The organism is Microvirga sp. 3-52, assembly GCF_018383585.1.
Classification (GTDB): domain Bacteria; phylum Pseudomonadota; class Alphaproteobacteria; order Rhizobiales; family Beijerinckiaceae; genus Microvirga.
In genome coordinates this window covers 1-57,671 of sequence record NZ_JAHAMK010000016.1, presented here as the reverse complement: position 1 = coordinate 57,671, position 57,671 = coordinate 1, and the positions used below count along the sequence as shown (strand labels likewise).

Here is a 57,671-nt window from a genome sequence, read left to right as displayed (position 1 = left end):
CAACACCATGCATCGCCTCGCCGATGCAATCTCATCGGCCGTGAACATACCACTGCTTCATATCGCAGATCCCACTGCCGACAGGATCAAGGCTGCAGGCTTTCAGCGTATCGCCCTCCTCGGCACCGCCTTCACCATGGAGCAGGAGTTCTACAAGGGTCGTCTGCGGCAGCATCATGGGCTCGACGTGATCGTCCCGGACGAAAGCGACCGGCGGATCGTGCACGAGATCATCTACAAGGAGCTCGTGTTGGGGCGGATCAAGCCGGAATCGCGTCAAGCCTATCGGGAGATCATCGCGCGTCTGGTCGAGCGCGACGCGCAGGCCGTAATTCTCGGATGCACCGAGATCATGCTGCTGGTCTCCGACGAGGACAGCCCCGTGCCGCTCTTCGACACGACGACGCTCCATGCGGTAGCGGCTGTCGATCGGGCCTTGACCGGATTGGCTGCGGCGCCGCAGCTCTAGAGGCCCGTTGCATCCTGAAGGCACTGCCGCTCCACCACGAAGCCTGCGCGCCGATAGACCTCCAACGCACAGGGATGGTCCCATTCATCCGTGTGCAGCCAGATGCGTTGCGGTGTCCGTTCTCGCCAGACGGCGTGCAACGCCGCGCGCAACAGGGCGGAGCCGAAGCCGCGGCCTTGCGCATGGGGAATCAATCCGAAATTCACGAGCTGCACATCAGGCAGGTGCGTGCTGTCGAACTCACAGAACCCGAGAGCGGTGCCGCTATCCTGTCGACGGGCGATGAAGATATCGCAATCTGAGCACTTGAGAAATCGGCTCAGGATGTCTCTATCCATCTTGAGACGCTGATCCCAGCGCCAGGGCTCCCCGACGGATCGATACAGCGAAAGGTAGCTCTCGATATTCAGCACCTCCCGCCTGATCGTCACATCCCTGGGCCCTTCTTCGGAAGCTGCGCATGGGGGTGCCCTCAGGCTCAGGTAACTGACCAGAAGGCGTGTCATGCGGTCACTCCGCCGCGACCTTCGTCGCGCGCCACTGCGTGAGCAATGCGCGCAAAGCCGCCGGCTTAAGCGGTTTGTTGAGCACGTGGATGTTCATGGCAGCCGCCGCATCGCGCACGACGGGTGTGCGGTCGGCGGTCACGAGAACGGCAGGGGTGTCCACCTGCGTTTTCCACCGCAGGGCCTTGATGAGCTCGAGGCCGTCCGTGTCGTCCAGGTGATAATCGGCGATGATCACTTCCGGCAGGGCCTTGTGCGTTCTCAGTGCCTGATGCGAGGTCTCGAGATCGGATGCCGTCCAGGTATCGCAGCCCCAGCCCGAGAGGAGCAGCCGCATGCCTTCGAGGATGGCCGGCTCGTTGTCGATGACGAGGACACGCAGGCCCGACAGCACCGTCGCGGCAGTCTTGGGCGGTTCGGGCGTCGCGGCGGTTGCCGGAAGAGCCGCCACCACCGGCACCTCGACCCGGAACACCGAGCCGCGTCCCACTTCCGAATTCAACGTGATCGGATGCTTGAGCACGCGGCCGATGCGCTCGACGATGGAGAGGCCGAGTCCGAGACCACGCGCGGCCTTCATGCCCTGATCGAGGCGCTGGAACTCGCGGAACACGATGCGCTGCTTCGAGGGCGGAATGCCGAGGCCGGTATCCCACACTTCCAGCACGAATTGACCACCGCGCCGGCGTCCGCCGACGATCACGCGGCCGGACGGCGTGTACTTGATCGCGTTGGAGATCAGATTCTGCAGCAGGCGCCGCATCAGGCGCCGGTCGGAGCGCACTGTCAGAGAAGAGGGGACGAAAGTCAGCTTCAGGCCCTTGTTGCGGGCGACGGGCTCGAACTCGCGCTGCAGCTGGCGGAACAGTTCATCGATGCGGAAGCTCGACCATTGCGGCTTCATGGCGCCCGTGTCCAGGCGCGAGATGTCGAGGATCGCGGTGAGGATTTCCTCCACGGCATCGAGCGAGGCGTCGATGTTTTCGGCAAGCGTCGAATCGCCCGCCTCACGGTCCCGCTCCACCAGTGAAACCGCATAGAGCCGCGCTGCGTTGAGCGGCTGGAGAATGTCGTGCGAGGCGGCGGCGAGAAAGCGGGTCTTGGAGATGTTCGCCTCGTCGGCCTCGCCCTTGGCGCTGCGCAGGGCTTCGTTGAGCCGTGTCAATTCCTCGGTTCGCTCGCGCACGCGCTGTTCCAGAGTCTCGTTCGCACGGCGGCTCGCCTCCTCGGCCAGAACGGTTTCGGTCACGTCCGTGTAAGTGGTCACGTGGCCGCCATCGGGCAGCAGGTTCGAGCGGATCTCAATGACCTTGCCGGACGGATAGAGCTTGAGGCGCACGGGCTCCACATCATGGCGGAAGGAGTGGAGGCGGGCGGCAACGAGTTCGTCGATCTTGCCCGGCCCGTACGATCCACGCGAGGCATTGTAGTGAACGATACGCTCCATGCTGATGCCCACGTGAACGAAGTTGGGCGGCATGTCGTAGAGATCGATGAAGGCCTGGTTCCAGGCGAGCACCCGAAGATCGCTGTCGAGCACGGTGATGCCCTGCTTGGCGTAGTTGAGCGCATGCTGGAGCAGGTCGCGGCTGTGCTGGATGGCCGCGGAGGCATCGTCGAGCAGCTTGAGGGCCGCTTCCGTGGAAACGGTGCGCCGCCGCAGAAGCAGCGACAGCGCGAGGCGCGACGATGCCGTGCCGATAGCGGAGGCCAGGAGGTGCTCCGCATAGCGCAGGAGATGGACATCGGCTTCGGCGCGCGGCTCCAGATTCTGTCCGCGGCTATGGGTGAAGCCTTCGAAGGAGCGGTTCGTTCGCTCCTCGCCGAGGTAGCGGGCGACGGTGGCGCGCAACTCGCCGACGGTGACGCTGGCACGGAACAGGCGGAAGCTCGGTGCCGCGGAGGCGGCCGCCTCGCCCAGAAAGACATTGGCCTGGATCTGCTCCATGGCCGTCACGGGCCGCCACAGGGAGAAGCCGATATAGCAGATGATGTTGAGCGTGAGACTCCAGACGACGCCATGGGTGAGCTGAGGCAGGTCTACGCCAAAGAGAGATGTGGGCCGGAGCGCCGTGATGCCGAAGGGGCCGGTGACGACCACGTCGGACCAGAACACGCCATCCCAGACGAGGCTCGGGAGGAGAAGCGTGTAGGCCCAGGTGAGGAACCCGACGACGAGCCCGACGCTGGCGCCAAACGCCGTGCCGCGTGACCAGATGAGCCCGCCGAGAAAGGCCGGCGCGACCTGCGCGATCGCCGCGAAGGACAAGAGGCCGATGGCTGCAAGCGCCGCTTCCCCGGAGGCGCGGTAATAGGCGTAGCCCAGGAGAATGACGAGAACGATGGAGATGCGCCGCACGCCGATCACGAAGCTGCCGGGATCGACGCCCGCAAAGGCGCGCCGCCGCAGGACGATGGGCATGACGAGATGGTTCGAGATCATCACCGCCACGGCGACGGAATCGACGATGACCATGGCAGTGGCGGCCGAAAAACCGCCGAGGAAGGCGAGTACCGCCACGGTGCCCGCCTTGTCGCTGAGCGGCAGCGCCAGCAGGGTCATGTCGCGGTCTATGGCGCCTTCTGGAAACGAGGCAATGCCTGCAAGCGCGATCGGGATCACAAAGAGATTGATCAGAATCAGATAGAGCGGAAACAGCCAGGCGGTGCGCTTCAGATCCGCGATGTCGTGGTTCTCGACCACCGTCACATGGAACTGGCGCGGCAGGAGAAGAGCCGCGCAGGTCGAGAGCAGGATGAGGGTGATGTAGCTGCCGAACCCTGAGGTTCGGCCCATCAGGTCCGCGCTGGTTCCCTGCGCATGGAGCCGCTGCACGATGGCATCGTAGCCATCGAACATCACGAAGGTGATGTAGACGCCGACGACCAGGAAGGCGATGAGCTTCACCACTGATTCGAGGGAAATCGCCAGAAGGAGCCCGTTCTGGTGCTCGGTCGCATCCGTGTGTCGGGTGCCGAAGGCCACGGCGAAGCCCGCCAGTACGAGGGCAACGACGAAGGCGAGATCGCCGATGAAGGGAAGCTGCGACGGAAATGCTTCGTTGGCGGCCCCTAGGAACACGTCGAGCGAGGACGAGACCGCTTTCAATTGCAGCGCGATATAGGGAATCGAGCCGACAAGCGCGATCAGGCTGACGAGGGCGGCGACGCGTTCACTCTTGCCGTAGCGAGCCGCGACAAAGTCGGCGATGGAGGAAATGTTCTGCATCTTCGCCACCCTGACGATCCGGGCAACGAGGGGATAGCCCAAGCCGATGACGAGGATCGGGCCGATATAGATGGCGAGGAAGTCGAAGCCGGAATGGCTGGCAAGCCCCACCGATCCGAAGAAGGTCCAGGACGTGCAATAGACGGCCAGCGCAAGGGACGCGATGGTAGACCGGGCCGGACCCTGAATGAAGCGCCGCCCTCCGGTGTCGCCCCAATGGGCCACGGTGAACAGGAAGCAGAGATAAACCAGCGCCGACAACACGACGGCCCAGGTGGCAACCATAGGCTTCAACCCTCGCAAGCAAATGTGAAACAGCTTTAGCCGGTTAGAGGCGTGAAAGCCATGGCAGGGGCGGTCACAGGCCCCGGTCCCATTCCGGTTCCGGCCCGAAACGCTCGGCTAGGAACGCCACGAAGGCGCGGACCTTGGCCGGAGCCTGCCGGCCCGAGGGCAGGACGGCATGGATCGCTGGTTCATAGGTCGGATAGCTGCTCAAGACCGGAACAAGGCTGCCGGCGCGCAGACTGTCGCCCAGGATGAAGGTCGGCTGGTAGATCAGCCCTTGGTCAGCGACGGCTGCTGCCAGCAGGGCATCACCGTTGTTCGCCCGCAGATTGCCCTGGACCGGGACAGCCATGCCGCCGTCGACGCCGAAGGCCCATCGGTCTGCCCCGATGGCGCTCGGCAGGGTATAGCCGAGGCAATTGTGTTGAGCGAGATCCTCCAGGGTTCGCGGCGTTCCGTGCTTCTTCAGATAAGCGGGAGAGGCGCAGACGGTGGTTCGGCAGACGGCGAGCCGCCGGGCCACGAGGCTCGAATCCTTCAGCCGCCCGATCCGGATTGCCAGATCCCATCCTTCTTCCATGAGATCGACATAGCGGTCGGCCAAGCCGAGATCGAACGAGACAGCGGGATAAAGTCGGCTGAACTCGGTGAGAGCCGGAACGACTTGCCGGAAGCCGAAGGTGAGGGGAACGTTGAGCCGCAGCGTTCCCCGTGGCTCGATGCGGTCGAGGCTCGTGGACGCTTCGGCCTCCTCGATCTCGGCAAGAATGCGTTCGCAGGCGGTGAGATAGTTCCGGCCACCCTCCGTCAGCACCAGCTTGCGCGTGGACCGGTGCAGCAGCTTGACGCCGAGCCGGTCTTCGAGGGCAGCCACATGCTTCGTCACCATCGTCTGGGACATATTGAGGGCCCGCGCCGCAGCCGAGAAACTGCCGAGCGTCGCAACGCGAACGAAGACCTGCATGCCGGTCACGCGGTCGAGCACTGAGGATATCTCATTCTCTGAGTGTGAAGTGATATTCCGGAGTAAGGATTATCATACTCTCAGTTTGAGATCATATGAAAGGGCCCTTTCAGGAGATCTCCCATGATTGATACCCGCACCGCTCCCTACGCCGCTCTGATCCTGCGCATCACGCTTGGGCTTCTGTTCCTTGCCCATGCGGGCCTCAAGGTCTTCGTGTTCACGCCGGCTGGCGCGGCCCAATTCTTCGGCAGCCTCGGCCTGCCTCCGGCCTTGGCCTACCTGACCATTGCGGCCGAAACAGCTGGTGGCATTGCCCTCATCGCCGGGTTCTTCACCCGTTGGGTCTCGCTGGCCCTGATCCCGATCCTGGTCGGTGCCATCGCATTCGTCCACGGTTCGGCCGGGTTCTTCTTCAACAATCCGAATGGCGGCTGGGAGTACCTGGCATTCTGGATCGCCGCTCTGGTGACGCAGGCCCTCCTGGGCGACGGCGCCATTGCGGTGCGGGCCGGATCGGCGAAGACTGCTCCGGCGTTGTCCACGCGTTCAGCCTAAGGTGCCCCCCATGGTCAAGCCCATTCCCCATGATGCCGCCGGAACAACGGCAGCACGCCCCATCGATCCCGGTGTCAGGATCGGCCATGTCCACCTGAAGGTGGCTGATCTCGAACGCTCGCTCGCCTTCTACTGCGGCGTGCTCGGCTTCGAGCTGATTCAGCGCTACGGCACTCAGGCCGCCTTCATCTCGGCAGGTGGCTACCATCACCACATCGGCCTGAATACCTGGGAGAGTAAGGGCGGCTCCCCGCCGCCTCCCGGCACCACGGGCCTCTATCATGTGGCGATCCTCTATCCGACGCGGGCGGCTCTCGCCGATGCGCTCTACCGGTTGGCCCAGGCTGGCATTCCCCTGCAGGGCGCGAGCGACCACGGAGTAAGCGAGGCGCTCTATCTGAGCGATCCCGACGGCAACGGCGTCGAACTCTATGTCGATCGGCCGCAGGACCAGTGGCCGAGGACGCCGGAGGGCGAACTCAAGATGGTCACCGAGCGCCTGGACCTGCAGGGTCTTCTGGCCAGTCGGGAAGCTTGACGAAATTCTCAAGTTGGGCAGCTTTAGCCTGGGGCAAGCAAAGAGGTCCGATCATGTGGAACGAGTTCAAGCAGTTCGCCCTGCGCGGTAACGTGGTCGATCTGGCCATCGGCATCATCATCGGTGTCGCCTTCGGCAGGATCGTGGATTCCCTCGTCGGCGATATTTTCATGCCCATCATTGGGGCCGTGACTGGCGGTCTCGACTTTTCAAACTACTTCACGGCCCTGTCCGGCAACGTCACGGCGACGGCACTTGAAGAGGCCAAGAAGCAGGGTGCTGTGCTCGGGTGGGGCAACTTCGTTACGGTCACCATCAACTTCATCATCATCGCCTGGATCCTCTTCCTCCTGGTCAAGGGCATGAACCGCCTGCGCCGCAGCGAGGATGCGAAGACCGGCACGGCCGACAAGCCGGCGGAAATCCCGGCCGACGTTAAGCTGCTGACGGAAATTCGCGACCTGATGAAGACCGGTCGCACCCTCTAATTCATCACCGGGTTCGATCGGACTCTTTGTCTTTTGTCATGAGACCTATTCGAGACTTGCCTTGAGAAGGTGAACAGGCCATGCCTGTTCGCCTGTCTTCGAGGAAATCCCCATGAACGTGCCCGTCTCGATCCCGTCCGTCCTCAACCTGCGCCCCGAGGCGGAGCAGGCTCCGACGAGCGGCATCGTCGACGTGTTCAGCTACGGTCGGCTGAAGCCCGGCATCATTCCGCTCTGGGTGGGCGAGGGCGACCTGCCGACGCCGTCCTTCATCTGCGAAGCGGCCGCTCAATCGCTGGCGAAGGGCGAGACCTTCTACACCTACCAGCGTGGTATCCCCGAACTGCGCCAAGCCATCGCGGGCTATCATGAACGGGTTTACGGCAAGGCCTTCGATCCGGAACGCTTCTTCGTCACCTCCGGCGGCATGCCCGCGATGCAGCTCGCCTTCCGCATGCTGGCGGGCAATGGCGACGAGGTGCTTGTCCCGACGCCGGCTTGGCCGAACTTCGCCGGCGCGATCACCATCACCGGCGCTCGCCCGGTTCCCGTGCCGATGACGATCGACGAAAAGGGCTGGCACCTCGATTTCGACCGGCTTGAGCAGGCGATCACGCCGCGCACCCGCGTCCTCGTCATCAACTCGCCCTCGAACCCCACCGGCTGGGTTGCGACCGGTGCGGATCTGCGCACCGCGCTCGATCTCGCACGGCGGCACGGGCTGTGGATCGTGGCGGATGAGATCTATGGCCGCTTCGTTCATGATCCGGAACTCACGGTTGACGGACGCACGCCCTCCTTCCGCGATGTGATGGAGCCGGAGGACAAGGTCATTTTCGTCCAGACCTTCTCCAAGAACTGGGCCATGACCGGCTGGCGTCTCGGCTGGCTGGAGGCGCCGCCGGCTTTGGGCCAGGTCATCGAGAATCTCGTGCAGTACCAGACCTCCGGGACGCCGGTCTTCATCCAGCGCGCCGGCGTCGCCGCCATCGAGCAGGGCGAGAGCTTCCTGGCCGATCAGATCGCCAAGGCCCGTTACGGTCGGGAGATCGTCGGACGGCTGGCAGAGACGGGTCTCGTGGAATTGCCGCCGCCGAGCGGCGCCTTCTATGCCTTCCTGAAGATCAAGGGCGCGACGAACGCCAAGGACATCGCCTTCCGGCTCATCGACGAGGCGAATGTCGGCCTTGCGCCGGGCTCCGCCTTCGGCGAGGCCGGCGAGGGCTACCTGCGCCTGTGCTATCTGCGCAGGCCGGAGGACGTGGAAGAGGCCGTCCGCCGTATCAGCGAAGCCCTGCCGAAGCTCGTGGCCTGAGCCGAAGCCCTTCTACGAAGGCGGGATCACACCCTTCTTCAGGATGAAGCAGCCGTAGAAGCGGCGCTCGCCGGTCGCCACGATGGCATAAGCCTTCTTTGCGCGCTCGTAGAACGCAAAGCGTTCGACCGAGCCCATGGGCCAGGTGTCGCGCCCGGCGTCGCGTTGGGCGACGGCATCGATCGCCGCCTGGGCCTCCTGTTGAATCGCCGGGAGTTCGTCAGGATTGCCGACGACCTCCATGCGCTCGGCGGGATATTCGACGAAGCTGTCGAGCGGCATCAGCGATAGGACGGCACGGATGGCCTGAGGCGAGCCGATATTGTCCGTGCGGATCAACCGGCCGTAGGTCGTCTGGCGCGCGATGGAATCGGCGGGAAAATTGGCATCGCAGATCACGAGATCGTCGCCATGGCCCATGGCTTGGAGCACATACAGCAGATCCGCATTGAGCGCCGGGTCGATTCCGTGTAGCACCGTTTCCTCCATGGCTTGGTTGATGGGGGCAATCTCAGCAGGCTTTTGAGCTCTCTGCAACGCTTCAGTCCGGCATGGCAGACCGTGACAGCATGCCTTGTGCGCACCAACGGCATTTGACGCGATGGTGAAGGACGTTCATGAGCAGAGCCGTGATGCGTCTCGTCCTCGCCCATCTCATTCAGATCCTGGTTGCCGCTCTCGGCGGGCTCGTCTTCCACTGGCTCGGCGTTCCGGCCGCTTGGCTGTCGGGTGCCGCCATCGCGGCCACCTTGTGGGGCCTCACCGGCTGGGCCGTTCCCCTGCCGAGGGCGCTTGCCGATGCCGCGATGCTGATCTCGGGCGCCGCCATGGGCGCAGCCGTCTCGCCGGCCGCCATTTCCGCCATGGGCCGTTATCCAGGCAGTCTCATCCTGCTGGTCATCGGCGTCGTGGCGATCTCGGCCGCTTCGACCGCCTGGCTCACCCGCATGTCTGGCTGGCGCAAGGCCGATGCGGTGCTGGCCTCCGTGCCCGGTGCCCTTTCGACTGTTCTGGCGGTGGCCGCCGACCGAAAAGCGGAGGTGGCCTCCATCGCCATCGTGCAGAACTTCCGTCTCTTCGTGCTGATCGCGCTCCTGCCGAGCCTCGTCGTGGTCACGGGAGGTGGAGGGAATGTCGGCGCTCTGATCGGCGAGGGGCTTCCTGTCGAGAGTCCGGAGGGCATGGCCTTCATTCTTCTGGGCGGACTCGCTCTAGGGAGGGTGTTCGGCCGGCTGAAAGTGGCCGCTCCGATCCTTCTCGGCGCCACCATCGTCAGTTCCGTCAGCCATGGCACGGAATGGGTGACGGGCGTCGTCCCTCCGGTGATCGCCACGGGCGGCCTCGTGCTGATCGGGCTTTTCATCGCCGAACGGTTCCGCAACGTCCAACGCTCAACCCTGCGGCGGGCGCTGGTGGCTGCTTTCGGATCCTTCACGGTCGGCATGGTGGTGGCCGCACTCTTCGCCGGTGCTGCGGCTTGGGTCGCAGGGGTCAGCTTCGCCAACGGACTTGTGGCTTTTGCCCCCGGCGGCCTCGAAGCCATGACCGTGCTGGCGCTGATCCTCGGGCTCGATCCGCTTTATGTGGGCATCCACCACCTTGTCCGCTTCCTGGGCATCGGTCTGGTTCTGCCGCTTCTCATCGGGTGGCTGCAACGACGCCGGCCGGAAGCCGCGGAATAGGCCTTTACGATCTCCCGCTCCGCAGCCGCTCGACAGCCTCCATGCGTGGCTTGGCGGTGTCCCACAGGTGTTTGGTAACGGCCGCGACGAGGGCCTCCGTCAGGAGCAGAAGACCGGCGGACGAGTCCCAGTTGGAAGGTGCCACGATGTGCGCCGGCAGCACGTGCCGGGCGACGCGGGCGATGGGTGAGAGCCAGGGATCGGTGAGAAGGACGACAGTCGCGCCCTGTTTCGCCGCCGTCTCGCACAAGGCCGTGACATCCTCCTGATAGCGGCGGATGTCGAAGGCGACGATCACGTCCTTGCGGCCGATCTCGATCAGCCGGTCGCGCCATAGGACGGGCTGGCCCTCGATGAAATCCACATGGCTGCGCACGATGCGGAAATGGCTCTCGGCATAGCGCGCCAGCGCCCCCGTGAAGCGCCCGCCGGTAAAATGGATATGCCGGCGCGGATCCGAGAGCAGTGCCACGACCGCCTCGAACTCGGCCGGGGCGATGTTCTCCACCGTCGCCCGTAAGTTCCCGATGACGGCTTCCGCAAAGGAAGCAAGCGCCGGCGCCCCCTGGCCCTTGTCGGAGGGGCTGGCCTTGGCGAGCGGCGACAGGAGCTGGGCTTCCAGTTCTTCGCGCAGATGCCTCTGGAAATCCGGAAAGCCGCCGAAGCCCAGCCGCGTGACGAATCGCAGGACTGACGGTGCGGAAATGCCGGCCCGGGAGGCGAACTCGGCCACCGTATCGAGCCCGGCGAAGGGATAATGGCTCAGGAGAAGGTGGGCGGCACGCTTCTCGCTGGGCGTGAAGGTATCCATCTCATGCCGGATGCGCTCGGCCAGGCTCGGGGGATCGGTGGGGGAGGGGCGATGGTCGTCACGCATACCGGATTGATTCACACCTCCTCCTTGACGCTTTTGAAAAGCTGTATCAGAAATTTCAGAACACGATAAAAATAAAAGAAACGTATCAAGCGTTCAAACGGGAACCGACCTGCCTTGAGGCAGGTCAATGGAGAGCCGCATGACGCAGGCGAGTCGGAAGCCGGGCGATCTGTCCTCTGCCGCAACGGCAGAGCAGCCGGTTGCCGCCGTGGGGAATCCGCAGGGCCGCTCGCCGATCCTTCTCATCTGCGAACATGCCTCCAACCGCCTTCCGGTGCGCTATGGCACCCTCGGGCTCGGGGCTGCCGAGCTGGAAAGCCACATTGCCTGGGACCCCGGGGCACTCGGCGTGGCGAAAGAACTCTCGCGCCTGCTCGATGCACCCCTGATCCATGCCACCGTTTCGCGCCTCGTGCTCGACCTCAACCGGGAGCCGTCCGCGCCGGACTCGATCTGGACGCTCAGCGAACGCACCACGATCCCGGGCAACGTCGATCTCGACGAGACGGAGCGGGCGATCCGCGTCCGCGAGGTGTACGATGCGTTTCACGGCACGGTCGACGCCTTCGCGAATGCCCGAAGGGCAGCAGGGCAGCTGACTGCAATCGTCTCCATCCATTCCTTCACACCGGTCTACCAGGATGTGCCGCGCCCTTGGCAGATCGGCCTGATCTTCAACCATGACGAGCGCTATGCGCGCAGCGTCGAGGCCGGATTGAAGCAGGATCCGGCGCTCGTCGTGGGCATGAATGAACCCTATTCGCCGGCGGATCGGGTGTTTCACACCCTCGAGCGCCACGCCGAGAGGCGCGGCCTTCCCCCGCTGATGATCGAAATCCGCAACGACCTGATCCGCACACAAGACGGACAGGCGTCGTGGGCCAACCGTCTGGCGCCGCTTTTGAGGGAGGGGGCACGGACGCTCTGATGACGGGCATGGCGCAGAATGTGCCGTGACCCGAAAGACAGAACTTCTTGGAGGATCAACTCGATGTCAGTCGGACAAGGAAGTACCGGGGTGCATGCCCCACCGGCGGGAGCGCAGGGCGCCGCCGGCATTACCTATACCACGGTGGATGAAAGCTATTTCGAGGCGCGGCGTCTCAAGCGTCATGCGCGCGTCTGGTCGCTCTGGGCGCTCGGTGTCGGGGCGGTGATTTCGGGCCATTATTCCGGCTGGAATTTGGGCCTCACGAACGGCTTCGGCGCGATGTTCTTCGCGACCATCATCATCGCGATCATGTATCTCGGCCTCACCTTCTCGCTCGCCGAGATGTCGCCGGCTCTGCCGCATACGGGCGGTGCCTATTCCTTCGCCCGCACCTCGATGGGGCCGTGGGCGGGATACATCACGGGCATCGCGGAGAACATCGAGTTCGTGCTCACGCCAGCCGTGATCGTGTTCTTCATCAGCTCGTACCTGTCGGCGATCTTCGATACGTCGCCGGCCTTCCAGCCGGTCTACTGGGTGCTGTGCTACGCGCTGTTTGTCGGGCTCAACATCATCGGCGTCGAGCTCTCGTTCAAGGTCACGGTGTCGGTGACGGTGGCGGCTCTCGCGGTGCTGGCCTTCTTCTACGTGTCGGTGCTGTTCTCCGGCCAGTTCGACTTCTCGCGCTGGGCGCTGAATATCGGCCCTGATGGTGCGGAGCTGCCGAACGGCGACGGCCCGTTCCTGCCCATGGGCGTGGGCAGCATTCTGGCCTCACTGCCCTTCGCAGTCTGGCTGTTCCTCGCCATCGAGCAGCTGCCGCTCGCGGCGGAGGAGTCCCATGATCCGCAGAAGGATATGCCCAAGGGTATCATCGCCGGTATCCTCACGCTGATTGCCTCCGCGTTCCTCGTGCTCTTCCTGAACACGGGCATCGCGCCGGGCGCGGCGGGCCTCGGGAAATCCGGCGAGCCGCTGCTCGACGGTTTCCGCACCCTGTTCGGCACGGATATCGCAAAGATCCTGGCGGCCGTCGCGGTGATCGGACTGATCGCTTCATTCCACACCATCATCTTCGCCTTCGGGCGGCAGATCTACTCGCTCTCGCGGGCAGGCTACTTCCCGAGCTTCCTGTCGGTCACGCACGGAGAGCGCAAGACTCCACACATGGCACTGATCGCAGGCGCTGTGCTCGGACTCCTGGTGATGCTGATCATCTGGTTCGCACGCGGCGCCGAGGCCGGTGCCACCGTCATCGGCGGCACGCTGCTCAACATGGCGGTCGCCGGCGCGATGCTGGCCTACTTCATGCAGGGCATGTCTTATATCGTGCTCAAGAAGAAGTTTCCGAACCTGCACCGGCCCTATACGAGCCCCTTCGGCGTTGCGGGTGCGGTGATCTGCATGGCGATCGCGGCGGTGACGCTCTACTTCCAGCTCACGGACTCGGTCTTCCAGACCGCCGTCATCGGCGTCGCCATCTACTATGCGGTGATGATGGCCTACTTCCTGCTCATCGGGCGCCATAAGCTCATTCTTTCGCCGGAGGAGGAGTTTGCGCTCACGAAGGGTGAGAGCGAGTACAAGTCCCATTGATGCCAACCGGGAGCGCGCAACTGCGCGCTCCTCTTTTCCTCTTCGGTCAAGGTTTTTCGTATGGACGCTCCCAAGATCAAGAATGCCGCCGAGGCTGCGGAATATGTGCGCAGCCGCGACCTTCCTTTCGTGAAAGTCGGCGTGACCGATGCCGACGGCATCATGCGCGGCAAATACATGGCCCGCGACAAATTCGAATCCGCGCTCGAGAAGGGTTTCGGCTTCTGCGACGTGGTGCTGGGTTGGGACTCCAACGATCAGCTGTATGACAACACAAAGCTCACGGGCTGGCACACGGCCTATCCGGATGCCGCGGTACGGGTGCTGCCGGAGACCATGCGCCTCATTCCGTTCGAGAACGATCTTCCGTTTTTCCTCGCCGAGTTCGAAGGCTACGCGGAGGCGGCCTGTCCGCGCGGCGTGCTGCGTCGTGTACTGAAGAAGGCGGAGGATATGGGCTTTGCCGTGTCGGCGGCGGCCGAGTTCGAGTTCTTCCTGTTCGAAGAAACACCACATTCCGTGCGCGAGAAGAACTATCGTGACCTGAAGAACATCACGCCGGGCTTCTTCGGCTACTCGGTGCTGCGCTCCGGCGTTCATGCGGATTTCTACCACGAGCTCCTCGACCTCGCGAACAAGATGGATTTCGAGATCGAAGGCCTGCATACCGAGACCGGGCCCGGCGTTCTGGAAGCGGCGATCCGCGTCGACGACGCGTTGAAGGCCGCCGACAAGGCGGCCCTGTTCAAGACATACACCAAGATTCTCGCGCAGCGGCGCGGCTGGATGGCGACCTTCATGGCGAAGTGGTCGCGTGACTGGCCCGGCCAATCCGGCCATCTGCACACCTCTTTACGCGATATCAGCAGCGGCAAGGGCGCGTTCTACGACGCACAGGCTAAGCACAACATGTCAGAGACGATGCGTTGGTTCGTCGGCGGTCAGCAGAAGCTGATGCCGGAACTGCTCGCCATGGTCGCCTGCACGGTGAACAGCTACACGCGACTGATCCCTGGCTTCTGGGCGCCGACCGATTCCGCCTGGGGTGTCGAGAACCGCACCACGGCCCTGCGCGTCATTCCCGGTTCCGAAAAGTCGCAGCGCGTAGAGTACCGGGTCGCTGCCGCCGACATCAACCCGTATATCGCGCTCGCCGCCGCCATCGGCTCCGGCCTCTGGGGCATCGAGAACCGGATCGATCCGGGTGAGCCCATCGAAGGCAATGCCTATGCGGTCGAGCATCCCGGGGAGCGGGCTCTGCCGCGCTCCCTCGGCGAGGCCGCCGAGCGTCTGAAGGGCTCCAAGGCGGCACGTGAACTCTTCGGCGACACTTTCGTCGAGCATTACGCTGCCACGCGCGAATGGGAGGAGCGTGAGGCCCGCAAGGCCATCACCGACTGGCAGCTCGCCCGTTACTTCGAGATCATCTAAAAGACCCGTCCAGACCCAAAGCACAGGAGAGGACCATGATTCTCTGGGATCATGGTCTTTCAGACATAACATCATGGCCGATACCGATATCGTCTGCATTTCCCCCATCGACGGACGCGAGCTCGTCCGCCGACCGATCATGTCCGAGGCTGCCATCGATGCCGCCGTTGCCTCGGCGCGCGAAGCACAAAAGACCTGGCGCAAGACCTCCTTGGCCGAACGAGCGCAAAGGGTCTCCGCCTTCCTGGATGCGCTGCTTGCCATGAACCAGGAGGTGGTGCCCGAAATCGCCCTGCAGATGGGCCGCCCGGTGCGCTATGGCGGCGAGTTCCGCGGGGTCGAGGAGCGCGCGCGCTACATGATCGGGATTGCGGAGAAGAGCCTGCAGCCCATCCCTGCCGACGACGAGAAGCCGGGCTTTAGCCGCATGATCAAGCGCGAGCCCGTGGGGCTCGTGCTGGTTATTGCACCCTGGAACTATCCCTATCTCACCGCCATCAACACCATCGTGCCGGCGCTCATGGCCGGCAATGCGGTGCTCTTGAAGCATGCCTCCCAGACGGTGCTCGCCGGCGAGCGCTTTCAGATGGCAATGGATCGAGCGGGGATGCCGAAGGGCCTGTTCCAGAATCTGCACCTGAGTCACGACCAGACGAGCCGCATCCTGGGCTCAGGCCTCGTCGATCACTGCAATTTCACCGGCTCCGTCTCCGGCGGCCGTGCTATCGAGCGGGCAGCGGCAGGCACTTTCACCTCGCTCGGCCTCGAACTTGGCGGCAAAGACCCAGCCTATGTGCGCGAGGATGCCAATATCGATCACGCCATCGAGAACCTCGTGGATGGCGCGTTCTTCAACTCGGGCCAGTGCTGTTGCGGCATTGAGCGGATCTATGTGCACGAGAAGCATTACGACCGTTTCGTCGAGGGTGCGGTCAATCTCGTGAACACATACGTGCTCGGCAACCCGCTCGACGAGACCACGACGCTTGGTCCGATGGCGCACAAGCGCTTCGCCGATCTGGTGCGTCAGCAGAACGCGGAAGCAGTGGCGAAGGGCGCGAAGGCGCATATCGATCCCAGGCGCTTTGCCGCGGATGTGGGCAACTCCACCTATCTGGCGCCGCAGGTGCTGACCAACGTGGATCACGCCATGAGCGTGATGCGCGAGGAGAGCTTCGGCCCGACGGTCGGTATCATGAAGGTGAATGGCGACGAGGAGGCGATCCGCCTCATGAATGACTCGCCCTACGGCCTCTCCGCCGCCATCTGGACATCGGATGTCGATGCCGCCGAGGCCATCGGCGAGGAGCTGGAGACCGGCACCGTCTTCATGAACCGCTGCGACTATCTCGATCCCGCGCTCGCCTGGACAGGTGTGAAGGATACCGGCCGTGGCGCAAGCCTGTCGCGGCTTGCCTACGAGTCGCTCACCCGTCCGAAATCCTACCATCTCCGTCAGATCTGATTGCACCCATCATGACCCAATCTCCCCGCTCCAACTGGAATTACCCCACCGCCATTCGCTTCGGCGCAGGCCGCATCGCGGAACTGGCCGAGGCCTGCAAGACCGTCGGTATGTCGGCACCGCTCATCGTCACCGATCCGTTTCTGGCGACTCAGCCCATGACCAAGGCGGCGCTGGATCAACTGACGAGCGCCGGCTTGAGGGGTGCGATCTTCTCGGACATCAAGCCGAACCCGGTCGAGACGAATGTCTACAAGGGTCTTGAGGCCCTGAAGGCCGGCAGCCACGACGGCGTCGTCGCCTTCGGCGGCGGATCGGCACTCGATGCCGGCAAGGTCATCGCCTTCATGGCGGGTCAGACCCGTCCCATGTGGGATTTCGAGGATATCGGCGACTGGTGGACCCGTGCGGACCCTAAAGGCATTCTCCCGATCATCGCCGTGCCGACGACGGCGGGCACAGGCTCGGAAGTCGGTCGCGCCGGCGTGATCACGCAGGAAGCGACGCATACCAAGAAGGTGATCTTCCACCCGCTGATGATGCCGAAGATCGTGATCTGCGATGCGGAGCTCACGGTGGGCATGCCGCCGCACATCACGGCGGGCACGGGTCTCGATGCGCTCGCGCATTGCATCGAGGCTTATTGTGCGCCGGGCTATCACCCGATGGCGGACGGCATTGCGGTCGAGGGTATCCGCCTTGTGAGAGAATACCTGCCGCGGGCGTACAAGGACGGCAGGGACATCGAGGCTCGTGCGCAGATGATGTCGGCTGCCGCCATGGGCGCCACCGCGTTCCAGAAGGGGCTCGGTGCGATCCACGCCCTCTCGCATCCGACCGGCGCGATCTACGACACCCACCACGGCCTGACCAATGCGGTCTTCATGCCTTATGTGCTGGTCTACAACCGAAAGGCCATCGAGACCCGCATCGAGCGGCTCGCCGCCTATATCGGCCTAGAGCCTTCGTTCCAGGCCTTCCTCGATTGGGTGCTGCAGCTGCGTAAGGATCTTGGCGTACCGCACACCCTGGAAGGCCTGAAGGTCGATGCGTCTCGGTTCGACGAAATGTCCGAGATGGCGCCCGCCGATCCCACCGCCAGCGGCAATCCGGTGCCGATCACCAAGGAGACCGCCCGCAGGCTCTTCGAGGATGCCCTGGCGGGACGTCTGTGATCCACTGATCGTGAATGGCAAAGGCACCGCTGATCCCCGCAGCGGTGCCTTTGTCGTGAGTGTGCCTGTTCGTTAAGCGGCAGCCTTCAGGGGGCTCTTGCGCTCGGCCCGGAGCGACTTGAGTGCTTCCGTCCAGCGGGAGAGTTCGTCGAGCATCGTGGCAGCCGAGGCCTTGTAGATGTCAGGGGCGTTGAGATTGCCGGCCTCGTCCAGGTTCTGGAACACCATCGGCATGGGCACGCCTTCCGGAATCGGCATCATCTTCAGGGTCGTGACGATCTGCTTCGCCACCTGAACCGAGCGGAGGCCGCCCGAAATGCCACCATAGCTCACGAAACCGGCGGGAGCGTAGTTCCATTCGCGAGACAGGTAATTGAGCGCGTTCACGAGAGCAGGAGGCGGGGCGTAGTTGTATTCCGGCGTCACGAACACGAAGGCGTCGGCTGAGCCCACGCTCGCGGCCCAGGCTTTCGTGTGAGTGTGCTGATAGTTCTGCTTCATCGGGTGTTCGGGCTCATTGAAGACCGGCAGGTTGAACTCCGCCAGATCGACCAGAACAGGTTCGAACTTGCCATGCTCGGCCGTGTAGTCGCTGAACCACTGGGCGATGCTGGGGCCGATCCGGCCGGGACGGGTGCTGGCGATGATGATGTGAAGCTTGGGCTTCATGAGACATCCTTAATTTGCATTCGAGGGCCGGAACCCTTAAGTTCCGTTTTGTAACCAGGGCTCATTAAGTAACTTCCTGAGCGCCGCGCAAGGAGGCACTTTCATGTCACCCAGTCACATCCATGTTCCCACCGACTGCCGGACGGTGACGGAGATCCTGTCGCGCGTCGGCGACAAGTGGAGCGTGCAAGTCGTCGTCCAGATGGGCGAAGGGCCCAAGAGATTCAATGAGTTACGCCGATCCGTGACCGGAATCTCGCAGCGCATGCTGACCCTGACGCTGCGCGGGCTGGAACGAGACGGGCTCGTCACGCGCACCGTCTACCCGACTATTCCTCCCCGGGTAGATTACCAGCTCACAGGGCTGGGTTGCTCCCTGCTCAAGACGGTGAGGGGCTTAGGCGAGTGGGCGATCCAGAATCGGGACGAGATTTTGGCGGCACGACGTCGCTTCGATGAAGGCGGCACCGGCTCCGCACTTCGGCAGTCTGACGCCGCTTGAGAGGCTTTAGGACGTAGCCCTGTGCTCCAGGATCTCCCAGAGGGCCCGGTCGTGGAAGGTCACGATAGCCCCGTCGGCGCCGATCTCCCTCATCTCGTCTCCGGTCAATCCGGTCAGAACGCCAAAGGAGAACAGGCCGGCGGCTTTGGCGGCCCTCATGCCCGAGGGAGAATCCTCGAAGGCGATGGCCTCGTCCGCCTGGATGCCGAGGCGCTCCAGGGCTGTCAGGTAGGGCATGGGATCGGGCTTGCCGCGCTCGACCTGTTCGATGGTGACCTTGACCTCGAAACGGTCAATGATGCCCAGAATGTCGAGAATATGGGTCGCATTTAGGACAGGAGCATTCGTCACGAGGGCAATCCTGACGCCGTGGCAATCTGCCCAATCAAGCAACTCGACCAAGCCTTCCAGCGGCCTGAGCTCTCGCGCCAAGCGACGGAAGGCGGCTTCCTTACGTTCGGCATAGGCTTCATGCTCCTCGACCGGCAGGTGGGGCAGGAGGGAGGCAAATATCGCCTCGTTGGTGTGGCCGATGATCGAGCTGCGATAGAGATCATCGTCGATAGTAACCCCTTCCGGCTCCAGGATTTCCGCAAAAGCCTTGAGGTGAACAGGGTCGCTATGCACCAATGTTCCATCCATATCGAAGATCAGGGCTTTGAGCATCAGGACGTCTCTCAACAATGTCGGGTCTCGAGGCGAGGAAATAGACCGCTTCGCCCTGGAAGGCACCCCGTTGGAATTGCAACCCTGCTCTATAGATAATCGAGGAACTGATAAACCATATAAAGCGTGATCCCACCGATGGTTCGCATCCCTTCGCGCCTGTCCGACGAGATATCCCGATGCGGGTAATCGACAGGCTTAGGCTTCTTTATGAAGGCGATACGCGGGAAGCGCATCACTTTCGTTACGCTCTTCTGGTCTTCGACGTGACGACGATCCTTTTCATCGTCGTCACGTCCTTCCTGCCGCGCTCACCGGCTTTCGAGTGGATGGACGTGATCATCGGCTTGATCGTTCTGGCGGACTTCTCGGCTCGCCTTGCGATCAGCCGAACGCCATGGCGGGATCTGGCTCACCCAACGACGCTGGCGGATGTTGCGGCCATCGTGTCCTTTCTCGCCCCGGTCGTGGGAGAGGGCATCGGTTTCCTCAGGATCCTGCGGACACTGCGCCTGCTGCGCACCTATCAGCTGCTCGTCCGCCTGCGGGCCGACAGTGTGTTTTTCCGGCGCAACGAGGATCTGATTATCGCTGCCGTCAATCTCGGCGTCTTCATCTTCATCATGACCGGCTTCGTCTACGAGACGCAGCGCTGGACGAACACGAAGATCGGCAACTACATCGACGCGCTGTACTTCACCATCGCAGCGCTCACCACGACCGGTTTCGGCGATATCACGCTGACCGGGACGCTGGGGCATCTGATCTCGGTCGTAATCATGATCTTCGGCGTCACGCTCTTCCTGCGTCTCGTGCAGGTGCTGCTGAGACCCGATAAGGTGCGCTTTCCCTGTCCGGTCTGCGCCCTGCAGCGGCACGACCGCGATGCTGTGCATTGCAAGGCCTGCGGCACGGTCCTCAATATTCCGGACGAAGGGGCGATCTGAAGGCGTCAGAGACCTTTGCACTTGCGTAGAAAGGTTTCTTTTCCTGGTTCATTGCCATGTCTGACGGGGAACCGGATCCACGAAAAATGCTCTAGGCGTGCGGAATGATAGCGACGCCGCGCTGCGTCGTGAACGAAATCGACACGGGTGTGCCCGGGGCGATCGGCTCCTTGCGTCCATATTGGACGACAAACAGGTTCCCGATAGCAGTCTCCACTTCGTATTCCACCTGCGTGCCGAGATAGGAGGCTTTTCGCACCGTTCCGGTCAGCGCGCCGGCGATGGGGGCTGACTCGTCGAGCAGGATCGCATCGGGCCGCACGGCGAGTTTGACGGTTCCCTGGTTGGCGTTTCTGTGAGGTAGCTGGAGGCTCAAATTGCCGATGCTCACCTGCGCCATCGGTCCTGCAATGCTCACCAGTTCGCCGTTGATGATATTGGCATCCCCGATAAAGTCGGCCACGAACAGGTTGGCCGGCTCCTCATAAAGCTCGCGCGGTGCTCCGGTCTGGGCGATCCGCGCATTCGACATCACGATGATGTGGTCGGAGACGGCGAGAGCTTCCTCCTGATCGTGTGTCACGTAGGCCACCGTCAGATTGAGGCTCTGCTGCAGTTCGCGGATATCCTCGCGCACGCGGCGGCGGAGCTTTGCGTCAAGATTCGACAGCGGCTCGTCGAAGAGCAGGACCTGAGGCTCCAGCACGAGCGCGCGCGCCACCGCCACACGCTGCTGCTGTCCGCCGGAAAGCTCGGACGGTGCGCGCTTCTCCAGGCCTTTGAGGCCGATCAGTGATAGCTTTTCCATTGCCATCTCGTAGGCGTCTTTCTTCGAGACACCTTGCACGGAAGGTCCATAGGCCACGTTCTCCAGCACCGACATGTGTGGAAAGAGCGCGTAAGACTGGAACACCATGCTCACGTCCCGGTCGGCGGCGGACAGGTTCGTCACGTCGCGTCCGCCGATAAGGATCTGGCCCTCGCTCGCCATCTCGAGGCCGGCGATCATCCGTAGCGTCGTGGTCTTGCCACAACCGGAGGGGCCGAGCAGGGTCACGAGTTGTCCCGGTTCGATGGTAAAGGAGACGTCATCCACCGCAGTGACGTTGCCGTAGCGCTTCGTCACATTGCGGAACTGCACCGAAGCCGCCTGCTTCTTCAAGGCCCCAGGGCGAGGCAGAGTATGGATGGAAGAGATCTTGTTCATGGGACCGCCTGCACGGCAACGGGAGAGGGAGCAGTGCTCGCGCTGCGGCGTCCGAGGCGCCGCTCGCCCACAGCCAGCTGGATCGCCACGATGGCGAGGAGCATGACGAGGATGAGCACGGTGGAATAGGCAATCGCGAGGCCGAACTCGCCCGCCTCGACGCGACCGACGATGTAGGTCGTCGCCATGTTGTATTCGGCAGTGACGAGGAAGATCACGGCGCTCACGGCCGTCATGGCGCGTACGAAGGAATAGACGAGGGAGGCAACGATGGCTGGCCGCAGCAGCGGCAGCACAATGCGGCGCATGGTGGTCGACGAGCCGGCTCCCAGCGTCAATGAGGCTTCATCGAGGCTCTTGTCGATCTGGCTCAGGGTCGCGATGCCGGAGCGCACACCCACGGGCATGTTGCGGAACACGAAGCACATCACGAGGATGAAGCCTGTTCCGGTGATCTCGATCGGCGGCACATTGAAGGCGAGGATATAGGATACGCCGACGACCGTGCCGGGAATGGCGAAGCTCAGGAGCGTGCCGAACTCGAAGGCGCGCTGTCCGGAGAAGCGCTGGCGGGTGAGGAGGTAGGCGGTGAGCAGGCCGATCGCAGCCGTGAGTGGGGCGGAGAGAGCGGCCACTTTCACGGTGGCGAAGAAAGAATCCCAGGCCGAACCCGAGAAGTAGAAGCCTGAATCTGAGCTCTCGACGCGGAAGGCGGTGAGGAAGTGCTCGAGGGTCGGCGTGTAGTCGCGGCCCATGGAGCGCACGAAGGCGCCCACAACGATGACGGCATAGACGGCGACGGTGAAACTCGCCCATGGAATGGCGGTGAAATAGGAAGCCAGTGCCACCCGGCGCGGCAGCGGCAGCGGAATGCCGGCATCCCCCTTGCCGGTGACCGTGGTGTAGACCTTCTTGCCGAGCCAGGCATGCTGGAGCCAGAAGGCCCCCAGCGTGAAGGCGAGCAGGATGATCGACAGCACGGCCGCGCGTCCCTGATCCTGCTGCGCGCCGACGACGGCAAAGAAGATCTTGGTGGAGAGCACTTCATAGTTTCCACCGAGCACCAGCGGATTGCCGAAGTCGGCCAAACTCTCGACGAAGCCCAGGAGGAAAGCGTTGGCGAGGCCCGGACGCATGAGCGGCAGCGTCACGGTCCAGAAGGTCGTCCAGCTTTTCGCACGCAAAGTCTGTGAAGCTTCTTCGAGCGTCGGACTGATGCCCTGGACCACGCCAATGAGAACCAGGAATGCGATGGGCGTGAAGGCCAGGAGCTGGGCGATGAGCACACCGGGCAATCCATAGATCCAACGCGAACGCGGCACACCGAACCATTCCCATAGGACGTTGGAAAGCGCTCCCGAACGGCCGAAGAGCAGGATGAGCGCGAGACCGATCACGAAAGGCGGCGTGATGATGGGCAGAACGCTCATCACGCGCAAAAGCTTCTTGAAGCGGAACTCCGTGCGGGTCGCGATCAGCGCGAAAGCAAGACCCAGCGCCGTGGTGCCAACGCCCACGAGCAGGCCGAGGAAGAGCGTGTTCCAGGCCACACCGCAGCGCAGATTGCTCGACAGGCAATCCAGGCCCCAGATTGATCTGTCCATGAACTTCCCGAAGAACTCGAAGGGAGCAAAATTGCCGCTGTTGTCGGCAAAGGCGCTCGCAAGAATGGTCGTGACCGGGAAGAAGACGAAGACAGCGATCAGCGCGATGACGACACCGATGGAGGATGTGACGAAAGCATCGCCGCGGCACCAGCCGTGGGCCGCAAGGCCGTGGCAAAGGACGATGAGGAAGGCCGTTGCGGTTAGGGCCGCACCATAGCCCATGCCGGCCTGACTCGGACCGGGCTCGCCGAAAAGACCCCTTAAGATGTCGAGCATCCAGCCGTTAAGGCCGATGGAAAAGCCTTGGACGACGATGAGAGCGAGGCCGAGCAGGCCTGACGCGATGAGCCAGTTGCCGTTGGTCTGGGCCGCTGGGCGAAACACCGGAGCCAGGGCCATGCAGAGGGGCACCAGAATCGGCAGAAGCCACCATGCTCCTCCGAGCCCATGAATCAAGGCCGATCCGCTGACAAAATAGTCCGTGAGGGTGAGGACGGCAGTGCGGTCGAAGCCATACCAGGGCAGGAGGGCAAAGCCGACCCAGCTTAGAACGATCCAGCCAAGGGTTGCCCGTGACATCTTTCTGTTCCCACCTCAAGACCGATGCATTGCCGGCCTGTACTGTAATCAGGTCATGGATGTACTCCGGCGAAGCGGAACCCGCTTCGCCGGAGCCTGTTAAAGCCAACTATTTCGGCAGGTTCTTAACCTCGTTGTCCCACTTGGAGAGGAGGCGCTTGCGCTCGGCCGAGGAGCCGTATTTCGCGAAGTCGAAGTTGATCAGCTTGATATCGCTGAGCTTCGGTGACTGAGGCGGAATCGGCGTACTCTTGTTCGAGGGCACCTGATATGACTTGGCGTCGGCGCCGAGCTTCTGCGCATCGGCCGTAAGCGCCCAGTCGTAGAACTTCTTGGCGTTGTCCATGTTCTTGGCGCCCTTGATGAGCGACATGGAGCCGATCTCATAGCCTGTTCCCTCACAGGGAGCGACCACCTTCACCGGGGCCTTGTCGACGACCATCGTCACGATGTCGTGCATGAAGGCGATGCCGGCGGTCGTCTCGCCGAGAGCCATGGCCTTGGCGGGAGCGGCGCCCGACTTGGTGTATTGGTTGACGTTCTTGTGCAGGGCCTTGAGGTATTCGAAGCCTTTGTCCTCGCCCATGATCTGCACGATGGTGGCAAGAAGCGTGTACGCGGTGCCGGAGGAGTTCGGGTCCGCGACCTGAACCTCATCCTTCAGCTCGGGCTTCAGCAGATCCGCCCAGCATTTCGGCTCCGGGATGTTGTTGGATTTGACCAGGTCCGTGTTGTAGCCGAAGCCGAGAGCTCCGGAATAGATGCCGACGGTGCGGCCCTTGGACTGCTCCCACTGCCGCACGGCCCAGTCCTGCAATTCGCCCATCTTCGGCGACTTGTACTCTTCGGTGATGCCCTCTTCTGCCGCCTGCATGTGCGGATCGCCCGTGCCACCCCACCAGATGTCAGCACGGGGATTGGCAGCCTCCGCCTTGACCTGGGCATAGACCTCGCCTGCGCTCTTGCGGGTCATGGAGACCTTGATGCCCGTTTCACGCTCGAAGGCGGTCGTCATGGCGCGACACCATTCCTCCTGCACGCCACAATACATGACCAGCGCTCCTTGCGCCTGGGCCGTTCCTGCGGACATGAAGGACAAGGCTGTCATGGTGCCTGCCAGCATGGTTGCCGCAACGAGATTCTTCTTCACATTCATTCGATCCTCCCAGAGTGCCGTTTCTGTTATTGATTGGTCGGCTAAGCTCTCCCCATTGAGACGGCGGGTCAAGAGCCTAGCCGGTCCTTTAAATCTGAATCTTTAGAATAAGATGCCGTCTCATGGCTCCTTTGCGATCCCGGTCGCCTGGGTGAGCGCATCGGCCAGTTCCGGCGTGCAGGCCAGAACGGGATTACCCTTCCTGAGGCCGTCCTTGGCCAGAAAGTCGTTAGTCCAGCCCCCAGCCTCTTCGATGATCAGAAGGCCGGCCAGGGCATCCCAGGAATTGATGTGGAGCTCGCAATAGGCATCGATCCGACCGTCCGCAACGTAAGCCAAGCCCAGCGTGCCCGATCCCGCACGGCGTACATTGGCACCGGCTGTCTTCAACTTGTCGATCACGGCGATATAGGGCTCTGGTGGCAGGCGCGAGGACCAGCCTGCTTCCACTGTGGCCTGATTCATATCGGCAAGGCCGCTCACACGGATGGTCTCGCCATTGAGGATGGCGCCCCGGCCGCGTTGGGCCGTGTAGAGCTCGGCATGCATCACATCATAGATCACGCCAATCTCGACCCGTCCCTCGCGGACGAAGGCGATGGAGATGGCGAAGTGCGGGATGCCGCGGGCGAAGTTCGCCGTGCCGTCGATAGGGTCCACGACCCACACGTCCCGCTCGAAGGAGCCGCCGCCCTCCTCGCCGAAGAAGGAATCGCCGGGAAACAGTTCGCTCAGGCGGCTGCGGATCAGCTCTTCCACCTCCGCATCGGTGGCTGTCAGGAAATCCTGCGGGCCCTTGAAATCGGGCCGCTGCGAACGGGGCCGTTCCAGAAAGCGCTTGCGCGCCAGCACGCCAGCCTCCCGGGCGATGGCGCAGGCGGCTGCAAATCTCATGTCCAGGCTGTCTGTCGTCATCGGGTGGGAGCATCCTTGTGGATCAAAAGCGGGGTTTCTGCTGTTATGAGGCAGTCATGGATCTTTGAGAGGATGGAGAATCGTATGAGGCGAGGCCGACGGTGTTCCTCATGTCTTCTCACAATGACCCTTTCTTAGCCGGCTCAAATCATCTACGTTACAAACTATCTTGTTAGGAGGCCTACTCTCGTCGAATGCCCCAGACAGCAAAAGAAGAACTCAGACAGGTTGCGGCACTCCCCTTCCGGATCAAGGACGGCAAGATCGAGGTGCTCCTCGTCACGTCGCGTGAGACCAAGCGCTGGCTGATTCCCAAAGGCTGGCCCATGAAGGGCAAGAAGCCTCACAAGGCGGCCGCGCAGGAGGCGGAGGAGGAGGCCGGCGTCAAGGGCGAGATCAAGAACAAGCCCCTCGGCTCTTACGACTACTGGAAGCGTCGGGCCGCGCATTTCGATCTGTGCCGGGTCAACGTCTATCCGCTCGAGGTCTCCAAGCAACTCAAGTCCTGGCGCGAGAAAGGCCAGCGTCAGGCCCAGTGGTTCGAGGTCGAGGAGGCGGCTCATCAGGTCCTGGAGCCCGCTTTGGCCGAACTCATCCGCAGCCTCCCCGAACACGTCTGACAGCTTCGCCCCAACGGGTAAGACATAGATTTTAGGACGATTCAGGGAACGCAAAGCTCCTCAAGAAGTCTTTCCTGTGACGAAGCGGTCAAGCGGCGGAGCTTGACCATTCCCAGGCATGTGAGGAGATTTCGATGAAGGCGCTTGTTTGGCATGGCACCACCGATATCCGTTGCGATTCGGTTCCCGATCCACAGATCGAGCATCCCCGCGACGCGATCATCAAGGTGACGAGCTGCGCCATCTGCGGCTCCGATCTTCATCTCTACGACCATTTCATGCCAGGAATGAAATCTGGCGACATTATGGGTCATGAATCCATGGGCGAGGTGGTCGAGGTCGGCGCCGAGTCCAAAGGCAAGCTCAAAGTGGGCGACCGGGTGGTGATCCCCTTCACCATCATCTGCGGCGAATGTGAGCAGTGCAAGCGCGGCAATTTTTCGGTGTGCGAGCGGACGAACCGGAATGGCCATATCGCCGCGAAGGCCTTCGGGCATACGACGGCGGGTCTGTTCGGCTACACGCATCTGACCGGCGGCTACCCGGGCGGGCAGGCCGAGTATCTGCGCGTGCCCTTCGCCGATGCCACCCACATCAAGGTGCCGGACGGCATTTCGGACGAGAAACTTCTCTTCCTCAGCGACATCTTCCCGACCGGTTGGCAGGCGGCTGTGCAATGCGACATCCAGCCCACCGATACGGTCGCGATCTGGGGCGCAGGTCCCGTAGGCCAGATGGCGATCCGCAGCGCCATTCTGCTGGGCGCCAAGCAGGTCGTGGTGATTGATCGGGTTCCCGAGCGCCTCGCCATGGCAGAGGCGGGCGGCGCCATCACGATCAATTTCGACGAGGAGAGCGTGATCGAGCGGCTCAACGAACTCACCAAAGGCAAGGGTCCCGAGAAGTGCATCGACGCTGTCGGCATGGAGGCACATGCGACCGCGACGATCGATTCCATGTATGACCGGGTGAAGCAGGCGACGATGATGGAGACGGATCGTCCCCATGTGCTGCGTGAGATGGCCTATGTCTGCCGCCCCGCCGGGACGCTCTCGATCCCCGGCGTTTATGGCGGCTTGCTCGACAAGATCCCCTTCGGAGCGATCATGAACAAGGGGCTCACCATCCGCACGGGCCAGACGCATGTGAACCGCTGGACCGACGATCTCCTGCGCCGAATCGAGGACGGTCAGATCGATCCGTCCTTCGTCATCACGCATACGGTCTCCCTCGATGAGGGACCGGACATGTACAAGGTATTCCGCGACAAGCAGGACGGCTGCATCAAGGTCGTCATCAAACCCTGATAGGTGAGATCATGCGCTACGAAACTGAAAGAACTCGCCGCCGTGGTCATGCTGACACGGCAACCGATACCCTGGCCCGCGGGCTCGGCCTGTTTTCCATCGCTCTCGGCATCGCGGAAGTCGCAGCACCTCGCGCACTCGCACGAGCGCTCGGCATGAAAGGGCAGGAGGGGCTGATTGCCGGCTATGGTGTTCGCGAAATCGCAACCGGCGTCGGCATTCTGGCTTCGAAAGATCCGACTCCCTGGATCTGGGGGCGTGTCGCGGGCGACGGGCTCGACCTTGCAACGCTGGCAACAGCTCTCGAGGGCAACAACCCGAAGAAGGGTAATGTCGGCATCGCGATCGCGGCTGTGGCCGGCGTGACGGCCCTCGATGTCTATTGCGCCCAAACCCTGAGCCGCGAAAGCCCGCATCCTCTGCCGCCGATGCAGGATTATTCGGACCGCACCGGCTATCCCCGCGGGATTGAGCTGAGTCATGGGGCGGCCCGGGATTTCGAGGTGCCGAGGGACTTCCGCACGCCTGAGGCACTGCGGCCCTATACGCAACCGGAGCCATCTCGACATCCTCAGCCGTCCATGTAACTTCGCGGCATGACAAAGCCGCAGGTTTTTACCATTGGATACGAGGGAGCGGACGTGGACCGCTTCCTCACCACCTTGAAGGATGCAGGCGTCGAGACCCTCGCGGATGTGCGTGCCGTCGCGCTCTCACGCAAGCGAGGTTTCTCGAAATCTGCCCTGCGGGATGCCCTGACGAGCCAGGCCATCGGCTACCAGCATTTCATCAAACTCGGCACGCCCAAGGAAGGGCGTCAGGCCGCTCGTGCTGGTGACGGCGAATTGATGCGCCGGATCTATTGCAACGAGGTTCTGGGGACCGAACCGGCTCAAGAGGCCTTTCGCGAGCTGGAAGCACTGGCGCTGGCCCAACCGATCTGCCTTCTCTGCTTCGAGCGCGATCCCGTCAATTGCCACCGCCGTGTGCTGGCGCAGCGTCTCGCCGAGAGAGGCTTCGAGACGGTGGATCTGACGGTTCTCTGACGCTACAAGATGAATCGCGCAGGGAGCTTAGGGGCATTTATGCAGGCAATCGTCACGGCGGTGAGCAACAGCCCCAGCCACAGCTTCAGCAAATCCAATCGAGGCGTTATCCGCCTTCTGGCCGGTCTCGGCGTCGAGGGCGATGCTCACCTTGGCACGACCGTCAAGCACCGCTCGCGGGTGGCCAAGGACCCGAGCCAGCCGAACCTGCGGCAGGTTCACCTGATCCATGCGGAATTGCACGACGAACTGCGTGAGGCGGGGTTCAGCGTTTCCGCCGGCGACATGGGCGAGAACGTCACGACGCGCGGCATCGATCTGCTCGGGCTACCGACGGGCGCGCGCCTGCTCATCGGCGCGAGCGCCGTGATCGAGGTGACGGGACTGCGCAACCCTTGTGTCCAGATCGATCGCTTTCAGAAGGGTCTCATGAAGGCCGTACTCGGCAAGGACGAGCGAGGAAACCTCGTCCGCAAATCCGGTATCATGGCAATTGTCCTCGAAGGCGGTGAAGTGAGATCGGGGGATGCCATTCGGGTGGAGTTGCCGCCCGGACCGTACCGGCTGCTCGAGGTCGTCTAGGGCAGTCGGACCCAAAAGATGCTCCTCCTCTTGACCAGCGCGTCATTCCGGGGGAAACCGGACCTCCGGTTCCGCATGATACGAAACAAGCTAAGACCGGACTGAAACAAAAGTGCGGTTGCCAAGTTGAACGAACTGCACTACTTTAGACCTAGGTTTAATTTCTAGAAAGGGAGGACTGCATGGCTTCTATCCGCTTGCTGAACGTTCCTCCCGCGTCCGAACTTTAGGTCGGATCTGGCGGGGCTCCCAGGCCCGGCAAACCTTATCAAGTTTCCACAATCTATGATCTTCGAGCGACATCGGACGCTGTAAGCCAGCGTTACCTATGTCGCTCCTCAAAATTTCGGGGAGAGGTGCGCGCTTCGAGCGCCACCTGTTCGCTTCCATGAACCAGCAATCGAAGAGCGGGGACGCCACCCGCGACGTCTTGGAATTCACGTTTCGTCACTGGCGCGAAGAACCGCGTTACGTGGTGCTGATCGTCGCTACCATGATGGTCTCGACGTTGGCGGATGTGTTCATGCCCGTCTTCGCGGGACGCCTCGTCGATGCGATCGCCATGGGCGTCAACGACCGTGAGGCGGCCCTTCACGCAGGGCTCGTGGCCTTCGCCTTCATGACCGGGCTCGGACTGCTCATGATCGTCATGCGCCATCTGGCCTTCTATGGCATCGTGGAGCTGACGCTGCGGGTGATGGGGCGCGTGGCGCAGGATGCGTTTGCCCGCGTCCAGCGCTTTTCGACCGATTGGCATGCCAACTCCTTTGCCGGCTCGACCGTACGCAAGATCACACGAGGCATGTGGGCGCTCGACCTGATGCACGACACGCTCCTGCTCGCGCTTCTCCCCTCTCTCACGGTACTCGCCGGCTCGATGATCGTACTGGGGCTGCGCTGGCCGGTGATGGGCCTCGTCATCGGGGTAAGTGCGCTCGCCTACATCGTCATGACGGGCTTTCTGGCAACTCGCTACGTCGCGCCCGCAGCGCGGCTGGCGAACGCTTGGGATACGCGTGTCGGCGGCACCCTGGCCGATGCCTTGAGCTGCAACCCCGTCGTGAAGGCTTTCGGGGCCGAGGTGCGCGAGGATGAGCGTCTCACCTGGGTGCTGCGCAAGTGGCAGAGCCGCACACGCCGCGTCTGGCAGCGCGGCACCAACAGCGGCACGGTGCAGTTCATCGCTCTGCTCGGCATCCGCGCCGCCATCATCGGCACGGCGATCTGGCTGTGGTGGCAGAATCGCGCAACGCCGGGTGATCTTGCCTATGTGCTCACGACCTACTTCGTGATCCACGGCTACCTGCGCGACGTGGGCATGCACATCAACAACCTGCGCCGCTCCGTGAACGACATGGAGGAACTCGTCGAGATTCACCGGGAGCGCATCGGGGTGCCGGATTGTCCCGGTGCGAAGCCGATCCGCATTTCGCGTGGCGAAGTCGCCTTCGACCGGGTGACGTTCCACTATGCCGGCCATGACACGCCGCTCTACCGGGATTTGTCCCTGACAATCCGGGCAGGTGAACGCGTCGGCTTGGTGGGGCCCTCGGGATCGGGCAAGACGACTCTCGTGAAGTTGATCCAACGTCTCTATGATGTGACGGGCGGGCAGATTCTGATCGACGGGCAGAATATCGCCCAGGCCGAGCAGGCGTCCTTGCGCTCGCAGATTGCCATCGTGCAGCAGGAGCCTATCCTGTTCCATCGCACGCTGGCCGAGAACATCGCCTATGCCCGTCCGAGTGCGTCTACGATGGAGATCGAGCGTGCGGCGCGGCTCGCCAATGCGCACGACTTCATCATGAGCTTGCCCAAGGGCTATTCGACCCTTGTGGGTGAGCGTGGTGTGAAGCTCTCAGGTGGTGAGCGCCAGAGGGTCGCGATCGCCCGCGCCTTTCTGGCCGATGCGCCCATCCTGATCTTGGACGAGGCGACCTCCGCGCTCGATTCGGAATCGGAGGTGCTGATCCAGCAGGCGATGGAGCGCCTCATGGTGGGGCGCACCTCCATCGTGATCGCGCACCGCCTCTCCACGGTGCGTGCCCTCGACCGCATCCTCGTGTTCGACAAGGGGCGAATGGTGGAGGAGGGGGATCACCTGTCGCTCTATCGCAAGGGCGGCCTTTACCGCCGCCTCTGCGATCACCAGGGGCTGGATCTCACCAAGAGAGCTCGCTCCGATATGGCGGCCGAGTAGGGGGCTGGACAAGATTTCCTAAGACTCCCGGCGGATCGTGCGGAACCGAAGGTCCGGATCAGCGAGCCGCAGGGTCACATCGGTGAAAGGCAGGCTCTGTTTCCCACCCCGAATGCTGCCCCGTCCAAGAGGGGCTCGGACCCAATGGGGCATTCCACTTTTGGGTCCGATGCTTTAAAGGAAAATCCCATGTTCGAAGTCAAAAACATCCCGGGTTCCGACAACAAGCGGGACTTCTATGCCTCTCTCGCCCAGCAGCTCACCGGACTTCTGGAGGGCGAGCCGGATGCGATCGCGAATGCGGCCAACATGTCGGCCCTGATCTACCAGTTCCTGCCGGACCTGAACTGGGCCGGGTTCTATTTCATGCGCGGACCGGAACTCGTTCTTGGACCCTTCCAGGGCAAGACGGCCTGCGTGCGCATCGCGGTCGGTCGTGGCGTGTGTGGCACAGCCGTCGAGCGCAAGGAGTCCATCGTGGTGCCGGACGTCCATGCCTTTCCGGGGCACATCGCCTGTGATAGCGCATCCCGCTCCGAACTCGTCGTGCCGCTCGTCAAGGGCGGCAAGGTTCTGGGCGTGCTCGATCTCGACAGCCCCAATCCCAACCGGTTCGATGAGGAGGACCGGGATGGCTGCGAGAAGCTGGTCGGGATCTATCTGGAGGCTTCCGAGCTCTCGCTTTAGACACAGATATGCAGCCCGCCTATATCGACACCTATTATAGCCGCACCGCCGCCACGTCGGAAACCTATCCACGGGCGGCGGGACGCATCCAGGCGGATGTGTGCATCGTTGGCGGCGGATTGGCTGGTCTGACGGCAGCTCTGAAGCTTACGCGCAGCGGACGTAAGGTCGTGTTGCTTGAAGCTCAGCGCGTGGCCTGGGGTGCCTCCGGCCGCAACGGGGGCTTTGTCTCAGCAGGTTATGCCACGGGTCTTGCCGCTATCGAACGCCGTGTGGGACCTGATCAGGCACGGGAGCTGTTCCGCCTCTCCATGGAGGGCGTGGAGATCGTCCGCAGCAATATCGACGAACTCGGGATACTGGATGCACACCCGGTGCCTGGCATTGCCAAGGCGTTGCGTTACGACTCCCAAGGTGCTCTGCAGGCTGCGAGCGAACGCCAGAAGAGCGAGTTCGGGTTGCAGCTCCGCTATCTGCCCCAAGATGAAGTGAGAGAGTACTTCATCTCTCCCAAGTATCGCGAGGCGGTTCTGGACGAAGGTGCCTTCCACTTCCATCCGCTGAATTACGGACGTGCGCTGGCTCGCGAGGCGGCACGGCTGGGCGCTTCAATTCATGAGCATTCGTCGGTGACGGCTGCAGATCTCGAGGGCGCACGCAAGGTCCTTCGCACGAGGGATGCCGAAATTTCGGCCGAGCATGTGGTGTTCGCAACGGGCGGCTATACCGGTGCCGTTTTGCCTGCACTCAAGCGCGCGTTCCTGCCCATTGCCACTTACGTTCTGTTGACCGAGCAGGCGCCGGAAATGGTGCAGGGCGCCATTCGCACGCAGGCCGCCATTCTCGATGATCGCAGGGCAGGGGACTATTACCGACTGGTCGATGGCGGAAATCGGATCCTATGGGGTGGACGCATCACCACGCGGACGACCGATCCACGCGATATCGCAGCCCTTCTCCGGCGCGAGATGGTAACGACCTATCCGCAGCTGTCCGGCTTGAAGGTCGAGGTCGCTTGGTCGGGCCTCATGTCGTATGCCCGGCACCTGATGCCGCAGATCGGTCAATGGAAACAGGGTGTCTGGTACTGCACGGCCTTCGGCGGACACGGCATGAACACGACGGCAGTTGGCGGGACGTTAATCGCGGAAGGAATCACGGCAGAGAGCGACCGTTATCGCCTGTTTACACCGTTCGATCTTGCATGGAATGGCGGCATCTTCGGCCGTGCCGCGGCTCAGCTGACCTATTGGAGCTATCAGGTCGCCGACGCGGCGATGGAATTGCGCTCCCGTTGAAGCGACGGAAACGATACTTGATCACATCTTGGCGGCGGAGGCGACGACCCAAAGGCAACTGAAGCTGAATGCGAGAGCAATCAGATTCATGAGATAGGCCAAGGCATCGTTGGCAGGGTGGCGTTTTTCCGTCTGTTCCATCGCGCTTCCTCTAAAGCCGGAAGGTCTTGCGACGTGGATAATGCCTAAGCTTGCGGTCTGTCCAGATGGTTAACCCATTATTTTAGTCAGCCGCCAATCGTACCGTGGATCGTGCCGAGGCGCCGGCTTTCGCAGGAGCAGTCGTTGCCGCTCGACAGAGGTTCCGCAATCCAGCACACGCCCTTCGGCGTCACACAGGTGGCGCCTTGGCGGATGCCTGCCCGGGTTCGCTCATAGGCGCGCAGCCGATGCTCGCGGAAATAGGTGCGCTCGTTCGTCTGGAAGGGAGCAATGAGATCCATTTCGGGCACCGGCTTTTCGCTGTCGGCCGCGGGAGCAAAGGTTGGAGGAACCAATCCGGCGAACAAGGCAAGACAGGCGGCAATGGATGTTTTCATTCACGGCTCCCAAGGTCGAATCTGTTCAGCGGATGAAGTGATCCCTCCTCGCATCATCGTCTGTCGGGAGGCAACCCTGGTCCCATCGGAGAGCCGATCACAAAAACCTGATCACAAATAAAAGTCGCCTTTCGACAGCGCGAAGAGGCCCACGACTTTGATCTTGAAATCGGCAGTCCTGTCTCCGTTCACGTCGCCCGATACGATGCCATCGGCAAAGCGCAACTCACCGGCCTTGCCATGGAACCCGGCCTTGCCGATGAAGGTGAATGCCTGATCGCTTGCGACTTTCGTATTCGCATCGATGCTGCGCAGGTCGATATGGTCGGATCCACGATGGAAATCCTTGATCGTATCGACAGTGGATCCGCGGGAGTCGCTCAATGCCTGGAAAACAAAAGCATCCGCTCCGCTCCCGCCGATAAGCATGTCCTTCCCGCCCTGACCATAAAGCTTGTCGCTGCCTGAACCGCCTTCCAGCACATCATTGCCATTACGCCCGTAGAGTGTGTCCTTGCCGCCTTTACCCTCGATCGTGTTGGACGCACCATTCCCGCGGAGCGCGTCGCCATAGGCGCTGCCGACGAGGCTCTCGACGCTCGAATACGTATCGCCCGACGCATCGCCTCGGTTGCTCGACGAAGATTGGAGATCTGCCAGCACAGCCGCTTTCGCCGTGATGTAGCTTGCCGTATCCTTACCTGTCCCGCCGCTGAGCGCATCTTTCCCGCTTCCGCCGATCAGGACGTCGTCGCCGCTCAGACCATAGAGCTTGTCATTGCCGCCATTGCCGCGAAGCGTATTGCTGGCCACGTTGCCTTTGATGTCGTCGCTCGCAGAGCCGCCGGAGGCGTTCTCGATGAGAGAGAGCGTACTGCCCTGATAGAGAAGGGCATTGGCGATGTTGCCAGCGGCGAGTTTCGAACCGTCCCAATGCAGTTTCGCGCGCTGCTCCTGGGACGTGATCGTCCATGCCCCGGGCTGAAGATCGATGGAGATCTCGGTGGTGTAGCTGGTGAAGCTGTAGGTATCGGACCCGCCGCCATCCCAGACGGTCAGCAGGATCTGATTTCCGCCGGGGGCGTCCTGGCCGACACCGTTCACGAACATTTCGCCCGTCGTCGGGCTCCAGGAATATGTCGTGTTGCCATTATTGGTCGCGTAGTTCGCGCCGTAGATGTGCTGGATAGCGGCGATGTCGTACATCATGAGGGTCTGGGCATAGCCCCAGGTCTCGTTGGTATAGCCTGCGCTGGTCGAAGCGCCCACATAGGAGCGGTAGCTCATCACGGTATATTCCATGCTGTCGCGATCCAGAGGCATGTTGCCCTCATGGGCATGTTCGAGCCCGAGAGCGTGCCCGATCTCGTGAATGACCGTGAGATAGGCGTAGTTGCCCTTCGCCGGGCTTGCATAGATCTGGCTGGAATTGTTGATCCAGACGTCACCGCCGACTGCATCCGTTGTCGGGAAATAAGCCCACGCCGTGCTGGGCAAGTCCGATTGCGCAAAACGCAGATCGGCGGATGGTCCGCTCGCCCCGGTCAACTCCTGGAAGGTGAGGCTACTGACGGCCGAGTAGAGATTCAATGCCGAGCGCGTAATGGATTGCTGTGTGCCGTTGAACGCGCCAAATCCTCTCGCCGCCTCGCCATCGCCGTAGGATGAGCCGTATGAGGTGGCTGCCGTGGGAAAGCTGTATGTCAGGTTGCTCGGCACCCACTTGATGGTGCCGAGAACAGCATCGATGTAGGCGTTTCCTGTTGGGTTGTATGTCTCGACGGCAGGCATGGTTCTTCAATCGATGAGAGCAGAAATTGATAAGGCGAAGTTTCGCGCGCATTCTGGCCGGTGAGTAAAGCCAGCCTTTCTTCCGAAGAGTAAAGAACGTCTCTTCCTAAAAGCTTAAGCTTGTCGCCTGATGGGCGCTTTCATGCGAATCGCTACAATAAATTATAATATGTCATCGGATGGAGGCCTCAGCGAGATCGTTATTCAGTGGATCTCGCGCAAAATCTATCGATCCGGGAGGTCATAAAGGACTTTCGTCAAGACTAAACGTGGAATTGCTGGGATAGTACCTCTTTCGACAACATGTCGCATCGCAGCGTCGCTTGCACCCAGTTGCTGAGTGCCGGCGCAATGGACCTTCTAAAAGGACCTTAGGTGTCTCTATGAGGGGAGACTGTCGCCCCGCTTGACGGGAGTTCGGGGGAGGTCGGGTTTGAAATGGATTGGTAACTGAAGGGACGGGGCCGCAACTCTGGTGCTCTTCCCTTTCGCCCGTTTCCCGCGCGTTGCGATCGCCTCTTGAGCCAGGAGGCGGATATCTTCAAGCCGCCATTCCTCGCTCAACCATGATCTGCCAATTACTTTAAGAATCTTTTCGAGTGTCGCATAAGGATCTGCGATCTCGGGCGCAGTAGCAGCATTCTTCATGATATCCCCCTTATGCCGGGGTTTTCCCCGGTCATTCTGGCCGGATTGCCTGTCTCGAAACACAAGCGTTCCTAAGTCCCGAGTATTGCAAAGCTACAGCTTGAAGGAAACTGCACTTTTGGACAGGTTCTGGTACTAGGGGCCGGACCAAGATGTCTCACCCTTGAGTGACTCACAACAGGGGAGCTACACCTTGAGCAAGCGCATAGATTATCACAGGAGGACTATTGTCTTGCATTTTTTTGAAGGCCGGCAGGCTTGAGCGGTCGATGCCATATCGGCGAGCGGTTCCGACTACTCAGGCGCGGTGCCACAAGGACATTGCGCGAATGCTGCAGGAGCAGGTGCTGGTCCTTGGGTGCTGTCACATTGTCTCGGCATTGACCTTCAGCAATCCGTGAAGAAGCCGGCGATATGCGGCGGTGGCACGGCGTGATGTCGTGAGCGGGTTTTCGGAATTGGCGATCCATTGCGCAGCGTAGCACGAGGCTCCCGCAATAATACGCGCGGTCGCCTCCGGATCGACATCGCGGATCACGCCTTCCGCCTGCAATGTTTCCAAGCTTGCCATCATGGCCGCGATGCAGCCATCGGCACTGGGCCAAGATGAGGGGTCGCCCAGCACCGCCGGACCATCCCGAAGGATGATGCGCTGAATCTCAGGTTCGAGAGCCATCTCGATGTAGCCGATGCCCTCTTCGACGAAGCCTTCCCAGCGGCTGGGTGCCGCAGCTGCGCGCTGTCTCAGTCTTTCGGCCATTTCGGCATCGATCTGCATGACAATGGCCTGGAACAGGCCCCTCTTATCACCGAAATGGTGATAGAGCGCTCCGCGGGTCAGTCCCGCCTCGGCGGTGAAATCATCCATCGATGCATCCGCATACCCTACCGTAGCAAATGCCTTGCGTCCCGCAGACAAGAGCTTGGCACGAGTTTCGCTGATCATGTCGTTCCGTGTCCGGCGAGTCATATCTCCATCTATTCACATACGCTACGAATGTCAATTGACATACGGGACGTATGCTATTATCTGACTTAACATACGTCGCGTATGTAAGTTGTGTGCGTGGCGTCTCCTCCAGTGTTCAGGACGCATGGATATGTCGAACCCCTATGCAGAAATATTCCGGGCTCCGGGCGCGAAAGGATTTGCCGCCGCTGGCTTTCTCGCCCGCATGCCAATCGCCATGGCTCCGATTGGGATCGTCGCTATGCTTTCTCAGACCCATCGCGAGTACTGGCTCGCCGGTGCCGTGTCTGCGGTCTATGCGCTGGCCAATGCCCTGATTTCCCCGCAGATCTCGCGCGCGGTCGATCGCCTCGGGCAGTCACGCGTCCTGCTGCCCACCACAGCGATCGCAGTCGCAGCATTCGCCCTGCTGATGCTGGCAGCCAACCGGAGTTGGCCAGTTTGGACCCTGTTCGCATCCGCCCTCTCGGCCGCGCTGATGCCCAGCTTTCCAGCGATGGTACGGGCCCGCTGGAGCGAACTTTTCCGTGACCGGCTGGAACTGAACACCGCCTTCGCCTTTGAGTCCGCCGCCGACGAACTGGTCTACATCGCCGGCGCGTCGCTGTCGGTAGGCCTCAGCGTTGCTCTCTTCCCAGAGGCAGGACTGTTGGCCAGTACAGTTCTTCTGGCGCTCGGCACCGCGGCTTTCGTCGCGCAGCGCTCGACCGAACCCAGGGTTAGAAGCGGCACTGAAGTGTCTGGTGGTTCCGCTATTTGGCAGCGTCCGGTTCAGATCATCACCCTTGCCCTGGTCTTCGTTGGCGCGACCTTCGCAACTGCTGAAGTGAGCGCCGTCGCCATCACTCAACATCTTGGTCAGCCTGGCGCCGCCAGTTTCGTGATCGGCGTCTATGCGGTAGGTTCGTTCGTCGTGGGTCTCGCCGTCGGCGCGCTGAATCTGAAAATGGCCCTGCAGCGCCAGCTCGCCATCGCACTCATGGTCCTGGCCGTAACAGCCTGGCCGCTGCCGTTCGTGAATACCGTGCCCATGCTGGCTCTGGCTGTCTTCGTCAGCGGCATTGCTATCTCCCCCACCTTCATCACGGCTTTCGGCCTGATCGAGCAGCGCGTCCCCGCCGCGATGCTCACGGAGGGCATTACGTGGGTCATGACCGGCATTGGCATCGGCATGGCGCTAGGCTCCTTCGTGTCTGGCTGGGTGGTCGACACCCATGGGCCGGGCCACGGCTTCTGGGTCTCGGTTGTAGCGAGCCTGCTGGCTCTGTTGACCGTACTCATTGGGCAGAAGACCCTCGCCGACCCACGTGGACGTGCCTTCGCCGGCTCCAACCCTCAGCTGGCCGAGTGAGCCAGATAATCAGCCCACTATCCCGACGCAAAGTTGGGACAGTGACCGCGTCTCCGGTACATCAGCGGGTTTCTACACACTTATAATCCCCTTCGCATGCGTGGACGATCATGCGTTTCTAGTGACTGAAGCAGACGAGGTCAGTGGCTCGAGCGACCTTGGGTCCGGCGATGTCGTAACGCTACCACTATCGATCGGGCTCCTCCATCGCGTGACGCGATCAACACTGGATCTTCGTGTCGGAAGTGTAGGGTGGGTCGATGGTGGAGCCGACCATTATCGAAGATGAGAAGGCACACCTGGAGCCGTACTGGTTTTCGTGACAAGCTATCGGGCAAAATCCTCGATGCGCTCTATCAGGACTGGGGTCTTGCTTGTGTCCGCGAACTGTACCTTAATCTGCCCTACAGCATCGAATCCCGACGATAGCAGCATCTCCTAAACGAATTCGTCAGCTTGATTGCTCCGAAGCCCGGTACATTCTGCCTGCGATGATCAGGCAAGAGGCTCCGGCTCTTGAATTGTGAACTGAAGCCACGGGGCGTGCTCGCGATCAGAGCGTCCTCGCGCTCAGGAATGCCTGGGCCGCAGCGGTGGGCAAACCGGCTTCCGCCATGATCCGCCGAGCGAGCTCCGCGGCTGATGGCCGTAATCTGCCTGGGATCCGGTCGAGCCAGTACGAGACGGGATTGAGCACCGTTCGAGGATCAAACGCGACGACACGCCCGGTGCGCAGCGCCTCGCCGGCCAGGGGTGGGCGGGCTAGAGCGACGCCAAGGCCGTGAGCCGCAGCGTCGAGCACGAGGTTGTAGTCTTCGAAGCGGCGATCCTGAGGGCGAGGGCGGTAATCCAAGCCCTGCGCAGCAAACCAGGTACGCCATCCCGATGCATCGGAATCATGCACAAGCGGATACTTCAGAATGCGCTCGGGAGCGCCAACCCCAAGCGAACTGGCTATGGCAGGCGCAGCAATCGGAAAGCATTGCTCTTCGAACAGTCGCACCGAAACTCGTCCCGGCAGAGTTCCGCGACCGCAGCGGATTGCCAAGTCAATTCCTTCGGTCTCAAGATCGATGTTACGGTGCTCGACAACGAACTCGATCCGCAGGGAAGGATCACCTTCTTCAAAGGCTTTCAGACGTGGCATCAGCCAGAGGCTGCTGACCGATGGAATTGACGTCAGACGAACGATTGCCGCGCCGCGCCGCTCGATCCAGCGGTCGGAACTGTCGGCGATCAGCGCGAAAGCCTCGCTCGTCCGCTGGTGAAGGCGCTGTCCCTGCGGGGTTAGGGCGACGCCGCGGGCCTGTCGATCGAAAAGCCTCTCACCAAGCCAATGTTCGAGTTTAGCCACCTGACGGCTGATGGCGCCGTGGGTGAGATGGAGGTCGTTCGCGGCAGCCGAGAAGCTGCCGAGACGGGCAGCCGCCTCGAAGGCGCGCAAGGCATCCAGCGGGGGCAGAGATGGCGAGCTGTGATTCATGTTCACAGCTCATCCTTGAATTGTTCGATTGTCAATCAGCTCGGATCGCAGAATGGTTGGCCCTGCCAATATCCTTCTATGAGATTTCGCAATGAGCATCGGTGCTGCCTGTTCTCCTGAAAGCAAGTCCTTCGACGTTGTAACCGCCACAGCCGTCATCATCACGATCCTTGCCTGGGCCTCGGCTTTCCCTGCCATCCGTGCCGGGCTGCAGGCTTTCGGACCGATTGAGCTGGGAGCTCTGCGGTTTGCCATTGCGGCCGTGCCGGCCGCGCTCTTTCTCACCGTTACGCGCCCGGCTTGGCCGAGCCTGTCGGATTTCGTTCGTTTGGCGGTCGGCGGCGTTCTGTTCGTGGCTCTCTATACGGCCCTTCTGAACATGGGTGAGATGACCGTCTCGGCCGGTGCGGCCAGCTTCATCATCAATACGAATCCGATCATGACGGCCGGTCTCGCGATGCTCGTCCTGGGCGAGCGGTTCAGGGCCCGTGCCTGGGCCGGAACGGCACTGTCGTTCGCAGGCATTGGCCTGATCGCTCTTGGGGAAGGGCAGGGGGTACGCCTCGATACCGGAGCGTTGCTCATTCTCGGCGCCGCTCTCTGCACCTCCGTGACCACAGTGGTGCAGAAGCCCCTCTTTACCCGGCACAAGCCGCTGACGGTTTCGGCATGGAACATGGCGTTAGGCTGCCTTGTTCTCGCGCCGTGGCTTCCGAATGGTGCAGCCCAGGTCGCTGCAGCACCATCTGCCGCCATCCAAGCCGTGGTTTATCTCGGCCTAGTCCCGAGCCTCGTCGCCTATGGAACCTGGGCCATCGCGTTGTCACGCCTGCCGGCAAGCCGTGCATCGAGCTTCATGTATTGTGTCCCGCCCGTGGCGACCCTTCTCGGCTTTCTCTGGCTTGGAGAAGTGCCAACCATGCTCGGCACTATCGGGGGCATGATGGCGCTGATCGGGGTCGCCGTTGTCAATTGGCGGCGGTAGGAAAGTCCCCAGGATAGGTTTGCCACACCCTCGCAGCCATGACTGCAAGTGAGAACATCGTCGCCCGACGCGTATCGAGCGACGATGTTCATCGTTGGCATTGCTGGAGTGGTTCTTGGTCTGGTTATTCTTCGCGGAAGGCTTTTGCCATGTTGTCGGTCACGGGTTTGGTCAGGTAGGAGAAGACGGTGCGGTAGCCGGTCTGGATCNCCACGAACACCACCCGCACCGGGTAGTACTGCTCCCCCGAGCGCTGGTCCGTCACCAGATCGGCCGCGATCAGGCTCACCCGCCCCTTGAGTTCCGGCGTGGTCCGCTGATTGAAGGCCGAAAGCCGCAGCACCGCATCAAGCCCGGGCCGGAGCTGGTCGATGTCCTGGGGCGACACCTTCACCTCGATCGAGAGCTCGTCGCTCTCGGGCACAATCAGCATCAAGGGCTCGCCGGCCGTGATCACCCCGCCGACCGTGTGGACGATCGACTGGTGCACGACCCCATCCTGCGGGGCACGGATGTCGATGCGCTTCAGCTGGTCTTCGGCGGCAACCTTGCGCTCCCCGAGTTCGGACATCTTGGCCTGAACCTCGCGCAGTTCCTTGGACACCTCGCTTCTGAGATCCTGCTCGATCTGGATGATCTGGAGCTCCGTCTCGCTGATCCGGCCCTTGGCCTGCGCGATGTTCGAGAGATGCTGTCCGCGCTCTCCGCGCAGACGGGTCTCCTCCCGCCTGAGCGCCGTCACCCGGGAGATCGGAACCAGGTTCTTGCGCCAGAGCTGCTCGACGCCGGCCAGCTCATCCTGGATCAGCTGGATCTCATCGGCCTTGGCCAGGCCCTGCAGCTGCAAGCCCTCGATCTGCTCCCGGAGCTGCGCGATGCGCTCCTTGAGCTGGGCCTTCTGGCTGGCCCGGACCACACGGCGATACTCGAACACATGGATCTCGCCTTGGATCAGCTTTGCCAGCTCTGGATCATGAAGACGGCTTTTCAGCGGGAGGGGAAAGGCAACCCTCTCCACCCCGTCGCGCTCCGCCTCAAGCCGGCTCTGGCGGGCAGACAGCTCGTCCAGGCTCTTGGACACCATGGCAAGGTTCGCCCGGGCCACCGTCTCGTCAAGGCGGATCACGACCTCGCCGGATCGCACCCGGTCTCCGTCGCGGGCAAGGATCTCACCGACGACCCCGCCCGTGGGATGCTGCACCTTCTTGACGTGACTGTCGACCACGACCGCGCCGGGCGCGACCACGGCACCGGACAGCTCCGTCACAGCCGCCCAGCCGCCGAGCCCGCCGACGAGGAAGAAGGCGGACGAGAGGCCGAGCAGCGAGTAACGGCGGATCGCCGCGCGGGCATTGCTCTTGTTTGCAGGTTCCATCTCACACCCCCTGGTTCTGGACGACTTTCAGCGGAGCGGCGGAAGCCGCCCGCGGCTCGGCCGCCTGCGGTGTCGGCACGGGACGCAGCACTTTGCTCAGCACCTCGTCCTTGGGGCCGAAGCTCTGCATCCGCCCCTCATCCATCACCAGCACCTGATCCACGCCGGCAAGTGCGCTCGGCCGGTGGGCGATCACCACCACGATGCCTCCGCGGGCCCGGATCCCCATGATGGCCGCCGTCAGAGCCTGCTCGCCCTCGTTGTCGAGGTTGGAGTTCGGCTCGTCGAGCACCACCAGAAACGGATGGCCGTAGAGAGCCCGCGCCAGAGCGATGCGCTGGCGCTGCCCGCCGGACAGGGCCGCCCCGGCCTCGCCGACCTGCGTCTCGTAGCCGTCCGGCAGCTGCAGGATCATCTCGTGCACGTTGGCCGCCCTGGCGGCCTCGATGACGGTCTCGGGCTTCGGCTCGGGCTCGAAGCGCGCGATGTTCTGCGCCACGGTGCCGGAAAACAGTTCGACATCCTGCGGCAGATAGCCGATGTGACGGCCGAGATCTTCCGGCAGCCATTGCTCGATGGCCGCTCCATCGAGACGGACCTTGCCGCGCCAGGTCGGCCACACGCCGACGATCATGCGGGCGAGCGAAGACTTGCCGGACGCGCTCGGGCCGATGACGCCGAGGCCGCTGCCGGCCTTCAGCTCGAACGCCGCGTCCTGCACGGCAAATCGCTGCCCTCCCGGCGCCCCGGCGCCGGCGTTCTCGACCGACAGCACGGACTTGGGAGCGGGAAGCTTCAGGGGATCCTCGGCGCGCGCGTTGGCTTCGAGAAGCGTCCTGAGCCGGCGCCAGCCCTGGCGGGCGCTGACGAAGCCCTTCCAGTTGCCGATGGCCAGCTCGACTGGCGCCATGGCCCGTGAGGTGAGGATCGAGCTGGCGATCATGATGCCGCCCGTGGCCTGGCCGTCGATGACCAGATAGGCGCCGAGCGCGAGCACGGCCGATTGCAGCAGCATGCGCAGCACCTTGGACATGGCCCCGAAGCCGCCGGCCACATCCGAAGTCTTCTGCTGGTGGGCCAGATAGCGCGCGTTGGCCTCGCCCCAGCGTAGGCCCACGCGCTTGGCCATGCCCATGGCCTGAACGGCCTCGGCGTTGCGGCGGGCGCCCTCGGCAATTCCATTGCGGGCCAGCGCCGCGGTGACGGCCGCCTTCGAGGCTTCCCTGGTCAGGAGCTCGGTCAGGAGCGTGATCACCACGAGCGCCAAGGCCCCACCCAGCGCGGCGGCACCGAGCCAGGGATGGAAGGCGAAGCAGACGAACAGATAAAGCGGCATCCACGGCAGGTCGAAGAGCGCGGACGGCCCGCCGCCGGCGAGAAAGGCCCGCAGCTGGTCGAGATCGCGCAGGGGCTGCTGGCCGTCGCCGTCGACCTTGCCCGTGAGCGGCGCCTTGAGCTGGCCCTGGAAGATCGGCTGGCTCAGGTCCTCGTCCAGCGCGGCGCCGACGCGGGCCATGATCCGGCCGCGCAGGGCATCGAACAGGCCCTGAAAGAGATAGAGCACGACGATGATGACGCAGAGGCCGACCAGGGTCGGGATGCTGCGGCTGGGCAGGACCCGGTCATAGACCTCCATCATGAAGATCGAGCCCGACAGGTAGAGGAGATTGATCAGGCCGCTCAGAAGCGCGACGCCCACGAAGGCGCCGCGGCACGAGGCCATGATGCTGAGACGGTTCTTAAATGAATGTGTCATCGACAATGCCTCGGAAGATCGCACCGTCTGCGGTGCGTCGCTTCAAGCTCAAGGAATTCGCAGCCGGATTCCGGCCGAGGATCCCGCCGGGAGGATTGGGGGAAATCCTCCCGGCGGGCCGTCACGATCTCAGGCCAGCCGCATCAGAAGATGAAGTCGCTGTTGTCGAGATCGGAGGTGTTGACGCCTTTCAGGACCAGGATGTCGGCGCCGTGAGCGATCATCACGTCCTGATCGACCTGCACCAGGGTAAGGTCGGACAGGTTGTCGACGTTGGACAGGCTTCTCGCATCGATCCTATCCTGGCCGTTGCGGAAGTCGGTGACCGTGTCTGAGCCGCCGCCCTTCTGGAACACGAAGGTGTCGTGGCCCGCGCCACCCGAGAGCCTGTCGTTGCCGGCTCCGCCCTTGAGCAGGTCGTTGCCTGCCCCGCCGGAGAGATGGTCCCTGCCTCGGCCACCTTCGAGACGGTCGTCGCCCCATCCCCCCTTCAGCACGTCGTGACCATCCTGTCCCCAGAGCCGATCGTTGCCGGATCCGCCATCAAGCCGGTCGTTGCCGGACCTGCCGTAGAGCTTGTCATGGCCTGCTCCACCGTAGAGCTTGTCGTGACCCGCGCCGCCGTCGAGGCCGTCATTGCCATCCTGCCCCCAGAGGCGATCATTGCCGGACCTGCCATAGAGCTTGTCATGGCCGTCCTGGCCCCAGAGCCGGTCATGGCCGCGGCCGCCCCACTCGACCTCGTTCACCGGTCCCACCGGACCCACGACCGGAGGCTGCCCGACCGGTGGCTGTTCGACCGGTGGCTGTTCCACCGGAGGCTGTTCAACCGGAGGCTGCTCGACCGGGGGCTCCTCGGCCGTGCACTCGCGAACGACCGGGGGTTCAGAGCACGTGTAGGTGATCTGATGATCGCCGCACGTCAGCGTGGTGACGCCTTGCTCGTCGGTCTCCTCCGAATAATCGGCGAGTGTCTTGCCCCGAGGTAGCTCGATCACGTCGTTGGCCCGTAAGGTGCCCACGATAGTGTCGTTGCCGCCGTTTGAGCGGAACACGATCCGGTGCGCCGACTGGAGTGCGGAGATGTCCACCGTATCGTCACCGGCGTTGCCGTCGATGGTGATCGTGTTGAAGTTGAGGCTCGTGAACGGCGCATTGAAGTTGCCGATGATCTGGATCGTGTCGCCGTTGCTGGTGCCTCCGTCCGGCTGGTTCGGGTTGTTGCCGTTATTGGCGGTGGTGTTGAGCGTGTTGACGCTGATCTCCTCGATATTGTCGAGTTCGGCAACGACGGTGGTAGTCCCGTCGACAGTCCGGGTGATGATGATCTCGGAATTCGCTCCCGTCACCGTCATGCCCGCATCGATGGCCGCCTGCCGGGCATAGATGCGGAACGTCTCGGTGGCGCTCGCTCGACCGTTCACCACGAAGGTGTCAACTCCGCCTTCATTGCCATCGACCATGTCGAAGCCATCAGTATCGCCGTTGACATTGGCGTTCCAGGTGATCGTGTCATTGCCGGTTCCAGCGACGATCACGTCGTCGCCGGTCCCGCCGAAGATCGCATCGTTGCCATCGCCGGCCTCGATCCTGTCATTGCCGCCGCCGCCAGTGATCACATTGGCGCCAGTGTTGCCGACAACGATGTCATTGCCGCCGGTGCCGGTGATGTTGGCCGTCGTAACGCGGTTGATAGTCACGGTAGCCGGGTCGGTCGCCACACCGTCGCTGCCGGTGTAGGTGAAGGAGCCGCCGGCAATTGCATTATCGGAGAGGGTGACAACCCCTGCTCCTAGTGTGGGTCCCGACGCAAGGCCATTGGCACCGCCCACTCCCGTGATCGTGACCGGCGATCCTTCTGGATCCATATCGTTGGCGAGCAGAGCTGCCTGTGAGATGGAGAACGTGGTGTTCGCGGCCACGTTGGTAATGACCGTATCATTATTGGCAGCCGGCGCATCATTCTGACCGGTGACATTGACAGTCGCTGTGGCGACCGCGCTGCTCAGCAGGCCGTCATTGACGGTGACCTGGATGGTGCGGGGCGTGGTAGCTGGGTTGTCCGAACTGTTGGAGTACCTCACCTGCTGGATCGCCGTCTGGTAGGCGGCGGGCGAGGCATTGCCGGTCAACGTCAGGGTGATCTGTCCGGGAACAGAGGTATCGATCGGCAAGAGAGAGATACCGTTCGGCAGATTCCCGGCCACTGACAGGACGTCACCGGCACTGAAGTTTGTGAGGACGACGCGTGCCGAGTTGATTGTCGCGCCGTCATCGGTGATTCGCGCCCCGGCGGCGATCGCGACAGCAGCTCCGTTCTCCGTATAGCTGGCAACGTAGTTGTTGCCAGGAGAGCCGGGAGTGGTGGCGGTCGTCGTGGTCGTCGTCGCTATGTTGAAGTTGTTGATCAGGACGTACTCGCCCGCACTGATCGAAGTGGTGACGAACCGAATGGCCGAATTCGCTCCCGCCCCTGTGAGATTCAGGTTCGTGCTGAATGTATCCGCGCCGTCAAATCCTCCCGAATTTTGATCGATTGTCGTCAGGACAGTGAAATTTCCAGGCGTGAAGTTCCCGGTCGCCGAGTATTGAACTTGGACGGACTCGCCGGCATCGATGGAGCTGGTACCGTTGTTCCGATCGTAGCTGAACGACAATGTCGCCGTCGTCACGCCACTAAGGTTGACGGTACGGGTGATCTGCGCACCGTCACCAGCCACGAAGCGCAGTTCGTTGGTTCCGCCGCCGCCGCCGGCATCGATCTGGATCTGGCCTGAGGTCACACCACCGTCGTCACCAGCCTCCACCCAAGGTGTTCCCGCCCAGTTCACGGAGCCGTTGCTGTTATTATGCGCAGCCGTGTCGAACGTGTCGCGATAGGCCTGCGGAACTGGCGTGGTAGTGGTGGTGGTCACATCGCCATGAAGATCCAGCGTCGGCGCCAGCAGTGAGATGGTCTGATCGGAAAACTCCAGGCGTTCGACATTGCGGATGGTATCCGTGCCGTCGGTCGCCAGACCGCCGGTATGCGCCACGGTCACGGTACCATTGGCATTGAAAGTGATGTCATACTCGTCACGCTCACCGGAGAACACCGCGGTATCGATGTCGCCGGCAGTCGCATCCGTCTTGATCGTCCGGACGATCGAGAGCTGGCCCGGGTTGATCTGGCCGGAGAACATCCGCGCAGCCAAGGCAGTCATGCTATTGACCACCTCGAGCGGCGTGCCGGTGTGATCCGTATCGCCGGGAGCGAAGACGCCGATCTGCACGTCGAGCCACTTGTCGCCATCAATGATGTCGTCGCCACCACGACCGGTGATCCGGTCACTGCCGTCGCCGCCGAGGATGATGTCGCCGGCGCTGAACTCGGTGACACCTGCCCCCAGGAGCTCCTGCAGACCGCTGATCAGGGCAATACCCTCTGCATCGAGAGCGCTGCCGGCAAAGCCTTCCGTCCCTCCCTCGGAGGCTGGAAGACGATCGGCTTCCACCGCATCGGATCCCGACAGGGTGTCGTTGAAGCGCGTGCCGGACAGTCCTTCCATCGAGGCGTACTCGTCGAGGGCCGTGTTCGGGGGAAGCGTCGGGCTCTCGTCGAACACGATCGGGACGGACAGGTCAGCGTTCACCCCGAAGGTGTTGTCCTTGTACGTCGCCCAGTCAAAGCCGGACATGCCGGCCATCTTGCCGCGACCTGCGCTGCCCACCATGATGTCGTCGCCGCCTTCGCCGATGAACTCGTCGAAGCCGCCATCGCCGAGGAATACATCGTGTCCATCGATGCCATCGTGCGCGAAGACTTCGTCAAAGTTGTCGCCGGGAGCGCCGTCGAAGGTGCCGGTCTCGATCCAGTCATTGCCCTCGTTGCCGAGGATCCGTTCGGCATTCTTGTTGCCGTAAATGAAGTCGTTACCGGTACCGGCGAACACTTCCGAGCCCATGTCGGTACCAAGGAAGATGAAGTCCTGGCCGTCATTGCCCATCACAAGGTCGAGCCCAGGCCCGGCATGGACCACGTCGTTGCCCTTGCCGGCTTTGATGTTGTCGTCACCGCCGCTGTCGACGATGATGTCGTCTCCGTCACCGCCGTTGATGATGTCGTTGCCGAAGCCGCCCTCGAGCCGGTCATTCCCGCCATCGCCGTAGAGCGTATCGTCGCCGGCACTGGAAATGATCGTATCGTTCGCGTTGGTGCCACCGAGCACAACGTGCTCGTCGCCGTTATAGCGCAGATAGTTGGTATCGGTACCGGCCGTCGCAGGATTGTTGCGGACGACCACCTGGGTCAAAATCCCGCCACCCGTTGGATCGTCGGTCTCCAGGTCTCCATCACCGTCGAGGTCGTTGTACTGTTTGCTCTGGTCGACCTCGAGGATCAGGCCCGGCGTCGAGAACACGTCCGAAGGCAGATGGGTCGCATTCGTGTTGCGCATGATCATGGCGGCGAAGGAGTTGTTCTCCATCTCGCCGAAGAGATGCAGGCCATCGAGCCGTTGCAGATAGTAGAAGCGGTCGCCGCTCTGAAGCAGCTCCATCTGGACTTCGAAGACGAAGTTGAACGTCGAGCCCAGCATGCCGCCGAACGGCATGATCTCTTCGGCCAGACCACCGATCCACAGATCGACGTTCTCCAGGCCGCCGAGCTTGCCAGCCGCCGAGGCGCCGCCGGCGTAATCGTCGGACCCGTTAAGGAAGGCCACGGCGTCGGCCGGGACCTCAAGACCGCCGACAGACGTGCCGGTGATGATGGTCAATGCAGCGTCGCGCTTGCCCTCGATCGTTGTCTGGCTCGTGATCAACGTATGCGTGCCATAGGCAGCGACAAAGTTGATGATCGACGCCTCGTTCTTGAGATGACCGGCGAAGTCGATCCAGCTCTCGTAAGGCTTTAGGAGCGCATCCTGGTTCGTCGCCTCGTAGAAATCGCGGCGAGCGGCGTTCAGGGACGGAACACCCGTGTCGCGGCCCCGGGCGAGGTTGATCGTCGCGAGGTCGAGCGGCAGACCGAGCAGGTTGTTGCGCAGCGCGCTGGTGACGAACTCGTCGATTTCGTTGCCGACCTGGCGGGTCATCCCGCGGATGATCGCGCCGGCGGCGACTTCGTCATCGATGACGCCACCCACGCCGTTGAACGCCGTCGGGTTGAGGAAGCCCTGGATCAAACTGATGTGGTTGGCATTGAAGCTCGGATCGAACTGATCGATCGACTCGGTCAGCATCGAATGACCGAAGCGATAGACGACGTGCGCAAACTCCGCCACGATTGACGGATCCATCGTGGTGTCGAAGCCGTCGGGGACCAGGAACACGTTGATGTTCGGCTGGACCTTCCGCGCGAATTCTTCGAACACGAGATGCTGATACTGCATTTCGGTGCCGAATTTGGCCGCCTGGAAGATACGCTCGCCGTCCCAGACCAGCGCGTCGATCTCAGCCTCCGTCTGAGGGACGGCCGCCACATCATTGCTGAGCCATTCATTCAGGAAGGCGACGGCTTCTGCCTGGCTGGCGCCATTGGCCAGCATCTCCACCGCATCGGCGACAACCACTTCCTTGGTGTGCTCGACCAAGCGGTTGTGCTCGGAATGGAACACGTGGTGGACGGCGGTCAGGCCGATATTCTCGTTGGCACGGCCGTCGCCGGCTACGAAATGAGCATCGAGAAGCTCGTCGTCATATGTCCCATCCTCGGGGATATTGCCGCCAACTTCCGTGTCGCCGTCCTCGATACCATCCGGAACCGCGTTATGAGCGATATCGGCTAGGAAGGCATGGTTGGTCCGGATAGCACCGGGGTAATCTACACCGTTTATGGTCGCGCTCTCCGATGGATTGATCGGAGCGCTCGGATTGCCTTCCAGTACCACGTCGTCACTGGTGTTCGGGATCCCGTCCGCACCGACGCCGTAAATGAGCTGCGGGAAGCCGTTCGCTCCAGGAATGAAATTGCCGTAAGGGTCGGTCCGGAGCAGCGGGACCTTGCCGACATCCAGATCGGTCAGGTTGATGCCCAGCATCGTTGCGGCCTGAGCCTTGAGCTCGCCCCAGGTCGCCATGCCGCCGTTAGCACCTTCGATCAGCTTGCCGGTCGCGACTGGGTCGCCGTTCGCGTCGAGACTGTATTGCCGCAAGAAGACCTGGTGTGATGGGTGAGAGGTATATGTCTGATTCTGGTCGACATAGGACGTCGTGGTATTCACGGGGCGAACATCGTCCGCGGTGCCCCACTGACCATCCTGGCCGGCGGACACCGTGGCGCGCGTCAGCACCATGAAATTGAGAGCGCCAGGTTCGGTGCTGTAGAGCGGATCGTCGGGTTGCAGCGGGATCATGACGGTGCCACTGCCACCCTTGTTCACGAGATCAAGGCCATGATCGAAGAACTGGCCGAACAGCGTGAACCAGGAATTGAACGAAGCCGACAGTCCTTCGTCCGGCGCGGCATTGGTCAGCGAGATATTGTTGCCGTCCATCTCGATGCCGTTGGTCTCGAGCAGCGTGTCGAGCGCGCCGCGACCGGCGACCAGAGCCGCTTCCGCATCGACTAGGTCCTGCTGCGCGGCAGCGGCGGCCGCTGCCAATCCCGCGTCTTCGGGATTAGCGTCGGCGGCCGCCTGAGCGGCGGTTGCTGCCAGGTCAGCTTCAGTAACGGCTTCGAACAGAGGCTCGATGGCCTCAAAAGCAGCCTTGATCTGGGCAGCGGTGGCCATATGGTCGCCCGGCGCGCCCGACCGGCTCAGCGCAACCATGATGGCGACCGGATTAGCCAATGTCTGATCGACGATGAGGTTGCTGATCGTCCGGATCTCCGGATCGATGACATCACCCGGCTGCGCGAAGGAACCAGGTCCGTCCACGTCATTACCCGGCGTATAGGGCATGCTGACCGGCATGACAGGCGCCGGGCCGGGCCCGTCGGGATCCATCATCACCGTCACGGTTCGGAAATCGGGATCCATCAACTCCGGGAACGGCTGATCAGCTGCGCCCCATTGCTCTTGGCCCGGCAAGAGATGGTTGTAGCTGCCATCAACCGTGCGCAGGCCCCAGGCGAGGTTATAGGTCGGGATGAGCCCGCCGGGTCCGTAGAGCGGCTCGCCGGCGGCATGCGCTTCGGCAATCTTGATTTGAGCGAGAATGAAGTCTAGGTCCGAGCGAATATAGGCAACCATGATAAAACCCTCACCCTTGTGTTCTTGAGAAAGACGCAATGATCATGGACAGGAAGGGAGGTGTTTTACTATCTGGGCTGAGGTCCAAGATGAGTGTGTCGAACGTCTCTACTCTTCAGGACCAAAGTTGGTTTCTGACTCAGACTTTAGTTATGGCGCCGGCACTTTCACCGCAGATACTGCGCAAGCTGGAAGCTGTGGAAGGGATGAGCCTGGCTGGCCAAAATTCCAACGCCCGGTAAGGAAAGAACTGCTCCAGCTCTTTCCTTACCAGATTGCCACCAAGCCTGGCTCTCGTCCTATCTAGCGCGGTTCAACGAAATGGTCGTCTTCGACGCTGTATCGAAGCCATGTCACGGCGATCCTGCCTTGGTCGACTTGAAGCGACTGATTAATTGAAAGCTGACTGTCATCGCGAGCTCGTCGAAAGGAGTTTACCCCGTCGTTCATGAATAAGAGGGCCGACGCCAGTGAGATCCTGTTCAGAAGCAGCGATGAGGTGCAGCAGGGTTCGAAATGCGTGCAGCTAAGCCTGCGGTCGGATCATTATCTGTGACAGTCGCGGGCGCTCGCCAAGGCCTTAACGGACTAGTTTTCGGGATGCTATATCATCAGCTACTCCTTTTTAGCCGAAGGTGGGGTTGCACCCTCCTCCTTATTCACATTGAGTTTAGATATGATCGAGACCATTATTTTTAGAAGACTTCCAGATTTGTGATGTACGCCGCGCTTTAAGATCAAATGAATACTTAGATTGACAATGATAGCGCAGCTTCCACACGGTGGGGTTTCAGATGAGGATCAATAGGCTATTTGCGCGGCGACCAAGGTCAGCGCGCCAAGAAGAGATGTGTGCCTGACACACGCACGTTCTGCAACGGGGAGCACTAATGTCGAAGTCGATCGGAGTCGGTATTGTTGACGATCAGCCCCTCTTCTTGGACGGGATGATAGATGCTCTTAGAGCTCAATCGGACATATCAGTCTTAGGCCACGCGGCATCGATAGGAGACGCGAGCCGGCTGATCCAGGAAAAAGAACTGGATGTGATCATAATCGGTGTGAGCTTGCCGAACGATCGTTTCGAGACCCTTGATGCAATTGTGTCGAGGTATCCGGCGATCAGAATCCTGGTCCTTTCAGATAGCACTGACGAAGAACGGATCTGTGATGCCATAGCGGCAGGTTTATCTGGATATCTTCCAAGAAGCACCGGTGGCCCCGAGTTGGTTAATGCTGTGCGGGCGCTTAACCAAGGTATAGGATGTATTTCACCAACCCTTGCTGGACGGCTCTTGATGCGCGCCAGTCAGACCGGTTCTGGCACGACAAAAACAAAGGATCGCCTCAAGTCACTCGCTCCGCGGGAAAAGCAGATCATCGCAATGCTGGCCGTGGGTCTTAGCAACCGGGAGATCGGCAACAAGCTCGATCTCAACGAGGGTACCGTCAAATACTACGTGACAAGCATCCTTGGTAAGCTGCAAGTCCGCAATCGTGTAGAAGCGGCTCTATTCGCTCGTTCCCAGGGTTTGGTGTGGCAAGCTAGCAACGAAACTAGCTTGCAATTCGAGCCCCCTCTCCAGGGTAAACTTAATGGCAGTGAGTCTGGAAGTGACAGGAGTTGGCTGCAGTACGCCAACTTGAACAAAATTTGAAATGGCCAGCGAGGGGCAGTGTCAGCCTAACGTAGGCGGCAACGTAAGCCATCAAGCCAATCCAAGGTAATTTGCAAGCGAACAACCAGTTCACTCGCTTCGCGCAAAAAGTATACTCGCAGGAAGCGAGTTATGCACGGGCTGATAAATTGCTCGGGCCGAACCGAACATGCCTGTGAAGCGAACACGGAGTAGCAAACGGCGGCTCGCATGTCGGCCGAATTGATTTGCCTCATATGATATTCACGCCTTTGGGGTTTCGTGCAAAACCTAGCAGCGGCTGCCGGGATAGCGTCCTCGCCGATGATCGATGCGTGATGGCGCTGCAAGCCCGACCTTTGCTGGCGACAATGATATGGGCGAATATCGCAAAACCTTCATTGGCTGGGCGAAAGCTCTCGTTCGCCTTTATACTGAGACAACCCGGAACAAGCGCTTCGGGCTCGTGCTCGACAGACCAGCAGCTCCTAGAGAATAGTGCTATCATCTTGGGCTGAATCACCCTCTCACGGAGTACCTCGATGGATGTATTTTACTGATATGACGGGCCAAATCCTCTAACGCAACACCTCTGTATTGCCGCCTCATTACGCTAACATCTTGTTTTTGGGCCACTTTAGGAAAGAGTGCCAAACATTTACGATTCCTAACGGTCGGATCTACCGTGGCAAGGGCCATGGCTTTGGCCTAACGGCCGACATCGCTACAACACCAATGTCATTGCATGAACCTTTACGGCTGTTTACCTTCAGGTGCCTCAATGCTGCACGCGGGGTAAGGAATGTTAGAATTGACTCCTTCGACATGGATGCGTCGGCGGAGCCCGATCCCGATAACCGTGAGCCTGACCCGTCAATTCGCCCTGACAGGCAGTGTCATCATGCTTCTCGCGATGATTGCTGCCGGGTTCTTTACCGCTGAGATTGTAACGAAGGCGACGGTGGAGAATACCGCTTCATCGACGGCTCTCCTCATCGACAGCTTTCTCGAACCAATGATCCAGGGCTTGGCAAGTGAGGAACTTCTGCCAGTCGATCAAACGTCTGAGTTGAACCGTCTGCTGAAGGCAGATCACTTCAAGGAGCGATTTCCACATTTGGATATCTGGAAGGAGGGCGGTCTTATCGTCTATTCTACGGCGCCGGATTTGATAGGTCGAAGATTCACGCCCTCTCCCGGATTGATTAAAGCTTTGGCAGGAGATGTTTCTGCACAATACGCCGACTTGAATGCACTTGAGCATCGGTTCAGGGAGATCAACAGGAAGTATCTCGAGATCTACGTCCCAATCCGGGAGGAGCGCTCCGGTCGGGTCGTCGCCGTTGCCGAGATCCATGAGAGCACCGCTCCACTTCAAGAAAAGCTCTGGTCGTTGCGTCTTAAAAGCTGGCTTGCAGTCGCAGGTGCGACCGCGCTTATCATGGCAGGCCTGTTCGGAATTGTTTACCGTGGGAATAAGCTCATTCGCCTTCAGCAGCGCCAGCTTCACGAGCGATTGGTAGAGATCGAGCATACATCTCAACACAACCATATCCTCAAGGAGCGTGCTCAGCGCGCCTCAGGCCGTGTTGCTGAATTGACCGAGAACAACCTGCGGAGGATCGGCGCGGACTTGCACGATGGTCCCGCGCAGCTCATCAGCTTAGCGGCTCTTACCGTGGAACACGTCCGGCGCGCCCAGACACCCACGAAACACGAAGAAGAGCTGCAGTTACTGAATTCCGTACTCTCGGAGGCGCTCCATGACATCCGAACCATGTCGAAGGGTCTGATGTTGCCCGAGATAGAAGACCTGCCGATGCCGGAGATCATCAAACGAGTAGCTTCCAGTCACGAGCGGCGTACCGGAACTAAGGTTGCCGTTCATTGCAGCGATATTTCACATCCTCTTACCCATGGAATCAAAATCTGCGCTTACCGGTTCCTCCAGGAGGGGCTTAACAACGCATTCCGCCATGCCGGCGGCAATGGCCAAGTGGTAACGTGCGGACTCGACGACTCTGTTATGAACCTCGTCGTGCAGGACGATGGGGGCGCTGGGATTGGCGGCCACGCGTCCGCGGACGCCGGCTTGGGGCTCTTTGGCATGCGGGAAAGAGTGGAAAGCCTGGGTGGAATTTTTAAGCTGACCCAACTCCCGAGGGGCGGCACCAAAATTGAAATGAGCGTTGTTGTTGCGGAGGGGCTCCGAGATGTCTGAGAAGACCTGTGTTGTCGTGGTGGATGATCACGCACTCTTGCGTAGGGGAGTTGTCCGGGCGCTTGCACTCGATGATACGATCGAAGTTGTGGCAGAGGGTGCTTCAGCAACAGATGCAGTCGAGCTTACAAAGATGTATTCGCCGGATCTCATCTTGCTGGATATATCCATGCCTGGGAACGGGATCGAAGCTGCTCGTGCAATCCGCGATCTTGCGACCTCGACTCGCGTCGTGATGCTGACAGTTTCGGGAGACGAAGACGACGTGACGCATGCACTTGAAGCAGGAGCCGTGGGCTATCTTCTCAAGGGAACGGATGCCATGGATCTCATCACGGCCGTGAAAAGTGTGAAGGCCGGCGAGTCGTTCATTTCCCCGAATCTGGCGCTCCGCATATTGTCAGGCGATGCTCAGGTGAAGGCCAACCCGCTGTCGGCTCTATCCGAATACGAGAAATGTACTTTGTGCCTGATATCCGAAGGACTGACCAACCGCGAGATCGGCGAAAAGCTAGCGGTGGCGGAGAAAACAGTTCAGGACAACGTGACCGACATTTTTCGAAAGCTTAAGTCCAGGAATCGTGCCGAAGCAGCACTCGTCGTGGAACAGGTCTGGGGCGGATTTCAGAGCAGAGCGAAACTGCACTGAGGCGCGATCGTCAAGAACAGCACGCGCGAAGGATTGCCGGCAGAATCGTTAATTCCGAGGTTGCATGCAGCTTTAGGAGCATTTCAACGGGTAGTCTGCAAGGTAGCATAGACAAGAACCTTTAGGTCACGGTCCTGCCTTGTTTGATACGGCAGATACTGTTCGAGCCATTGTTCGGCCATTGCTTGCATGAGGGATCGACGTCATTGCAGGCTTTGCGGTCAATTGGCCGACACTGTTGCTGTTCCTGTCGGCCGATCTGTCTGCAGGCTGCCTCGGCGCGATGGTGTTTATCCTCGCGCTGGCGCTGGTCGCCTAGGCCATCGCTACGACGACCAAGTGCGGTTGGAACGTCTTCACAAACCTGCCGGCTATGGAATGGGGTTGCTGGGTCCTTGCGCAATCATCATGAGGATGGCTGAGAAAACCCCGGCTAATACAAAGCCGCCAAAAAGGACCGCCCGAACGGGTACACGATAGCTCATCCAAGAGAGGCGAACGGCCTCACTGTGCTCTTGTCGAACAAGTACGTCATCGGCATTGATAAAGCGTAACAGCGCTTCAATATCATCCAGCAGATTGAGCATCTCAGCGGACGTTGCTCTCTTTCGCAATTGCTGACGCTGTACTCTGCTGGTCTTGAGCTTGACTGACTTCGCCTCTACGCGCTTGGCTTCGCGCACCTCACTTCGGATGGCATAAGTGCCGAACACCAGGAGAGATGCCAGGATGATGACAGAGGCAATGAATGCCCAGTCTACTGCAGATAGCTCAGGAAGGAAACGGTCCACGGAGCACTCCCTCGGGAACCCAATGCAGTGTATTGAGACATCGCTTGGAGACTTTCTTGCGGCAGATGGAACGGAAGTAGTCCTTCCCACTGAGGTAGGATAAGAGGCTTCCGAACGGCGCTCTCCTGTCTGAAGCGCCCGATCAATTCTACCCTTAAGGGCTAGAGACTCGGGTCGGCTCAAATACTTGGAAGAGGCTGAATTGTCAGGCGAGCGCAGAACGTTTTAGCGCTTCGGTCGCTGCGATCGAGGCTGCGCTCACCACGTAGGGGAGGTCGCTCCACCTAAAAGTGCCTGGCTTGGATAAGGCAGGTATCAATCCATAAAGCGGACGGTATGATCCTGGCATATATCGAGTTCAGGAAACTCTGCCGTCGATTCATCCCCGAATGACGCTGCAACAGCCACCACGGATCCTGTCATCTTCGGCAGCTTTAACGTAGTTTTCACCTTCGGGGCAAGCGGCTTGGCCAGCCGAACAGTCTGCCCATTAGCACCAATGGCGACATCGGTCGCAGATACGTCGCGGTCGTTTGTGATGAGTACTGACGAGACCGCTTTCGGCTTTGCAGGCGCAGCAGTGACACCGGTAGCAGCAAGCAGAGGGCTAGAGCACCGGTCATTCAGACGAATCCGTATCCGGCTGCGGTGAAGTAGTTACGGCATGCCTCGGGCTCGACGAGATCACAGATGTCGCCGATGGCCCGCCAGAGCGCCTCGACGGTCCGGGCTTCGGCTTTGCGCAAATGTGCTTTGATCTGTGAGAAGACCTGCTCAATCGGGTTCAAATCCGGACTGTA

Annotated in this window: 45 protein-coding genes and 1 pseudogene (1 of these 46 running past the window's edge); 26 read left to right on the top strand and 20 right to left on the bottom strand. The window is 61.4% G+C overall.

The annotated features are described in order from the left end of the window. Positions 1 to 469 carry the 3' portion of an aspartate/glutamate racemase family protein gene (locus KHP60_RS13885; protein WP_213564913.1) on the top strand. It extends 254 nt beyond the left edge of the window, so the window shows 469 of its 723 coding nt (coding positions 255-723); its start codon lies beyond the left edge, outside the window; the stop codon is at positions 467 to 469. Here the strand turns inward: KHP60_RS13885 and KHP60_RS13880 are convergent. The 3 genes from KHP60_RS13880 to KHP60_RS13870 form a co-directional block, all read right to left on the bottom strand. Continuing rightward, positions 466 to 975, bottom strand: coding sequence for an N-acetyltransferase (locus tag KHP60_RS13880; protein WP_213564912.1), 510 nt, complete (start codon positions 973 to 975; stop codon positions 466 to 468). The two genes, KHP60_RS13885 and KHP60_RS13880, sit on opposite strands and share 4 nt — an antisense overlap. A 4-nt stretch (positions 976 to 979) precedes the next feature. Next, the gene (locus KHP60_RS13875; RefSeq protein ID WP_213564911.1) at positions 980 to 4,489 is read right to left on the bottom strand and encodes a PAS domain-containing hybrid sensor histidine kinase/response regulator; all 3,510 of its coding nucleotides are present in this window, start codon (positions 4,487 to 4,489) and stop codon (positions 980 to 982) included. A 73-nt stretch (positions 4,490 to 4,562) separates the two neighbouring features. Beyond that, positions 4,563 to 5,477 carry a LysR family transcriptional regulator gene (locus KHP60_RS13870; protein ID WP_213564910.1) on the bottom strand — a complete coding sequence of 305 codons (915 nt, stop codon included), beginning with the start codon at positions 5,475 to 5,477 and terminating at the stop codon, positions 4,563 to 4,565. Positions 5,478 to 5,579: 102 nt separating this feature from the next. Between KHP60_RS13870 and KHP60_RS13865 the strand changes: the two genes are divergently transcribed. The 4 genes from KHP60_RS13865 (at position 5,580) to KHP60_RS13850 (ending at position 8,355) form a co-directional block, all read left to right on the top strand. Next, complete coding sequence (locus KHP60_RS13865) at positions 5,580 to 6,014, top strand: DoxX family protein (RefSeq protein WP_213564909.1); 435 nt, start codon at positions 5,580 to 5,582, stop codon at positions 6,012 to 6,014. Positions 6,015 to 6,024: 10 nt separating this feature from the next. Further along, positions 6,025 to 6,552: a VOC family protein gene (locus KHP60_RS13860; RefSeq protein ID WP_213564908.1), complete on the top strand. Its 528-nt coding sequence runs from the start codon at positions 6,025 to 6,027 to the stop codon at positions 6,550 to 6,552. A 53-nt stretch (positions 6,553 to 6,605) separates the two neighbouring features. After that, positions 6,606 to 7,040 carry a large conductance mechanosensitive channel protein MscL gene (gene mscL / locus KHP60_RS13855; protein ID WP_213564907.1) on the top strand — a complete coding sequence of 145 codons (435 nt, stop codon included), beginning with the start codon at positions 6,606 to 6,608 and terminating at the stop codon, positions 7,038 to 7,040. Between the two features lie 112 nt (positions 7,041 to 7,152). Next, positions 7,153 to 8,355: a pyridoxal phosphate-dependent aminotransferase gene (locus tag KHP60_RS13850; protein WP_213564906.1), complete on the top strand. Its 1,203-nt coding sequence runs from the start codon at positions 7,153 to 7,155 to the stop codon at positions 8,353 to 8,355. A 12-nt stretch (positions 8,356 to 8,367) separates the two neighbouring features. On the opposite strand, the gene KHP60_RS13845 is transcribed toward KHP60_RS13850, so the two are convergent. Continuing rightward, entirely contained in the window at positions 8,368 to 8,832 is a 465-nt protein-coding gene (locus tag KHP60_RS13845; RefSeq protein WP_213564905.1) for an RbsD/FucU family protein, read from the bottom strand. A gap of 140 nt (positions 8,833 to 8,972) precedes the next feature. On the opposite strand from KHP60_RS13845, the gene KHP60_RS13840 reads away from it, so the two are divergent. Further along, a complete protein-coding gene (locus tag KHP60_RS13840) occupies positions 8,973 to 10,037 on the top strand; it encodes an AbrB family transcriptional regulator (protein ID WP_249688772.1) in 1,065 nt (354 codons plus the stop codon). Positions 10,038 to 10,041: 4 nt separating this feature from the next. Here the strand turns inward: KHP60_RS13840 and KHP60_RS13835 are convergent, their stop codons facing one another. Next, a complete protein-coding gene (locus KHP60_RS13835; RefSeq protein ID WP_311925034.1) occupies positions 10,042 to 10,929 on the bottom strand; it encodes a MurR/RpiR family transcriptional regulator in 888 nt (295 codons plus the stop codon). Positions 10,930 to 11,053: 124 nt separating this feature from the next. Here KHP60_RS13835 and KHP60_RS13830 point away from each other — a divergent pair, with 124 nt between their 5' ends. The 5 genes from KHP60_RS13830 to KHP60_RS13810 all read left to right on the top strand — a co-directional run bounded on the left by KHP60_RS13830 (position 11,054) and on the right by KHP60_RS13810 (position 17,512). Then, on the top strand, positions 11,054 to 11,842 hold the full coding sequence (locus KHP60_RS13830) for an N-formylglutamate amidohydrolase (RefSeq protein WP_213564904.1): 789 nt from the start codon (positions 11,054 to 11,056) through the stop codon (positions 11,840 to 11,842). A 63-nt stretch (positions 11,843 to 11,905) separates the two neighbouring features. Then, entirely contained in the window at positions 11,906 to 13,441 is a 1,536-nt protein-coding gene (locus tag KHP60_RS13825) for an amino acid permease (protein ID WP_213564903.1), read from the top strand. A 60-nt stretch (positions 13,442 to 13,501) separates the two neighbouring features. After that, a complete protein-coding gene (locus KHP60_RS13820) occupies positions 13,502 to 14,872 on the top strand; it encodes a glutamine synthetase family protein (protein WP_213564902.1) in 1,371 nt (456 codons plus the stop codon). A gap of 73 nt (positions 14,873 to 14,945) precedes the next feature. Next, entirely contained in the window at positions 14,946 to 16,337 is a 1,392-nt protein-coding gene (locus KHP60_RS13815) for an aldehyde dehydrogenase family protein (protein ID WP_213564901.1), read from the top strand. 11 nt (positions 16,338 to 16,348) lie between these two features. After that, positions 16,349 to 17,512, top strand: a complete 1,164-nt coding sequence (locus tag KHP60_RS13810) for an iron-containing alcohol dehydrogenase (RefSeq protein ID WP_213564900.1) — start codon at positions 16,349 to 16,351, stop codon at positions 17,510 to 17,512. Positions 17,513 to 17,584: 72 nt separating this feature from the next. On the opposite strand, the gene KHP60_RS13805 is transcribed toward KHP60_RS13810, so the two are convergent. Further along, entirely contained in the window at positions 17,585 to 18,181 is a 597-nt protein-coding gene (locus KHP60_RS13805; protein ID WP_213564899.1) for an NADPH-dependent FMN reductase, read from the bottom strand. A gap of 103 nt (positions 18,182 to 18,284) precedes the next feature. Between KHP60_RS13805 and KHP60_RS13800 the strand changes: the two genes are divergently transcribed. After that, on the top strand, positions 18,285 to 18,683 hold the full coding sequence (locus KHP60_RS13800) for a helix-turn-helix domain-containing protein (RefSeq protein ID WP_213564898.1): 399 nt from the start codon (positions 18,285 to 18,287) through the stop codon (positions 18,681 to 18,683). Positions 18,684 to 18,689: 6 nt separating this feature from the next. Here KHP60_RS13800 and KHP60_RS13795 read toward each other — a convergent pair whose 3' ends face one another. Beyond that, positions 18,690 to 19,349: an HAD family phosphatase gene (locus KHP60_RS13795; protein WP_213564897.1), complete on the bottom strand. Its 660-nt coding sequence runs from the start codon at positions 19,347 to 19,349 to the stop codon at positions 18,690 to 18,692. A 179-nt stretch (positions 19,350 to 19,528) separates the two neighbouring features. Here KHP60_RS13795 and KHP60_RS13790 point away from each other — a divergent pair, with 179 nt between their 5' ends. Next, the gene (locus tag KHP60_RS13790; protein WP_213564896.1) at positions 19,529 to 20,296 is read left to right on the top strand and encodes a potassium channel family protein; all 768 of its coding nucleotides are present in this window, start codon (positions 19,529 to 19,531) and stop codon (positions 20,294 to 20,296) included. Positions 20,297 to 20,387: 91 nt separating this feature from the next. Here the strand turns inward: KHP60_RS13790 and KHP60_RS13785 are convergent, their stop codons facing one another. The 4 genes from KHP60_RS13785 to KHP60_RS13770 form a co-directional block, all read right to left on the bottom strand. Continuing rightward, entirely contained in the window at positions 20,388 to 21,503 is a 1,116-nt protein-coding gene (locus KHP60_RS13785) for an ABC transporter ATP-binding protein (RefSeq protein WP_213564895.1), read from the bottom strand. Then, positions 21,500 to 23,689, bottom strand: a complete 2,190-nt coding sequence (locus KHP60_RS13780) for an iron ABC transporter permease (RefSeq protein WP_213564894.1) — start codon at positions 23,687 to 23,689, stop codon at positions 21,500 to 21,502. The genes KHP60_RS13785 and KHP60_RS13780 overlap by 4 nt, the downstream gene beginning before the upstream one ends. A gap of 109 nt (positions 23,690 to 23,798) precedes the next feature. After that, on the bottom strand, positions 23,799 to 24,845 hold the full coding sequence (locus tag KHP60_RS13775; RefSeq protein ID WP_213564893.1) for an ABC transporter substrate-binding protein: 1,047 nt from the start codon (positions 24,843 to 24,845) through the stop codon (positions 23,799 to 23,801). Between the two features lie 120 nt (positions 24,846 to 24,965). Continuing rightward, positions 24,966 to 25,760: an inositol monophosphatase family protein gene (locus KHP60_RS13770; RefSeq protein ID WP_213564892.1), complete on the bottom strand. Its 795-nt coding sequence runs from the start codon at positions 25,758 to 25,760 to the stop codon at positions 24,966 to 24,968. 194 nt (positions 25,761 to 25,954) lie between these two features. Between KHP60_RS13770 and KHP60_RS13765 the strand changes: the two genes are divergently transcribed. The 8 genes from KHP60_RS13765 to KHP60_RS13730 all read left to right on the top strand — a co-directional run bounded on the left by KHP60_RS13765 (position 25,955) and on the right by KHP60_RS13730 (position 33,500). Continuing rightward, entirely contained in the window at positions 25,955 to 26,380 is a 426-nt protein-coding gene (locus KHP60_RS13765) for an NUDIX hydrolase (protein ID WP_213564891.1), read from the top strand. Positions 26,381 to 26,514: 134 nt separating this feature from the next. Beyond that, a complete protein-coding gene (locus tag KHP60_RS13760) occupies positions 26,515 to 27,687 on the top strand; it encodes a zinc-dependent alcohol dehydrogenase (protein ID WP_213564890.1) in 1,173 nt (390 codons plus the stop codon). Positions 27,688 to 27,698: 11 nt separating this feature from the next. Then, complete coding sequence (locus tag KHP60_RS13755) at positions 27,699 to 28,274, top strand: cyclase dehydrase (protein WP_213564889.1); 576 nt, start codon at positions 27,699 to 27,701, stop codon at positions 28,272 to 28,274. A gap of 9 nt (positions 28,275 to 28,283) precedes the next feature. Then, entirely contained in the window at positions 28,284 to 28,733 is a 450-nt protein-coding gene (locus KHP60_RS13750; protein WP_213564888.1) for a DUF488 family protein, read from the top strand. A 39-nt stretch (positions 28,734 to 28,772) separates the two neighbouring features. Further along, complete coding sequence (locus KHP60_RS13745) at positions 28,773 to 29,315, top strand: MOSC domain-containing protein (RefSeq protein WP_213564887.1); 543 nt, start codon at positions 28,773 to 28,775, stop codon at positions 29,313 to 29,315. Positions 29,316 to 29,703: 388 nt separating this feature from the next. After that, positions 29,704 to 31,515 carry an ABC transporter ATP-binding protein gene (locus tag KHP60_RS13740; protein WP_213564967.1) on the top strand — a complete coding sequence of 604 codons (1,812 nt, stop codon included), beginning with the start codon at positions 29,704 to 29,706 and terminating at the stop codon, positions 31,513 to 31,515. 189 nt (positions 31,516 to 31,704) lie between these two features. Next, positions 31,705 to 32,202: a GAF domain-containing protein gene (locus KHP60_RS13735; RefSeq protein WP_213564886.1), complete on the top strand. Its 498-nt coding sequence runs from the start codon at positions 31,705 to 31,707 to the stop codon at positions 32,200 to 32,202. A gap of 8 nt (positions 32,203 to 32,210) precedes the next feature. Then, a complete protein-coding gene (locus KHP60_RS13730; protein WP_213564885.1) occupies positions 32,211 to 33,500 on the top strand; it encodes an FAD-binding oxidoreductase in 1,290 nt (429 codons plus the stop codon). A 227-nt stretch (positions 33,501 to 33,727) separates the two neighbouring features. Here the strand turns inward: KHP60_RS13730 and KHP60_RS13725 are convergent, their stop codons facing one another. The 3 genes from KHP60_RS13725 to KHP60_RS13715 all read right to left on the bottom strand — a co-directional run bounded on the left by KHP60_RS13725 (position 33,728) and on the right by KHP60_RS13715 (position 37,448). Further along, positions 33,728 to 34,039 (bottom strand): hypothetical protein, encoded by a 312-nt coding sequence (locus tag KHP60_RS13725; RefSeq protein ID WP_213564884.1) that lies wholly within the window; start codon positions 34,037 to 34,039, stop codon positions 33,728 to 33,730. 111 nt (positions 34,040 to 34,150) lie between these two features. Next, a complete protein-coding gene (locus KHP60_RS13720; protein ID WP_213564883.1) occupies positions 34,151 to 35,830 on the bottom strand; it encodes a M10 family metallopeptidase in 1,680 nt (559 codons plus the stop codon). Between the two features lie 1,012 nt (positions 35,831 to 36,842). Then, entirely contained in the window at positions 36,843 to 37,448 is a 606-nt protein-coding gene (locus KHP60_RS13715; RefSeq protein ID WP_249688769.1) for a TetR/AcrR family transcriptional regulator, read from the bottom strand. A gap of 130 nt (positions 37,449 to 37,578) precedes the next feature. Between KHP60_RS13715 and KHP60_RS13710 the strand changes: the two genes are divergently transcribed. Beyond that, complete coding sequence (locus tag KHP60_RS13710) at positions 37,579 to 38,799, top strand: MFS transporter (protein WP_213564881.1); 1,221 nt, start codon at positions 37,579 to 37,581, stop codon at positions 38,797 to 38,799. A 553-nt stretch (positions 38,800 to 39,352) separates the two neighbouring features. Here KHP60_RS13710 and KHP60_RS13705 read toward each other — a convergent pair. Continuing rightward, positions 39,353 to 40,282, bottom strand: a complete 930-nt coding sequence (locus KHP60_RS13705) for a LysR substrate-binding domain-containing protein (RefSeq protein WP_213564880.1) — start codon at positions 40,280 to 40,282, stop codon at positions 39,353 to 39,355. Between the two features lie 91 nt (positions 40,283 to 40,373). Here KHP60_RS13705 and KHP60_RS13700 point away from each other — a divergent pair, with 91 nt between their 5' ends. After that, positions 40,374 to 41,267 carry a DMT family transporter gene (locus KHP60_RS13700; protein ID WP_213564879.1) on the top strand — a complete coding sequence of 298 codons (894 nt, stop codon included), beginning with the start codon at positions 40,374 to 40,376 and terminating at the stop codon, positions 41,265 to 41,267. 124 nt (positions 41,268 to 41,391) lie between these two features. On the opposite strand, the gene KHP60_RS13695 is transcribed toward KHP60_RS13700, so the two are convergent. The 3 genes from KHP60_RS13695 to KHP60_RS13685 form a co-directional block, all read right to left on the bottom strand. After that, positions 41,392 to 42,642 (bottom strand): HlyD family type I secretion periplasmic adaptor subunit, encoded by a 1,251-nt coding sequence (locus KHP60_RS13695; RefSeq protein ID WP_213564878.1) that lies wholly within the window; start codon positions 42,640 to 42,642, stop codon positions 41,392 to 41,394. Between the two features lies 1 nt (position 42,643). Further along, complete coding sequence (locus KHP60_RS13690) at positions 42,644 to 44,398, bottom strand: type I secretion system permease/ATPase (RefSeq protein ID WP_213564877.1); 1,755 nt, start codon at positions 44,396 to 44,398, stop codon at positions 42,644 to 42,646. A 143-nt stretch (positions 44,399 to 44,541) separates the two neighbouring features. Continuing rightward, the gene (locus KHP60_RS13685; RefSeq protein WP_213564876.1) at positions 44,542 to 51,573 is read right to left on the bottom strand and encodes a peroxidase family protein; all 7,032 of its coding nucleotides are present in this window, start codon (positions 51,571 to 51,573) and stop codon (positions 44,542 to 44,544) included. A gap of 890 nt (positions 51,574 to 52,463) precedes the next feature. Here KHP60_RS13685 and KHP60_RS13680 point away from each other — a divergent pair. From KHP60_RS13680 to KHP60_RS13670, 3 genes are all read left to right on the top strand, one after another. After that, positions 52,464 to 53,231, top strand: a complete 768-nt coding sequence (locus KHP60_RS13680; protein ID WP_213564875.1) for a response regulator transcription factor — start codon at positions 52,464 to 52,466, stop codon at positions 53,229 to 53,231. An 838-nt stretch (positions 53,232 to 54,069) separates the two neighbouring features. After that, complete coding sequence (locus KHP60_RS13675; protein WP_213564874.1) at positions 54,070 to 55,431, top strand: histidine kinase; 1,362 nt, start codon at positions 54,070 to 54,072, stop codon at positions 55,429 to 55,431. Then, positions 55,424 to 56,080 carry a response regulator transcription factor gene (locus KHP60_RS13670; RefSeq protein WP_213564873.1) on the top strand — a complete coding sequence of 219 codons (657 nt, stop codon included), beginning with the start codon at positions 55,424 to 55,426 and terminating at the stop codon, positions 56,078 to 56,080. The genes KHP60_RS13675 and KHP60_RS13670 overlap by 8 nt, the downstream gene beginning before the upstream one ends. 371 nt (positions 56,081 to 56,451) lie before the next feature. On the opposite strand, the gene KHP60_RS13665 is transcribed toward KHP60_RS13670, so the two are convergent. Beyond that, positions 56,452 to 56,871 carry a hypothetical protein gene (locus tag KHP60_RS13665; RefSeq protein ID WP_213564872.1) on the bottom strand — a complete coding sequence of 140 codons (420 nt, stop codon included), beginning with the start codon at positions 56,869 to 56,871 and terminating at the stop codon, positions 56,452 to 56,454. Between the two features lie 623 nt (positions 56,872 to 57,494). Further along, positions 57,495 to 57,671 (bottom strand): annotated as a pseudogene (locus KHP60_RS13660) (IS630 family transposase); the annotation flags it as partial.

Coding starts and splice junctions, on each gene's coding strand:
- KHP60_RS13880 (WP_213564912.1), bottom strand. CDS start 975: ATGACACGCCTTCTGGTCAGTTACCTGAGCCTGAGGGCACCCCCATGC.
- KHP60_RS13875 (WP_213564911.1), bottom strand. CDS start 4,489: ATGGTTGCCACCTGGGCCGTCGTGTTGTCGGCGCTGGTTTATCTCTGC.
- KHP60_RS13865 (WP_213564909.1), top strand. CDS start 5,580: ATGATTGATACCCGCACCGCTCCCTACGCCGCTCTGATCCTGCGCATC.
- KHP60_RS13860 (WP_213564908.1), top strand. CDS start 6,025: ATGGTCAAGCCCATTCCCCATGATGCCGCCGGAACAACGGCAGCACGC.
- mscL (WP_213564907.1), top strand. CDS start 6,606: ATGTGGAACGAGTTCAAGCAGTTCGCCCTGCGCGGTAACGTGGTCGAT.
- KHP60_RS13850 (WP_213564906.1), top strand. CDS start 7,153: ATGAACGTGCCCGTCTCGATCCCGTCCGTCCTCAACCTGCGCCCCGAG.
- KHP60_RS13840 (WP_249688772.1), top strand. CDS start 8,973: ATGAGCAGAGCCGTGATGCGTCTCGTCCTCGCCCATCTCATTCAGATC.
- KHP60_RS13830 (WP_213564904.1), top strand. CDS start 11,054: ATGACGCAGGCGAGTCGGAAGCCGGGCGATCTGTCCTCTGCCGCAACG.
- KHP60_RS13825 (WP_213564903.1), top strand. CDS start 11,906: ATGTCAGTCGGACAAGGAAGTACCGGGGTGCATGCCCCACCGGCGGGA.
- KHP60_RS13820 (WP_213564902.1), top strand. CDS start 13,502: ATGGACGCTCCCAAGATCAAGAATGCCGCCGAGGCTGCGGAATATGTG.
- KHP60_RS13815 (WP_213564901.1), top strand. CDS start 14,946: ATGGCCGATACCGATATCGTCTGCATTTCCCCCATCGACGGACGCGAG.
- KHP60_RS13810 (WP_213564900.1), top strand. CDS start 16,349: ATGACCCAATCTCCCCGCTCCAACTGGAATTACCCCACCGCCATTCGC.
- KHP60_RS13805 (WP_213564899.1), bottom strand. CDS start 18,181: ATGAAGCCCAAGCTTCACATCATCATCGCCAGCACCCGTCCCGGCCGG.
- KHP60_RS13800 (WP_213564898.1), top strand. CDS start 18,285: ATGTCACCCAGTCACATCCATGTTCCCACCGACTGCCGGACGGTGACG.
- KHP60_RS13795 (WP_213564897.1), bottom strand. CDS start 19,349: ATGCTCAAAGCCCTGATCTTCGATATGGATGGAACATTGGTGCATAGC.
- KHP60_RS13790 (WP_213564896.1), top strand. CDS start 19,529: ATGCGGGTAATCGACAGGCTTAGGCTTCTTTATGAAGGCGATACGCGG.
- KHP60_RS13785 (WP_213564895.1), bottom strand. CDS start 21,503: ATGAACAAGATCTCTTCCATCCATACTCTGCCTCGCCCTGGGGCCTTG.
- KHP60_RS13780 (WP_213564894.1), bottom strand. CDS start 23,689: ATGTCACGGGCAACCCTTGGCTGGATCGTTCTAAGCTGGGTCGGCTTT.
- KHP60_RS13775 (WP_213564893.1), bottom strand. CDS start 24,845: ATGAATGTGAAGAAGAATCTCGTTGCGGCAACCATGCTGGCAGGCACC.
- KHP60_RS13770 (WP_213564892.1), bottom strand. CDS start 25,760: ATGACGACAGACAGCCTGGACATGAGATTTGCAGCCGCCTGCGCCATC.
- KHP60_RS13765 (WP_213564891.1), top strand. CDS start 25,955: ATGCCCCAGACAGCAAAAGAAGAACTCAGACAGGTTGCGGCACTCCCC.
- KHP60_RS13760 (WP_213564890.1), top strand. CDS start 26,515: ATGAAGGCGCTTGTTTGGCATGGCACCACCGATATCCGTTGCGATTCG.
- KHP60_RS13755 (WP_213564889.1), top strand. CDS start 27,699: ATGCGCTACGAAACTGAAAGAACTCGCCGCCGTGGTCATGCTGACACG.
- KHP60_RS13750 (WP_213564888.1), top strand. CDS start 28,284: ATGACAAAGCCGCAGGTTTTTACCATTGGATACGAGGGAGCGGACGTG.
- KHP60_RS13745 (WP_213564887.1), top strand. CDS start 28,773: ATGCAGGCAATCGTCACGGCGGTGAGCAACAGCCCCAGCCACAGCTTC.
- KHP60_RS13740 (WP_213564967.1), top strand. CDS start 29,704: ATGAACCAGCAATCGAAGAGCGGGGACGCCACCCGCGACGTCTTGGAA.
- KHP60_RS13735 (WP_213564886.1), top strand. CDS start 31,705: ATGTTCGAAGTCAAAAACATCCCGGGTTCCGACAACAAGCGGGACTTC.
- KHP60_RS13730 (WP_213564885.1), top strand. CDS start 32,211: ATGCAGCCCGCCTATATCGACACCTATTATAGCCGCACCGCCGCCACG.
- KHP60_RS13725 (WP_213564884.1), bottom strand. CDS start 34,039: ATGAAAACATCCATTGCCGCCTGTCTTGCCTTGTTCGCCGGATTGGTT.
- KHP60_RS13720 (WP_213564883.1), bottom strand. CDS start 35,830: ATGCCTGCCGTCGAGACATACAACCCAACAGGAAACGCCTACATCGAT.
- KHP60_RS13715 (WP_249688769.1), bottom strand. CDS start 37,448: ATGACTCGCCGGACACGGAACGACATGATCAGCGAAACTCGTGCCAAG.
- KHP60_RS13710 (WP_213564881.1), top strand. CDS start 37,579: ATGTCGAACCCCTATGCAGAAATATTCCGGGCTCCGGGCGCGAAAGGA.
- KHP60_RS13705 (WP_213564880.1), bottom strand. CDS start 40,282: ATGAATCACAGCTCGCCATCTCTGCCCCCGCTGGATGCCTTGCGCGCC.
- KHP60_RS13700 (WP_213564879.1), top strand. CDS start 40,374: ATGAGCATCGGTGCTGCCTGTTCTCCTGAAAGCAAGTCCTTCGACGTT.
- KHP60_RS13690 (WP_213564877.1), bottom strand. CDS start 44,398: ATGACACATTCATTTAAGAACCGTCTCAGCATCATGGCCTCGTGCCGC.
- KHP60_RS13685 (WP_213564876.1), bottom strand. CDS start 51,573: ATGGTTGCCTATATTCGCTCGGACCTAGACTTCATTCTCGCTCAAATC.
- KHP60_RS13680 (WP_213564875.1), top strand. CDS start 52,464: ATGTCGAAGTCGATCGGAGTCGGTATTGTTGACGATCAGCCCCTCTTC.
- KHP60_RS13670 (WP_213564873.1), top strand. CDS start 55,424: ATGTCTGAGAAGACCTGTGTTGTCGTGGTGGATGATCACGCACTCTTG.